The organism is Chryseobacterium jejuense (assembly GCF_017877355.1).
GTDB classification, from domain to species: domain Bacteria; phylum Bacteroidota; class Bacteroidia; order Flavobacteriales; family Weeksellaceae; genus Chryseobacterium; species Chryseobacterium jejuense_A.
In genome coordinates this window covers 173,015-230,685 of the sequence record NZ_JAGIPR010000007.1, presented here as the reverse complement: position 1 = coordinate 230,685, position 57,671 = coordinate 173,015, and the positions used below count along the sequence as shown (strand labels likewise).

49 protein-coding genes and 1 pseudogene (2 of these 50 running past the window's edge) are annotated in these 57,671 nt (G+C 35.3%); 23 read left to right on the top strand and 27 right to left on the bottom strand.

Annotation, left to right across the window (positions count from 1 at the left end; all coding sequences use genetic code 11):
* From J2772_RS16120 to J2772_RS16110, 3 genes are all read left to right on the top strand, one after another.
* Nucleotides 1-628 carry the 3' portion of an ankyrin repeat domain-containing protein gene (locus J2772_RS16120; RefSeq protein ID WP_209918460.1) on the top strand. The gene continues 98 nt to the left of window position 1, outside the view, so only the last 628 of its 726 coding nucleotides appear in the window; its start codon lies off the left edge, out of view; it ends in the stop codon at nucleotides 626-628.
* A gap of 58 nt (nucleotides 629-686) precedes the next feature.
* Complete coding sequence (locus J2772_RS16115) at nucleotides 687-1,178, top strand: STM3941 family protein (protein ID WP_317194514.1); 492 nt, start codon at nucleotides 687-689, stop codon at nucleotides 1,176-1,178.
* A gap of 194 nt (nucleotides 1,179-1,372) precedes the next feature.
* The gene (locus tag J2772_RS16110) at nucleotides 1,373-2,401 is read left to right on the top strand and encodes a hypothetical protein (RefSeq protein WP_209918456.1); all 1,029 of its coding nucleotides are present in this window, start codon (nucleotides 1,373-1,375) and stop codon (nucleotides 2,399-2,401) included.
* 47 nt (nucleotides 2,402-2,448) lie between these two features.
* On the opposite strand, the gene J2772_RS16105 is transcribed toward J2772_RS16110, so the two are convergent.
* Genes J2772_RS16105 through J2772_RS16095 form a run of 3 tightly spaced genes read right to left on the bottom strand, consistent with a single transcriptional unit; the run spans nucleotide 2,449 to nucleotide 4,229 of the window.
* Nucleotides 2,449-3,033: a hypothetical protein gene (locus tag J2772_RS16105; RefSeq protein WP_245365243.1), complete on the bottom strand. Its 585-nt coding sequence runs from the start codon at nucleotides 3,031-3,033 to the stop codon at nucleotides 2,449-2,451.
* Nucleotides 3,034-3,047: 14 nt separating this feature from the next.
* Complete coding sequence (locus J2772_RS16100) at nucleotides 3,048-3,527, bottom strand: hypothetical protein (RefSeq protein ID WP_209918454.1); 480 nt, start codon at nucleotides 3,525-3,527, stop codon at nucleotides 3,048-3,050.
* A 57-nt stretch (nucleotides 3,528-3,584) separates the two neighbouring features.
* Entirely contained in the window at nucleotides 3,585-4,229 is a 645-nt protein-coding gene (locus J2772_RS16095) for a hypothetical protein (RefSeq protein ID WP_209918452.1), read from the bottom strand.
* Nucleotides 4,230-4,451: 222 nt separating this feature from the next.
* Between J2772_RS16095 and J2772_RS16090 the strand changes: the two genes are divergently transcribed.
* A complete protein-coding gene (locus tag J2772_RS16090; RefSeq protein WP_209918449.1) occupies nucleotides 4,452-4,946 on the top strand; it encodes an SRPBCC family protein in 495 nt (164 codons plus the stop codon).
* Nucleotides 4,947-5,011: 65 nt separating this feature from the next.
* Here the strand turns inward: J2772_RS16090 and J2772_RS16085 are convergent, their stop codons facing one another.
* Both J2772_RS16085 and J2772_RS16080 read right to left on the bottom strand, forming a co-directional pair.
* Nucleotides 5,012-5,578 (bottom strand): hypothetical protein, encoded by a 567-nt coding sequence (locus J2772_RS16085; protein ID WP_209918447.1) that lies wholly within the window; start codon nucleotides 5,576-5,578, stop codon nucleotides 5,012-5,014.
* Between the two features lie 184 nt (nucleotides 5,579-5,762).
* Complete coding sequence (locus tag J2772_RS16080; protein ID WP_209918446.1) at nucleotides 5,763-6,212, bottom strand: DUF3291 domain-containing protein; 450 nt, start codon at nucleotides 6,210-6,212, stop codon at nucleotides 5,763-5,765.
* A gap of 93 nt (nucleotides 6,213-6,305) precedes the next feature.
* Here J2772_RS16080 and J2772_RS16075 point away from each other — a divergent pair, with 93 nt between their 5' ends.
* Nucleotides 6,306-6,668 (top strand): winged helix-turn-helix transcriptional regulator, encoded by a 363-nt coding sequence (locus J2772_RS16075; protein ID WP_209918444.1) that lies wholly within the window; start codon nucleotides 6,306-6,308, stop codon nucleotides 6,666-6,668.
* A 42-nt stretch (nucleotides 6,669-6,710) separates the two neighbouring features.
* Here J2772_RS16075 and J2772_RS16070 read toward each other — a convergent pair whose 3' ends face one another.
* The 8 genes and pseudogenes from J2772_RS16070 to pckA all read right to left on the bottom strand — a co-directional run bounded on the left by J2772_RS16070 (nucleotide 6,711) and on the right by pckA (nucleotide 15,294).
* Nucleotides 6,711-7,256: a hypothetical protein gene (locus J2772_RS16070; RefSeq protein WP_209918442.1), complete on the bottom strand. Its 546-nt coding sequence runs from the start codon at nucleotides 7,254-7,256 to the stop codon at nucleotides 6,711-6,713.
* A gap of 481 nt (nucleotides 7,257-7,737) precedes the next feature.
* Nucleotides 7,738-8,973 (bottom strand): erythromycin esterase family protein, encoded by a 1,236-nt coding sequence (locus tag J2772_RS16065; protein WP_209918440.1) that lies wholly within the window; start codon nucleotides 8,971-8,973, stop codon nucleotides 7,738-7,740.
* Nucleotides 8,974-9,826: 853 nt separating this feature from the next.
* Nucleotides 9,827-11,049, bottom strand: a pseudogene (locus J2772_RS16060) (aminotransferase class I/II-fold pyridoxal phosphate-dependent enzyme).
* Nucleotides 11,050-11,161: 112 nt separating this feature from the next.
* Nucleotides 11,162-11,758 carry a methyltransferase domain-containing protein gene (locus J2772_RS16055; RefSeq protein WP_209918438.1) on the bottom strand — a complete coding sequence of 199 codons (597 nt, stop codon included), beginning with the start codon at nucleotides 11,756-11,758 and terminating at the stop codon, nucleotides 11,162-11,164.
* Entirely contained in the window at nucleotides 11,755-12,126 is a 372-nt protein-coding gene (locus tag J2772_RS16050) for a glycine cleavage system protein H (protein WP_209918436.1), read from the bottom strand. Before J2772_RS16050 ends, J2772_RS16055 begins: the two co-directional genes overlap by 4 nt.
* Before the next feature lie 47 nt (nucleotides 12,127-12,173).
* The gene (gene gcvT, locus J2772_RS16045; RefSeq protein WP_209918434.1) at nucleotides 12,174-13,271 is read right to left on the bottom strand and encodes a glycine cleavage system aminomethyltransferase GcvT; all 1,098 of its coding nucleotides are present in this window, start codon (nucleotides 13,269-13,271) and stop codon (nucleotides 12,174-12,176) included.
* Nucleotides 13,272-13,274: 3 nt separating this feature from the next.
* Nucleotides 13,275-13,658, bottom strand: a complete 384-nt coding sequence (gcvH, locus tag J2772_RS16040; RefSeq protein ID WP_209918432.1) for a glycine cleavage system protein GcvH — start codon at nucleotides 13,656-13,658, stop codon at nucleotides 13,275-13,277.
* Between the two features lie 52 nt (nucleotides 13,659-13,710).
* Entirely contained in the window at nucleotides 13,711-15,294 is a 1,584-nt protein-coding gene (gene pckA / locus J2772_RS16035) for a phosphoenolpyruvate carboxykinase (ATP) (RefSeq protein WP_209918430.1), read from the bottom strand.
* Between the two features lie 128 nt (nucleotides 15,295-15,422).
* On the opposite strand from pckA, the gene J2772_RS16030 reads away from it, so the two are divergent.
* From J2772_RS16030 to J2772_RS16020, 3 genes are all read left to right on the top strand, one after another.
* Nucleotides 15,423-16,103 (top strand): Crp/Fnr family transcriptional regulator, encoded by a 681-nt coding sequence (locus J2772_RS16030; RefSeq protein WP_209918428.1) that lies wholly within the window; start codon nucleotides 15,423-15,425, stop codon nucleotides 16,101-16,103.
* A 116-nt stretch (nucleotides 16,104-16,219) separates the two neighbouring features.
* A complete protein-coding gene (locus J2772_RS16025) occupies nucleotides 16,220-16,945 on the top strand; it encodes a YoaK family protein (RefSeq protein ID WP_209918427.1) in 726 nt (241 codons plus the stop codon).
* A gap of 282 nt (nucleotides 16,946-17,227) precedes the next feature.
* Entirely contained in the window at nucleotides 17,228-17,557 is a 330-nt protein-coding gene (locus tag J2772_RS16020; protein ID WP_209918424.1) for a hypothetical protein, read from the top strand.
* Between the two features lie 294 nt (nucleotides 17,558-17,851).
* On the opposite strand, the gene dnaK is transcribed toward J2772_RS16020, so the two are convergent.
* From dnaK to J2772_RS16000, 4 genes are all read right to left on the bottom strand, one after another.
* Nucleotides 17,852-19,747, bottom strand: a complete 1,896-nt coding sequence (gene dnaK / locus J2772_RS16015; RefSeq protein ID WP_209918422.1) for a molecular chaperone DnaK — start codon at nucleotides 19,745-19,747, stop codon at nucleotides 17,852-17,854.
* 180 nt (nucleotides 19,748-19,927) lie between these two features.
* Complete coding sequence (locus J2772_RS16010; protein ID WP_209918420.1) at nucleotides 19,928-20,461, bottom strand: hypothetical protein; 534 nt, start codon at nucleotides 20,459-20,461, stop codon at nucleotides 19,928-19,930.
* Nucleotides 20,462-20,487: 26 nt separating this feature from the next.
* Complete coding sequence (locus tag J2772_RS16005; RefSeq protein ID WP_209918410.1) at nucleotides 20,488-26,967, bottom strand: polymorphic toxin type 23 domain-containing protein; 6,480 nt, start codon at nucleotides 26,965-26,967, stop codon at nucleotides 20,488-20,490.
* Between the two features lie 15 nt (nucleotides 26,968-26,982).
* Entirely contained in the window at nucleotides 26,983-27,420 is a 438-nt protein-coding gene (locus J2772_RS16000; RefSeq protein ID WP_209918409.1) for a T9SS type A sorting domain-containing protein, read from the bottom strand.
* 162 nt (nucleotides 27,421-27,582) lie between these two features.
* Here J2772_RS16000 and J2772_RS15995 point away from each other — a divergent pair, with 162 nt between their 5' ends.
* From J2772_RS15995 to J2772_RS15965, 7 genes are all read left to right on the top strand, one after another.
* On the top strand, nucleotides 27,583-28,548 hold the full coding sequence (locus J2772_RS15995; protein WP_209918407.1) for a hypothetical protein: 966 nt from the start codon (nucleotides 27,583-27,585) through the stop codon (nucleotides 28,546-28,548).
* A 125-nt stretch (nucleotides 28,549-28,673) separates the two neighbouring features.
* Nucleotides 28,674-30,746 carry a polyphosphate kinase 1 gene (gene ppk1, locus J2772_RS15990; protein WP_209918405.1) on the top strand — a complete coding sequence of 691 codons (2,073 nt, stop codon included), beginning with the start codon at nucleotides 28,674-28,676 and terminating at the stop codon, nucleotides 30,744-30,746.
* The gene (locus tag J2772_RS15985; protein ID WP_209918403.1) at nucleotides 30,743-31,627 is read left to right on the top strand and encodes an exopolyphosphatase; all 885 of its coding nucleotides are present in this window, start codon (nucleotides 30,743-30,745) and stop codon (nucleotides 31,625-31,627) included. Before ppk1 ends, J2772_RS15985 begins: the two co-directional genes overlap by 4 nt.
* A 374-nt stretch (nucleotides 31,628-32,001) precedes the next feature.
* Complete coding sequence (locus tag J2772_RS15980; protein WP_209918401.1) at nucleotides 32,002-32,655, top strand: NAD-dependent epimerase/dehydratase family protein; 654 nt, start codon at nucleotides 32,002-32,004, stop codon at nucleotides 32,653-32,655.
* The gene (locus tag J2772_RS15975; protein ID WP_209918399.1) at nucleotides 32,652-32,801 is read left to right on the top strand and encodes a hypothetical protein; all 150 of its coding nucleotides are present in this window, start codon (nucleotides 32,652-32,654) and stop codon (nucleotides 32,799-32,801) included. Before J2772_RS15980 ends, J2772_RS15975 begins: the two co-directional genes overlap by 4 nt.
* A gap of 141 nt (nucleotides 32,802-32,942) precedes the next feature.
* Entirely contained in the window at nucleotides 32,943-35,990 is a 3,048-nt protein-coding gene (locus J2772_RS15970; protein ID WP_209918397.1) for a choice-of-anchor I family protein, read from the top strand.
* A 273-nt stretch (nucleotides 35,991-36,263) separates the two neighbouring features.
* Nucleotides 36,264-36,653, top strand: coding sequence for a DUF3060 domain-containing protein (locus J2772_RS15965; RefSeq protein WP_209918396.1), 390 nt, complete (start codon nucleotides 36,264-36,266; stop codon nucleotides 36,651-36,653).
* Nucleotides 36,654-37,271: 618 nt separating this feature from the next.
* Here J2772_RS15965 and J2772_RS15960 read toward each other — a convergent pair.
* Both J2772_RS15960 and J2772_RS15955 read right to left on the bottom strand, forming a co-directional pair.
* On the bottom strand, nucleotides 37,272-37,520 hold the full coding sequence (locus J2772_RS15960; protein ID WP_045500144.1) for a NifU family protein: 249 nt from the start codon (nucleotides 37,518-37,520) through the stop codon (nucleotides 37,272-37,274).
* A 49-nt stretch (nucleotides 37,521-37,569) separates the two neighbouring features.
* On the bottom strand, nucleotides 37,570-38,676 hold the full coding sequence (locus tag J2772_RS15955; RefSeq protein WP_209918395.1) for an Mrp/NBP35 family ATP-binding protein: 1,107 nt from the start codon (nucleotides 38,674-38,676) through the stop codon (nucleotides 37,570-37,572).
* Between the two features lie 150 nt (nucleotides 38,677-38,826).
* Between J2772_RS15955 and J2772_RS15950 the strand changes: the two genes are divergently transcribed.
* The gene (locus J2772_RS15950) at nucleotides 38,827-39,282 is read left to right on the top strand and encodes a hypothetical protein (RefSeq protein WP_209918393.1); all 456 of its coding nucleotides are present in this window, start codon (nucleotides 38,827-38,829) and stop codon (nucleotides 39,280-39,282) included.
* A 317-nt stretch (nucleotides 39,283-39,599) separates the two neighbouring features.
* On the opposite strand, the gene J2772_RS15945 is transcribed toward J2772_RS15950, so the two are convergent.
* Complete coding sequence (locus J2772_RS15945; protein WP_209918391.1) at nucleotides 39,600-41,942, bottom strand: TonB-dependent receptor domain-containing protein; 2,343 nt, start codon at nucleotides 41,940-41,942, stop codon at nucleotides 39,600-39,602.
* A 300-nt stretch (nucleotides 41,943-42,242) separates the two neighbouring features.
* Between J2772_RS15945 and J2772_RS15940 the strand changes: the two genes are divergently transcribed.
* Both J2772_RS15940 and J2772_RS15935 read left to right on the top strand, forming a co-directional pair.
* On the top strand, nucleotides 42,243-43,079 hold the full coding sequence (locus J2772_RS15940; protein WP_209918390.1) for a discoidin domain-containing protein: 837 nt from the start codon (nucleotides 42,243-42,245) through the stop codon (nucleotides 43,077-43,079).
* Nucleotides 43,080-43,093: 14 nt separating this feature from the next.
* On the top strand, nucleotides 43,094-43,870 hold the full coding sequence (locus J2772_RS15935; protein WP_209918388.1) for a hypothetical protein: 777 nt from the start codon (nucleotides 43,094-43,096) through the stop codon (nucleotides 43,868-43,870).
* Nucleotides 43,871-43,921: 51 nt separating this feature from the next.
* Here J2772_RS15935 and J2772_RS15930 read toward each other — a convergent pair whose 3' ends face one another.
* Both J2772_RS15930 and J2772_RS15925 read right to left on the bottom strand, forming a co-directional pair.
* Nucleotides 43,922-44,644, bottom strand: a complete 723-nt coding sequence (locus J2772_RS15930; protein WP_209918385.1) for a phytanoyl-CoA dioxygenase family protein — start codon at nucleotides 44,642-44,644, stop codon at nucleotides 43,922-43,924.
* Between the two features lie 3 nt (nucleotides 44,645-44,647).
* Complete coding sequence (locus J2772_RS15925) at nucleotides 44,648-45,898, bottom strand: dicarboxylate/amino acid:cation symporter (protein ID WP_209918384.1); 1,251 nt, start codon at nucleotides 45,896-45,898, stop codon at nucleotides 44,648-44,650.
* Between the two features lie 220 nt (nucleotides 45,899-46,118).
* Here J2772_RS15925 and J2772_RS15920 point away from each other — a divergent pair, with 220 nt between their 5' ends.
* The 4 genes from J2772_RS15920 to J2772_RS15905 all read left to right on the top strand — a co-directional run bounded on the left by J2772_RS15920 (nucleotide 46,119) and on the right by J2772_RS15905 (nucleotide 52,050).
* Nucleotides 46,119-46,607, top strand: coding sequence for a BON domain-containing protein (locus J2772_RS15920; RefSeq protein ID WP_209918382.1), 489 nt, complete (start codon nucleotides 46,119-46,121; stop codon nucleotides 46,605-46,607).
* A 10-nt stretch (nucleotides 46,608-46,617) separates the two neighbouring features.
* Nucleotides 46,618-47,037, top strand: a complete 420-nt coding sequence (locus J2772_RS15915) for an SH3 domain-containing protein (protein WP_209918380.1) — start codon at nucleotides 46,618-46,620, stop codon at nucleotides 47,035-47,037.
* Nucleotides 47,038-47,114: 77 nt separating this feature from the next.
* On the top strand, nucleotides 47,115-49,823 hold the full coding sequence (locus J2772_RS15910; protein WP_209918379.1) for a TonB-dependent receptor: 2,709 nt from the start codon (nucleotides 47,115-47,117) through the stop codon (nucleotides 49,821-49,823).
* A gap of 367 nt (nucleotides 49,824-50,190) precedes the next feature.
* The gene (locus tag J2772_RS15905; RefSeq protein WP_209918377.1) at nucleotides 50,191-52,050 is read left to right on the top strand and encodes a CocE/NonD family hydrolase; all 1,860 of its coding nucleotides are present in this window, start codon (nucleotides 50,191-50,193) and stop codon (nucleotides 52,048-52,050) included.
* A gap of 154 nt (nucleotides 52,051-52,204) precedes the next feature.
* On the opposite strand, the gene J2772_RS15900 is transcribed toward J2772_RS15905, so the two are convergent.
* The 3 genes from J2772_RS15900 to speB form a co-directional block, all read right to left on the bottom strand.
* Nucleotides 52,205-52,816, bottom strand: coding sequence for an alpha-ketoglutarate-dependent dioxygenase AlkB family protein (locus tag J2772_RS15900; RefSeq protein WP_209918375.1), 612 nt, complete (start codon nucleotides 52,814-52,816; stop codon nucleotides 52,205-52,207).
* Nucleotides 52,817-53,124: 308 nt separating this feature from the next.
* A complete protein-coding gene (locus J2772_RS15895; protein WP_209918373.1) occupies nucleotides 53,125-53,967 on the bottom strand; it encodes a bifunctional helix-turn-helix domain-containing protein/methylated-DNA--[protein]-cysteine S-methyltransferase in 843 nt (280 codons plus the stop codon).
* A 69-nt stretch (nucleotides 53,968-54,036) separates the two neighbouring features.
* A complete protein-coding gene (gene speB, locus J2772_RS15890; RefSeq protein ID WP_068944350.1) occupies nucleotides 54,037-54,897 on the bottom strand; it encodes an agmatinase in 861 nt (286 codons plus the stop codon).
* A gap of 411 nt (nucleotides 54,898-55,308) precedes the next feature.
* Here speB and J2772_RS15885 point away from each other — a divergent pair, with 411 nt between their 5' ends.
* Complete coding sequence (locus tag J2772_RS15885) at nucleotides 55,309-55,968, top strand: HAD family hydrolase (protein ID WP_209918371.1); 660 nt, start codon at nucleotides 55,309-55,311, stop codon at nucleotides 55,966-55,968.
* Between the two features lie 98 nt (nucleotides 55,969-56,066).
* Here J2772_RS15885 and J2772_RS15880 read toward each other — a convergent pair whose 3' ends face one another.
* Together J2772_RS15880 and J2772_RS15875 are read right to left on the bottom strand one after the other, a co-directional pair.
* Nucleotides 56,067-57,461, bottom strand: coding sequence for a decarboxylase (locus J2772_RS15880; protein WP_045500193.1), 1,395 nt, complete (start codon nucleotides 57,459-57,461; stop codon nucleotides 56,067-56,069).
* 122 nt (nucleotides 57,462-57,583) lie between these two features.
* A protein-coding gene (locus J2772_RS15875) for a tyrosine-protein phosphatase (protein ID WP_209918362.1) crosses the window boundary here: on the bottom strand, nucleotides 57,584-57,671 show its 3' end. The gene runs 788 nt beyond the window's last position; only the last 88 of its 876 coding nucleotides appear in the window; the start codon falls outside the window, past its right edge; it ends in the stop codon at nucleotides 57,584-57,586.

Here is a 57,671-nt window from a genome sequence, read left to right as displayed (position 1 = left end):
GAATAATTTTCCATTGGTAAAGAAAATCATTGACCAGGGATATCCCATTAAAGCCATGCTTCCAGGTGAAACAGCACCAGTATTGGCAGCCATCTGGAAAAAAAATTTCCCTATGGTTGAATATATGGTTGAAAAAGGGGCCAACATTACTGCGGACAAAAAACTGGTAGATGGTGCTATTGAATATGGAAGTCCGGAAATCACTTTTTATCTTATCAAAAAAGGAGCTTATGCCCAAAATGCATTGTATACAGCAATCTTCTATGAAAATTTTGAGATCGCAAAAGAATTATACCTGAACCATCAGCCTCAGATCATCAATAATAATGAAGACCCCGGAAAACTTTTATTGCTGGCTGTAAAAAGCAAAGATCTGGAATTCATCAAAAAGCTTCCACTAAAAGGAAAGGATTCGCCAATGGATTTCTTTGATTATGATGGCTATAATGCTTTATTACTTGCCGTAGAAAAGAATGATACTGAAATTGCAAAATATCTTCTGTCTCAAGGCGCTGATAAAAAGTCAAGAATTAGCTTTGAAACTGATAATGGTACTGTTTCCGGAAAGACTGCCTTACAGATGGCTAAAGCCAATAAAAATACAGAGCTTCTGAAACTTTTGAAATAGAACGATTTCTGGTTTTCTATTTTGAATCCATCATTCCACCTAAAGAAAAATATACAGTATGACTGAAATTAAATTCCGGAAAAGCAATATTATCATCAGCATCATTCTTTGCTTGCTGGGGATATCTTTTTTTATTTATTTGCTGCTAACTCAATATTTTATAGTAAAAATAATATCAATTTTATGGTTTTTTATTGCACTGTATATTATTTTTATCAAATTCAAACAGTTGGCTAAAGCTAATCAAGAAGTTCCTGGACTGGAAATTACTAATAAAGGGATCACTAACCATACTTCATTACAATCTGCATTTATAGACTGGAATGATATTGAAAGTTTTCAAGCCGGTTTTTACAGAACAACAAATATTTTTATTAATTCTAAGAATCCGGAAAAATACAAAGACAAATGGATGAATAATCCTCTACAACTAATGGGTAGTTTTTTTTCTTCTAAACCTGAATCACTATGGATAGATACAGAAACTTTGGACATTGAAAAAAAAGAATTATTGGTATTGCTGAATCATAAGCTTCGTGAAAACACTTAATTTCCTGGTTTTATAAGGAGTCTGTTATTTAATAAAAGATTGAGACAATATTTTATTTTCAATATTCTTTATTTTATTGTATTTTACCTGCCTTCAAAAAATATTGGAATCAGGATAAAATCTGGGCATTATTTTCTAATCTTTTCGATTACAATCTCATGCTTAATCTGATATAAAAACTAAAAACCAATACGATGAAAATAAATATTAAAAAGAAAACTGTCATACTCTGGAGCATTGCAATCATTGCAGTGATTATCCTACCGGATTCTGAAATGTATTATCAGCGATATAAGCTAAGATCTGAAAAACTTCCGGAACAATATAAATCATACACTACACTGGACAACCTGAAAGATAATGACTATGAAATCATTAAACTATCCCACGGTATCCATGAGCCTGTTATTCAGGAAAACGACAGTACAATTGTCATCATTACCAAAAGAGATTATGATTCTGAAAAAGAAGGTGCCAATAATGCCTATACATGGTATAAAATAAATCTGAAAGGGCAGATAACAGACAGCCTTCAATATCAATACAACACTGAAAATGGTATTCATAATTACCAGACTTTCAATGATTATATTGTGGATGTAGATCAGAACACCTACAGTAATTGGCTGAAAGATGGTGATACGACTCATTATCCTTATAAAAATATAGATGATACCAAAATATTTTCGGTGGCAGAAACAGAAGATATCATAGCAGACAGGGATTATATGTATGATGATATTATTCACTCTGAATCCCCCGGAAATGAATATAAATATAAACTAACGGTATTTAAAGACAATGTCTGGAATTATTTTTATGCTGAAAAAGACTGGCACGGTTATCCTCAAAATACCCCCAACAAAAAAGCTGTTGACTTCAGCAATTCCGGTTATGAGGTAGATAAGTCTACTGGGCTTATTCAAAGAGATCATGTTCAAAAAGAAGAGTGGAATGCCCGCACTTTCTGGAGTTTAAAAAACCTAAGCTGGGGAACCGGAAACGGCTCGGGCCGCAATGGATGGACAGGAACATCCTATTTTTCCATTAAGATGCCGAAAAAGATACTGCATTACAAACAGGATGCTTTCATAGAGCATCCCGACAACTATATAAAAGATCCTTTTTCTTTTTTTGTGTACCAGCCTAAAAATGGAGATTATATGCTGCTCATTGATGAAGAACGTCAGCTTTACTATCTTATAAGACCTAAAAAACATTAAAAAAATCATTTTTTTAACTAATACCACCATGGAATCTAAACTCAAGTCTACGCACCTGCCTTCACCGTATAATAGGCCTTAAAACCTTTATAGATACGGGTTTCTTTTAATTTTCCTTTTTTATACACTTCAATTTTATCAGTATCTGATGATTTTTTATTGAAGTATCTTATTTTGGTTAATTGTTGATCACGATCAAAAAACTCAGTCTTCAGATTTCTTCCGTCTTCCTGGTAATGGATCGTTTCAAGGTTACCATTTTCCTTATAAAAATAGGTTTTTGAATTATAAAAACCTCCCTGCTCATACATGATTCCTTCATACTTGTACTGAGCTGTATATTTACCTTCTCTCACTAACTGTTTCTTCTCATTATAAATAAAATAGTAAGCCCCATCCTTAGGATTGAGCAATTCATAATGTATTGTTAGTTTCGGCTTAGTTTCAGGATGTTTCACAATCATTTCCTCCTTTCTGAAAACAGCAGTATCATTTTGATACACCCTTAAAGTATCGGTATCATTAGAACTCTCTTTGAAAATAAATGCATCTACAGAAATATTGTTTGCTGTAGTACAATTGCATCCAATGATTATAGTAAAAAATAAAAGAATTGACTGTATATTCATCATGAGTTTTCTGATCTTTAAGGTATGGTTTCAATTCCTGAGAGCTTAAAGTTTCCTTTTTCATACTTTAGCCAAAAGACAAATTGAGCGCCTTCATGACCGTCTCCAAATTCATTCGGGCGATGAGTAGTATACAATACGATATAATCTCTGTCTTTGAATCCGGGATCAGAACCGTCAAAAGAAAATTTTATTTCATTACGCCCTAATCTTTCCAGCAATTCTTTGTTGAAAATAGTGCTGATATGTTTGTTGTAAAAAGCATCTTTTCCCACAAAATAACTTTTTTCCGGTGCTTCATCAAAACACAGAGAACAATATACTTTTGAGGTTGTTAACTGATTTAAAGCTGTATCATCTTTCTCAGTAATCAGATGGATTACTTTTTGGGTGAATTGCTCTGCTTTAGACTGCAATTCTTTGTTATCTTTTTTCTGTCCATAGCTTGTTAGGCAAAAGCCTATTAATAGTAATGACAGGTATTGTTTTAATTTCATTTTAATATTTGTTTGGGTTCTTATTTTATAATCACAGACTAATGGCATTCTATATTTTTAACAAGGAAACCACCACCGGATTGAATGTATTAAGTTATTTTTAAAGTATATATTAATGTGCCCGTCGGAAATCCCCTCTTTATCCTCTCTTAATCTGATGACCGGAAGTTCTCCTTCACCGGGACGTTCCAATTTCTCTATATTTCGTACCGAATTGGGAAATATTTTTCTGATATCATCCAGCGTGGTTTTAGAATCTATTCTTTTCCCTTTATACAGAATAAAATTTCCATTGAGAAACCTAAATTCATTTACACCTACCTTCTCTTCACTGTTTTCAAAACAAGATCCGTTTTTATACAGGTATTTATCTTCCAGAGTACCTTCATCAAAGATGTAGGCACAAGGTTCTTCATCAGCCATCAGCCTAATACTATCCGGTTTTCCGAAAACTTTTTCGAAATCTTTGAGATCAAAAATTCTTTCGCCCATACCATTGAACCGTATATCTTCTGCCAGCATAACATCATCCTGCCCGTCTTTTACTTCCGCTGAAATCTGATTTGAATTGTGTACTGTTGAATCTACTTTCTCCTTACCTTCTTTCAGTTCGGTTTTAGATGACACGCTTAGTTTTTCCTCTTTTTTCTTATTGCAGGCCTGCAATAAAATGATAACGAATATAATAGAAAAATACCTCATACATTAATTTTGCTTACATGGTGTAAAACATTCTGATTCAAAAGCAAAGGTTAGTATTTGTCCTAAACCAAAATCGTTTTATTTATCCGGACTAAAGTACAAAAAACAGTTTATTAGAATACTATTATCTCTGATTTTCATTTCTTTCATCTTATGATTAATTTTTATTTTGTATTTTTAGTATTCAATTAAAAACCAAACTATTATAACTCATCATTAAACATGCTGAATATTTATCATTCTTTACTCATTGGAGCTTCAAGGGAAAAAGTGTACCATGCCATCAGCAGCCAGTCCGGATTATCTGCATGGTGGACACCGCAGACCAAGACCAGTGCTGAAATTGGCAGTATTGCCCGGTTTTCTTTTGGCCCGGATTATTTTAAGGAGATGAAACTTATAAAACTGGCTCCCTTTGAAGAAATTCAGTGGCATTGTGTTTCAGGCGCTCATGAATGGATAGGAACTGATATTTCATTTCATCTTTTATCCGGAGACAAAGAAACATTACGCAAAATGCATCCGGAAATGGAAGGCCAAATTGAGCAATTGGTATATGACAGTGGTACCTTATTAATTTTTCACCATAAGGGCTGGGACACTTATTCGCCTATGTTTGCTGAATGCAATTATACCTGGGGACAGTTTCTGAGAAGTTTAAAATTGCTTTGTGAAACTGGAAAAGGCAAACCCTGGCCTCATCAGCATCGTCTATAATTAGTTTTAAGGCTGGAAGCTGGATGAGGGAAGCCGGAAAATACTTCTCATAGCAGTTTATTTTTCTACTTCAGATTATTATTTTCCTTATAAAATTTATCGTCTGTTTCTTTAATAAAATCAAGATAACTGAAATTAGCAGCTTTGTTTTTACGATATTGCAGATAATCATTATAGTATTGGAATACTCCGCCCAACCTGGAAGTTAACAAGGGGGTTTCCTTGGCACTGATAGCTTCTACATATCCTACTTTCTTCCCCTTTTCATTCACCATAGACAACACCAGATACGTGATATTATTCTGTTTACCACTAAAAACTCTGGCTCTTTCCACACTATCTTTCCCGTTATCAAAAACCAGTTTGAACTTATCTTTCTTATTCAACAGATAGTTCAAAACTTTTTGAAAGTTATCCGGATTTTCAAGATTAAGTTTAAATCCTTCACAGTTACTTCCCTCATTTTTCCCATAAAAAGAAAGCATACCCGGAGTATAGAATTCTGAATCCGGAGCATCTTCAATCTTAATTCCTCCAAAATTGATGGGAAGCTTTCCGTCATTAACTACATCCGCTTTGTATATGGAATATTGAACAGTTTGTGTTCCCACTCCGGTTCCATACGATTTCAAACCCAATGTTTTTAATTCTGTCTGCTTAACAGGAAGTATTATTTTCTCTAAATCAAAACCCTGGCTTTGACATGATTGAAATAAAAATGAAAAGCTTAGTATTAAAAAGAGAAACTTCAGTTTATGCATCGTATTAAAATTTTAGATTGGAAATAAACGGACAAGATACAAAAGTATTTACTATTTAATCCCCTGGTTTCTGAAATACAGTTTGAAAACTGAAGGCATATTCGGATGGCCCGTTCGTCTGAAGATATTCTAATCTTTCCAGCGCTTCTTCTACACTTGGATATTGACCGTCTTTAATCCACCACAACACATAATACGCTTTCCCATATTTTTGAAACCACTCTCTTCTTCTTCGTAAAAAATCCACATGAAAGGTGTTATAAGTAAAGTGTTCCAATGATTTTATATCGTTCCATACCGAGAGATTGATGATAATCTGCTCATCATTAAACGGATTAAACCCGGTGGCATTATTATCTTCATCTTTTAATCTCCAGACAAAGCCATTGCTCTCTTCTGCCAGTTGATTCACTGAATCAAAATGTTCTACAAATTCTTTCATTACCGGATCTTCAATATTCACTCCAATCATCTTGGCTACGTTAATCTGTGCTAATTGATACATTTTATTATTTACTGTTTTATGACTATTATTGTGTAAAAATAAGTCCTACAGCATTAGCATAAAATAACTATCAATTTAGATACTATAAAAAAGATGAAAAAAGAATGTGAAACGTCCTATATCAATATCGGTGAAAAATCTTATCCCTGTGCCGTAAGTTTTGTGATGGATCTTATTGGCGGAAGATGGAAAGGAGTAATTGTCTGTCATTTAAAAAATGGAGATAAACGGTTTGGAGAACTCAAAAAAGAGCTTTCCTTTATCACTGAAACAACACTCAGTCTTCAGTTGAGGCAATTGGAAAGAGACGGACTGATTACCAGAACTGTTTTCGGAACAAAACCTCCTGTGAAAGTAGTTTACAGTTTATCAGAATTGGGCACTTCATTCATTCCGTTGCTGGATAATATCAATGAATGGGGGAAAAATATTCTGGAAAAGAAAATAACATCTTAAAAATGTGAAAGACAGCTCAAATTTTTAAGATGTTAGCTCTGTTTAATATACTTTGCTACCTTTGATGGTCAGGGCATGTTTGGTTTTTATTGAAGGGCAGCATCTTCCATCCTCTTCCGTATATTCCAGTTTTTCTACAATGATTTTTCCATTTTTGATGGTATCAAAAGCAAAAAGATAATCCGGTTCATATCCGGCAATCACTTTAACGGTATGCCCATCATTCTTGTACAATGATAATCCCTGTCCTATGAGTGCATTTCCGCCTTCTGGGGCAATATTCCAATAAATGGCTACATCTTCTATCCCATCACCGGTAAAATCTCCAACATGCGGATCCTGAAGATCAATCACTCCATCATCATAGGTTTTGAGAATCTTAGGTAAATAGGCTTCAAATTGTTTCATGGCCAGCTTTACGGCTTCCTCTTTAGAAATTCTGTCTTTAGGCGATTCTTTAGATTTTTCTTCTTCTTTGGATAAAGATTTTTCTTCTTTTAGTTCATCTTTTTGATGTTCTTTACGGTCAGAATTGTTACAGCTTATCAACACTGTCAGCAGGCCTATTACACCGATGATCTTTTTCATAAATTTTGTATTTCCGATGATAAATTTAAGGGGATAAATATACAGTAATATGATAAAATCAGGACTATTGGATCTTTATTTTACCTTCTCCATGTAAAATCCTGATAAATTACTACTACCCGGAAAGGAGTGATGATAACAAAAATATCAATCATTAAAATAAAATACCTGTTGATAAACTGCTTAAAAAATTATTTCTAATCAAATAGTGATGGTTAATTTTTTTGATATTGAAATCTTTTGACCCAAAACACCCCGGCGGTAAACTTTGTTTACCGCCGGGGTGTTTTTATACATTAAATGTTAGTTACCTTTATTATTTCACTTCTTCCACTATAATAAAGATAATCAACTCGTTATACATTCATGGTACAAATGTAATATAATACAAGCAACTATATCAATTAATATTACCCATCCATTAATAAGTAGAGGACTCAATTTTCATTTTATAATAAAAATTTATAATACTGTAATTTCTTTATTTTGAGTTACCAGTTAATAGTTTTGAATTTGTTGACTTATTAATGAATATCAAATAATCAAAAGAGTTAGCCACATTGGTTTTTATAAATTCATTTTTATCCGTACCTGATCCAGTTTTTCGAAATAGAATATCTTTCAATATCCAATTGCCAAGCTTGTTCCCATCTTTTTTGATTGCTTTTAGATCCAAAATAAAAATTGGAATGTTAAGTGAGTTAAGCTTATATTCTAATGTTCTGGGACCAGCTTTTTCTGAATTATAGGTACCAAGCTTCCCATCCATACTTGCAGAATAAGTACCTTCATAAAAGGCAAATCCAAAATTCACAAAATCTTTATCATACATTTCATTGAGCCAATATCCCATTCTATCAGATTTTAATTTTGCAATGTGATAATTATGAGCGGAGGCTATTACTTTAGAATTCAAATAGTTTTCTTTTAACCATTTAATATTCTCCGCCATGAATTGGTCTCTCCTAATAAAATTGAGTTGGCTATATTGTCTGATAATATCTACATTTTGCAGGAAGCGCAATTTTTCTTCCGGGTTTTTTATTGAGATAGATTTTTGTTGTATTAAAAACAGATACTCAGCTATAGTTTTTTGGCTTTTTTTAGAATAAGTTCTAAAGCCTCTGTTATTTTCCTTTAAAGCTGTTTCCAGGTCATTAATCTCTTGTTCGGACAAGTGATTTTCTTGATATGTTTTTCTTATTTGATCTACTGCTCCTTTTGCAAACTGCATATCGAAACCATCAAAAAAAACTTTTGAATGATGATTTTCATTGTATTTTTTTAACCATTCAACAAAAGTTAAAGTTTCTTCGGTTTGCCACAGCCAAAAATACATTCCTTTTAGAATATCTTTAGGATCTCCTTTTTCTTCCCGAATATATTGATTCATTAAAAAGCTTTCAGGCATATTGGCCTCTAGCGAAAAGACATTGAAATTTTTATTAGCTATCAAATATTCACTTATTCTATATTTCATTTGATACACTTCACTTGAACCATGAGTAGATTCTCCTAATCCTACTATTTTAGAATTTCCAATGAGTTTGTTTAAGATTAGCAAATCACTATTATCTCTTTCGTCTGGATTAAAAGTTTTTATTGGATATATAAACTTTGAAATATATTCTTTCTCTTCAGAATTTAAATCATTTTTTGATTGTGCCGTGATTGTTATAAAAAATACAATCAAAATAAAAGATAATTTCAATTTCATTGCAGCTTATAATTAAATATTTGATTTATTGTTTGTAGTACAAATGTATATAACTTCTTGAGCATATCAATTTGTATACTCTCTTAAGTTTACCATTATTCCAGTACAAATAACTAATTAAAAATAAAAAAAAGTAAAATCAGCAAATATCAAAAAACAAAAACCGCCTTAGACAGCTATATAAGGCGGTTTTATATATTAATTTTATTAAACCATAAAGGGGACACAAAAGCTTTTTAAACCCTAAAGTTATTTAAGTTATATACTTTGTGTATAAGAAGTACACTAAAGTTTTGTTGAAAATCAAAGATTTTCATCTTAAGTGAACTTAATGGTGCAGTATTTCCTTAAACTTTCTAAAGTGTACTAAAGTGTTAAAAAAATAAAAACTTTTGTGACTTTTGTGGTTAAGTTTAAGCAGACTTATTTTATTAACAGTTATTAATCAATAACTATTTTACTTCTTCAAAAATAATTCCCATCGTAAATCAATTTTTTAAAATTTTATGATACAAATAATGAGCGAATTGAAACTATTGTCAATATCGGTATCTAATATTGAATCCATTAATTGAAATTAGGTAAATGGTTGAAATTTACACTTTTTTGAGATAGAATTTCTCTACTTCTTCAATGTTGCCAAGAGTTTTTTGTACAGCTAATGTGGTAGAAAAATTTATCCAGTTAACTACAAAAAAAGGTATTACTACAAAATGTAATAATACCCTAAAAAAAATATACATAATATTCAGACCATGTATTTCAGTTTATAAAATAATACTTTTAGGTAAGATTACAATATACAGGCGTTTGCTTAAATTGTTTTGGCTTCTAATGTATTACTATTTCCAGATTACTGTTTATAATAACCGGAATTTAAGTTAGTCCTGATTTGTTTAAATACAGCAATTGTCGTTTCTACATCTTCCAAAGTATGAACAGCAGTAGGAATCAATCGTAAAATGATCATTCCTTTCGGTACAACAGGATAAACCACCATAGAGCAAAACAGCTGATGGGTTTCGCGTAAATCACGAACCAGCGCAGTTGCTTCTTCTATAGTTCCATTGAGATAAACAGGGGTTACCGGAGAATTTGTATTCCCAATATCAAAGCCAGCTTCAGTTAAGCCTTTTTGTAAGCTATGGGTTATTTTCCAAAGCTTTTCTCTAAGTTCTGGCATTGTACGCATTAATTCCAATCTTTTTAAAGCACCGAATACCATCGGCATTGGCAATGCTTTAGCAAATATCTGGGAGCGCATGTTATACTTCAAAAATAAAATAGCTTCTTTAGTACTGGCAATAAAAGCTCCAATACCCGCAAACGATTTTGCAAAGGTTCCAAAATAAAAATCAATACCATCCTGTACTCCTTGTTCTTCACCTGTTCCGGCTCCTGTTTTTCCTAAGCAGCCAATACCGTGAGCATCATCTACCAATAAAGAAAATTTAAATTTTTCCTTTAGAGCAACAATCTCTTTTAGCCTTCCCTGATCTCCACGCATTCCAAAGACACCTTCCGTAATTACCAAGATGGCTCCATTTGTTTCAGACACTATTTTTTTTGCACGTTCCAATTGCTTTTCACAATCCTCTATATCATTGTGCTTAAAAACAAAATGCTTTCCAAGATGCAAGCGTATTCCATCAATAATACAGGCATGGGATTCAGCATCATAAACAATCACATCTTTTCGGTCTACCAAACAGTCAATAATGGATACCATTCCCTGATAACCATAATTCAATAAAAAAGCATCTTCTTTCTGAACATAACTGGCAACCTTTGCTTCAAACTCTTCATGTAATTTGGTATTTCCACTCATCATCCTTGCTCCCATAGGATAAGCAAGACCATACTGTTTAGCTCCTTCAATATCTGCCTGTCTGACTTCAGGGTGATTGGCCAGACCTAAATAGTTATTCAGACTCCAAACCAATTTTTTATTTCCATTAAAAAACATGGTATTGCTAATCTCCCCTTCAAGCCTTGGATAGGCATAATATCCGTGGGCATAATGGCATGATCTCCTAAAGGGCCAAGACGGGTTTTTATTTTATCTATTATATTCATTTCCTGAAAAACTATTTTAATAATTATATTTATTTTATCTTAATTTCATGGTTTTAGGCAGTTTTTCATCATAGAAAAGGAATTTGTAGATTGATCTTTTTCAGAAACTTAGTTAGGATGCCTTTTCCCAAAAACTTAAAAATCCATTGCATGCAGAATCCACCAATTCAAAGTTCCCTGGGATTTCGTCCCACTTACTCCAATACGTAACCAAGCGGGTTCCAACAGGAGTTTTATATAATTGCTCTTTTACATAGTCTGAATAAGTATGATATAAATAACTATCAGGAAGTATCGTATGATCAATTGGGGATGAAGTATCTATATTTTCGAAAAAAGAATTAAAAAAGTAGAAAGCTTCATAATTGGAAAAGTTAATTTTATTAATATTGGAATTAATGAATTCTACATTGGTGATATCATGCTTCTCTGCTATTTTCCTTGATATTTTTGTCAGGGAAGCCCTTTGCTCTACTCCATAGAAAAATCCATTTGTAGAAGCAGCTCCTACCAGACAAAATTTGCCTGCTCCCGCACCAATATCAAGCACTTTCTTACCCGGTTTTTCCGCCAAATATTCTGCCGCCAATTTAGCCACTGCAACAGGGGTCCAGTGTCTTTCTGCCGCTGCCTGTATACATGGAGGATATATTTTATTAAAAACGGCATCCTTTACATCCATATTCTGCCTAAGCTGTTTAAAAATCATTTTGCTATTTGTATATAATCTTCATAAGTTAACAATTCATCCGTTGAAATATAGGTTGAAAGAATCAAAAACCAGCAGTTATAGGGATCGGTGTTGATATGGGAAGGTTTTATAGTTACATTTTGATTGACTTCCATAATTTTACAATCACAGGAAGCGATGAGCTGAAAGGTCTTATTGATTCCGTAAACCGCTCCAAAGGGAGTCCCCTTTTTTAAGATTTTCTCTTGCAGATTAAATTCAATCAGGTGAATCTCTCCTATTTCTTTTTGAGCAAAATCCGTAATACCGATACAGAAATCATACAATCCTATTTTTCTCAACCATAAATGATTTTCAGTATAATAAAGGCTTTTAGGAACAAGCATACAATGAGTTAATTTAATTTTTGCGTACTAATCTTGTGATGATTAATCTATTTTTTAATGAATGGGGGCCTAACGATGGTTGCTTTAACTGGCTTATTTCTGATGTTGATAAAAATTTCGTTTCCAGGCTTAGAATCTTCAGCAGAAATATATCCCATTCCTATCGCTTTTTTTAATGTTGGAGACATGGTACCAGAGGTAACGGATCCAATGATTTGTTGATCAGCATTCCAGATTTCATAGCCATGACGGGGAATGCCTTTATTATTCATTTCAAAACCAACCAATTTTTTTTTGGTTCCTTTTTCCTTTTGAATTTTTAAGAATCCACTATAAACAAAATCTTTGGTAAATTTTGTTATCCATCCTAACCCTGCCTCAACAGGTGAAGTAAAATCATCAATATCATTTCCATAAAGGCAATACCCCATTTCCAATCGCAGTGTATCTCTCGCAGCCAGTCCTATTGGTTCAATACCTTCTTCTTTTCCAGCTTCAAATATAGCATTCCATAGATGAGCCGCATATTTGTTCTCAACATAAATCTCAAATCCTTTTTCTCCTGTATATCCGGTTGCTGAAATCAAAGCATTAGGAATATGAGCGAATTCACCAATGGTAAAAGTGTAAGACTTCATTTCCTTTAAGTTAATGTCTGTAAGCTTCTGCAGAACATCTATCGATCTGGGCCCCTGAACAGCCAGTAAAGAAACTGAATCTGAAACATTGGTTACTTCTGCTCCAAAAGAATTATGTCTTTTAATCCAATCCAGATCTTTTTGTATGTTAGAGGCGTTAACAACAAGCAGGTAGTCATTTTTGCTGATTTTATATACCAGCAAATCATCAATAAGTCCTCCGGTATCATTGGGCATACAGCTATATTGTATTTTTCCGGGATAAAGTTTTGACACATCATTAGTTGTTACTTTCTGGATTAATTCCAAAGAACCTTTTCCCTGTATTGAGATCTCTCCCATATGTGAAACATCAAAAACTCCAATACTGCTTCGCACCTTTGCATGCTCGTGATTTACTCCTTTGTACTGAACAGGCATTTCATAACCAGCAAATTCCACCATTTTTGCACCAAGGATATGATGTATTGCATTAAACGCTGTTTTCTTTGTTTTTACAGTTTTCATATTTTATGACATCCCTATTAATGATGCATATGAGTCAGCCCTCAAAAGCCCTTCTGTATCAAAAAGATTCGCAATCTTAATTTTGATCATCCATCCCTCCCCATAAGGATCAGAGTTTACCAGTTCAGGGTTTGTTTCTAATTTGGGGTTAATTTCCAGTATTTTTCCTGCAATAGGCAGGAAAAGGTCAGAGACTGTCTTTACAGCTTCAACTGTTCCAAATATCCCATGCTGTTTTAAAATTTCCCCAAGGGTTTCAATTTCAACATATACTATATCTCCTAATTCACGCTGGGCAAAATCGGTAATTCCGATATAAGCCATGTCATTTTCTAATCTAACCCACTCGTGATCTTCAGTGTACAAGAGGTTTTTGGGGATCTTCATTATTATAGTTCTTTTATTAATTTATATGCTTATTCGATTATTTAATCTCATTTTAGATTAGTGGTTCTCCGCTTAGTATTTCTTCATCAGCAAAAGATTTAAATGACTTAAAGTTTTGTACAAACTGCTCAGCAAGATGCTGTGCTTTTTCATCATATGCCAACTGATCATCCCATGTATTTTTAGGATTTAAGATCTCAGACGGAACGCCCTCACATTCTGCAGGTATTTGAAGTCCAAATACGGCATCGCGTACAAAATCTACATTTTCCAATTTATTTTCCAGTACTGCCGATATCATAGCCCTGGTATAAGCTAGCTTTATACGTTCTCCCTTACCGTAAGTTCCTCCGGACCAACCGGTATTAATAAGCCATACATTAATATTATTTTTTTTCAATTTTTTCCCTAACAGTTCTGCGTATTTTGTTGGATGAAGCGGTAAGAATGGTTTTCCAAAACATGCTGAAAAGGTTGTCTGAGGTTCTGTAATACCGGCTTCAGTTCCCGCAACTTTGGCAGTATATCCTGAAATAAAATGATACATAGCTTGTCCTACTGATAATTTTGATATTGGAGGAAGAACTCCAAAGGCATCACAAGTTAAAAAGAAAATATTTTTAGGTACTTTTCCAATGGAAGGATCCACCGCATTATCAATAAAATCGATTGGATAAGCCGCTCTTGTGTTTTCTGTTACTGAAACATTGTCATAATCCACAATATCGGTTCCTTCAAAAAAACGTACATTTTCGAGCAGAGTTCCCATATGAATTGCAGAAAATATTTGTGGCTCTTTTTCTTGACTCAGGTTAACACATTTAGCATAGCATCCCCCTTCAAAGTTGAAAACACTTACATCATCCCATCCGTGTTCGTCATCTCCAATTAACTTTCTTGAAGGGTCTGCTGAAAGAGTGGTTTTCCCTGTTCCTGACAGTCCAAAAAATACAGAGGTATCCCCATCAGCTCCTATATTAGCAGAGCAGTGCATGGAGAGTACATTTTTTTCAAATGGCAGAATATAGTTTAATACTGTAAAAATCCCCTTTTTAATTTCTCCGGTATACCCACTTCCCCCAATAAGGATTATTTTCCTGGTGAAATTGATAATCGTGAAATTATGCTGACGCGTTTTATGGATTTCAGGAATAGCTTTAAACTCAGCCGCATTAAGGATCAGCCATTCGTGCTGGAAGGTTTCCAATTCTTTTTCCGTAGGTCTTAAAAACAGATTATTAACAAATAAATTTGACCATGGGGTTTCAGTAATAACCTTTACATTCAACCTGTATTCTTGTTTTGCGCAAGCGTAGGCATCCCTGACATAAATATCTCTACCTGAAAGATGGGTTACAACACTTTCATACAACCTTTCACAATCTTCAGGAGAAAAAGGATGATTAACATCTCCCCACCATATAGAGTCTTTGGTTTTATCATCCATCACAATATACTTATCTTTTGGAGAACGTCCTGTGAATTCGCCTGTATTGCAGGCCAAAGCTCCGGAGCTAGTAACAATTCCCTGGCTCTTGCGTAGAGTTTCAGATATCAGTTGGGGAACTGATAAGTTCCAATACACTTCTTTTTCTGGTATAATTCCAATATTTCTTAGAGATTCTAAATATTCCATAAGTCAATTAAGGGTTGAATGCCCACAAAAGTATCTGAATTATAAGAATGAACAAATGACGGATACCTTTTCTAAATTTGATTAAAGTCAAATTTATATTGTCTTAAAATTGCCTAATTTAGTAAATCATGATTTCAAAGTTTATTTTTAACAATCAATATCTTTTTGAAGAGCTTTCCCAAAATGATAAAGAAATGTTTCAAAAGGTAATGCAGATTAAAAATTACCGTAAAAATGAAGCTATATTTACAGAAGGAACCATCCCTAATGGGATATTTTTTTTAAAAGAAGGGAAGGTAAAAAAATATAAAGTGGACAATGACGGAAGGGAACAAATTATTTACATCTATAATGCCGGGGAATTTTTTGGCTACTCCGCAATATTAAGTAACGATTCCTACGGAGATACAACCCAGACAATAGAAAGATCTGTTATTGCTTCTATTCCGAAAGATGATTTTTTGAGCATTCTTGATCAATCAAAGGTATTTTCAAAATTGCTGCTCAAAAGCCTGAGCCATGAATTTAGTGTAATGGCTAATATGATGTCTGTTTTATCCCAACGGACTGTCAGGGAACGTGTAGCACTTAGTTTATTAATCCTGCATAAAAAGTATAAATTAAACAGCCTGGACGATAAAGTATATATTACCTTATCCAGAACTGATCTCGCCAACATGGTAGGAACTGCCAATGAAACGTTAGCCCGTATCCTTCACGATTTCAAACAAGACTCTCTTATCGTAATGGAAGGAAGAAAAATGCAATTGACAGATTTGGAAAGCCTAACCCGTATTGCCAATCTTTAGTGGACCATGGTAATCTAATTTAAATATTTTTATGATGGATATAGGATGTACGTGCGCAAAGAATTACTTTTCTTAATACTATTTATAGATTGCAATTGACCTAAAAAAAATGATTTATGTTTAGACATAGAGGGAAAGGGCGAACATATTCCCATAATTTAAAACTGGCTTCTATTCTATCCTGGGTTGCTGGGTTGGTTAATATTACAGGAGTTCTTGCTGTAAGTACCCTAACCACAAATGTAACGGGACACTTTGCCTATTTCTCGGAACAACTATTTGTAAAGAATTATAAAATGGCATTTATTTATTTGTTGTATATCCTGTTCTTCCTATTGGGAGCTTTTGTTTCAGGGGTTATTATGGAATGGGCCTCAAAACATAAATCACATACCTCCTATATCATTCCTCTATCAGTTGAAATTGTGATCGTGCTTTTCGTAGGTTTTTCACCCGAACTCTTATCTGATAGTCCTTCTGTACCGCTAATAATTTCTTCAGCATTGCTTTTTGCGATGGGTCTGCAAAATGCTCTTGTTACCCGCGTTTCTCAATCCGTAGTGAGAACCACCCATCTCACCGGACTGTTTACCGATCTGGGAATTGAACTCTCACAACTGATTTTTCATAGAGAGAAAGGAAAAAGAATACAATTGAACAAAAGTATTTTTTTAAAGCTCATGATCATCAGCTGTTTCTTTTTAGGTGGGATCATTGGAGGATTTTTCTATCATCAATTTCAACTGAAAGCACTTCTTCTCCCTGCTGCTTTACTATTATTCGCCGTATGGTATGATAAATTATTATTCCGCTACTACTACCTGAGAAGAAAATTGAGATAGTTTTATTTTTTCTTGTTTTAAATATTGAGCTTTCTCACAACACAAAAGTTATGTTTTATGAATACACATAAATTTATTATCCTATTATTATTTTGTACTGGCTACAAGCCCAAGCTGGTATCGGAACACAGACTACAAACCCTTCATCCATACTACATTTGGATGTTAATTCTTTACCAAATAATGGAAAGGAGTTTTTTTTGGGCCCCAAAATAGCATTAAATTCATCAATCGATCAGAGTACTACTCCTTCTCCTGCTTTAGGCCTTTTAGTTTATAATCTTGGAACAGGGGCTGAAAACTGAAGGATACCATTATTGGAATGGAAATGAGTGGAGAATTTTCAATTCATACACAACTATTATAAACCCTATTATTCAAAAGTTTACCTGTACTTACGTAACCTTTAACCCGCCCATCTTTACGGCTGGAGTCCCATATAATGGTGTCACGGTTGTTCCTTATACCGGAGGCAACGGCGGGGCCTACCCTGCGGGAATACCCCTCTCCTCTACTGACAATACAGGACTGATAGCACAATTACGTTCCGGTTACCTTGCCAACGGAAATGGAGAATTGGTGTATGACCTGACACAAATTCCATCACAGTAGTTTTAGCTTCAAGTGCCTTCTGTCATTGCTCGCAGACTCTAGGGATCTTCAATTTACTAAATCCTATAACACTTGTTTTTAACGTTAATATTAACCTTGAAACTAGTTAAGACTTATTAAGACATAATAAGGCGCATATTATCTCCAATTAAGATGCGGTACAAATATGATATAAATATATGGTTAAAAAACAGTAATAAAAAAATTGAACTGGAAAGTATAAACATGAAAAAACCGCCTTAAACATTCGTTTAAAGCGGTTTTTAATTATTTGTTATTATTGGTAATCAATAATTATTTTACTTCTTCGAAGTCTGCATCCTGTACATCCTCACTTCCAGCATTGTTTCCACCAGCGTTTTGAGCACCTGCATCAGCACCTGGCTGTTGACCAGCTGCATATAATTCTTCAGAAGCTGCCATCCATGCTGCATCTAATGCTTCAGTTTTAGCTTTTACATCATCAACATTTTTAGCGTCGAAAGCCGTTTTTAATTCTGCGTGAGCTGCTTCAATTGCTGCTTTTTTGTCAGCAGAAAGTTTTTCACCGAACTCTTTCAATTGCTTTTCAGTTTGGAAGATCAATCCGTCAGCTTTGTTGAAAACCTCAACTTCTTCTTTTCTCTTAGCATCTGCTGCAGAGTTTTCCTGAGCTTCTTTCTTCATTCTTTCGATTTCTTCATCAGAAAGACCTGAAGAAGCCTGGATTTTGATAGTCTGCTCTTTACCTGTTCCTTTATCTTTAGCCGATACACTTAGGATACCGTTAGCATCAATATCGAAAGTTACTTCAATTTGAGGAACTCCTCTTGGTGCCGGTGGAATATCTGTAAGATCAAATCTACCGATTTCTTTGTTATCGTTGAACATAGATCTTTCTCCTTGTCCTACTCTGATGCTTACAGCTGGCTGGTTGTCAGAAGCTGTAGAGAATACTTCAGATTTTTTAGTTGGGATCGTAGTGTTCGCTTCAATTAATTTTGTGAATACAGAACCCATAGTTTCGATACCTAAAGAAAGTGGCGTAACATCTAGAAGTAATACGTCTTTTACATCTCCTGTTAATACACCTCCCTGAATGGCTGCCCCAATAGCAACCACCTCATCCGGGTTAACTCCTTTAGATGGTTTTTTACCGAAGAATTTTTCTACTTCTTCCTGGATAATAGGAATTCTTGTAGAACCTCCTACTAAGATTACTTCATCGATATCAGAAGTTGATAAACCAGCATCTTTTAATGCTTTAGCAACCGGCTCCATAGATCTTCTTACAAGATCAGCAGATAATTGCTCAAATTTAGCTTTGGTTAAAGACTTCACTAAGTGTTTAGGACCTGTAGCTGTAGCTGTAATATATGGTAAGTTGATCTCAGTCTGTGGAGAAGAAGATAATTCGATTTTTGCTTTTTCAGCTGCTTCTTTTAATCTTTGAAGAGCGATAGCATCTGATTTTAAATCTACACCTTCTTCAGCTTTGAATTCGTCAGCCATCCAGTTGATGATAACATCATCAAAGTCATCACCTCCTAAGTGAGTATCACCATTTGTAGATAATACTTCGAATACACCATCACCTAAATCAAGGATAGAGATATCGAAAGTACCACCTCCAAGGTCATATACTGCGATTTTCTGATCTTTATGGTTTTTATCAAGACCGTAAGCTAACGCTGCAGCTGTAGGCTCGTTGATAATTCTTTCTACTTTAAGACCTGCAATTTCACCAGCTTCTTTAGTAGCTTGTCTTTGTGCATCATTGAAGTATGCAGGAACAGTAATTACCGCTCTTGTTACTTCCTGACCAAGATAATCTTCTGCAGTTTTCTTCATTTTCTGAAGAGTCATTGCAGAGATTTCCTGTGGAGTATATTCTCTATCGTCGATTTTTACTTTTACTGTATCGTTTGGACCTGAAACAACTTTATAAGGTACTCTTGAGATTTCGGCAGCATCTTCTTTGAAGTGTGTTCCAATAAATCTTTTGATAGAGTAAACTGTCTTAGTTGGATTCGTTACAGCCTGTCTTTTTGCAGGATCTCCTACTTTTCTTTCTCCGTCTTCTGTAAATGCTACAATAGAAGGAGTAGTTCTTTTTCCTTCTGCGTTAGGAATAACAACAGGGTCTTTACCCTCCATTACAGCAACACAAGAGTTGGTTGTTCCTAAGTCAATTCCAATTATTTTACTCATAATATTTTATATTTTTTCTATTTTTAATTTAATTTACATTCTCAATTTCTCAATATCTGTACCATTCAAAAAATTATGACAAAATGACATAATAAAAATAAAAACCCCGATTAAGTCGGGGTTTAAATAGAAATAATAAGGCATTTTTTCTTATAAATAATCATTAATACCTGCTTTTGATTACCATGATGCTGAATAATTATTTATTCCAGTGCCTGTATTGTTATAAATACTGATTCTGTAAAGTTTTGTTCCGGCATAGGATTCATTATTTCTCATGTAAAGCCTGTTTTCTTTTAGTGTACCGAAATATTTATTATATCCATAGCTCCATTTCATATTCCATTCTCCTTTTTTCTGATACATAAATATGATGATCTCTCCGTTGTCCTGAATATAGTAAAACCCTCTGCTTCCGTTATAGTCCGGATTAAGGTTTAAACTGCCTTTCAGATTGGTAAATAAATTCAGATTTCCATTTTTATAAAAGTAAAGATATTCCTTGGTGTCATAGGTCCATGTATTTTTTTCGTCGGGAATACTATAGTCTTTATTTCCTTTTGTAAGGTACTCCAATTCATAAAGACGATCTTCTGAAAAAAAATTCCGGATTATCTGTTGCTTCTTTTTTATCTTCTCAAAGCTTACGGGAACTCTGGTAACACCATCATCAAGCAATTTGAAGGGTGCACTTTGCCCAAAGGCCCAACTCATAAGAAAGATCCCTATACTTTTAAAAATTACCATAATGAAAAAGGATTAATTGTCTGATACTGCATATAATTGGTATATCCGCCACTAAGCATTTTAAAGCCAGGTTGTCTGGTGTCTATTAAAAAGTTATTCATATCATGAGCCCAGCGGTCCTGAATGGCATGTCTGAACCAATCAGAGTCCTGACCCATACGCATAGCTCCAACATTCATATATACAGCTCCCATTCTATACTGAGGACCTTCTTCTTTCACAAAGTTGTGTGGATAAAACTCCCCATTATCGCCATATACCCCTTGCCCTATCTTCTCATCATCTCCCGTATAATCACTTCTGTATCCGGTAAACAAATTAAACCCAATTCCGAACTGCTTATAGCCTAAATGAGCAGAAGCTGTACGATAGCTGTCATTTCCATCACCAAGATAAGGAAAACCTTTCTTTAAAGAAAATGGCATCCCATCATTTTCATATCTGAAACTAAAATCTCCATGTCTTATCATTAATCCCCCTATTCTCTGATCAAATCCACCGCCTCTGAAAGTTGTAGAATAAATGGACAATCCCAGTCTTCCATTATCATATCCAATACCTCCCGAGTATCTTTTTTCCCAGAATGAAGCTCCGCTACCTGCTGCCTCAGACTGATTGGCAATGCTGAAACCTGCAGAAATATTCCAGTTCCCTTTTTTATAAGACATATTAAAGTTAAGTCCAAGACTACTACTGTTTCCCAACGCAATACTCGGGGATATTCCTATACTGAATCCACCACCCAGATTTACATTAAAACTCGGCATAAAAGACCCCATAAAGCCTGCCAGTGCAAAGCCGCCCAATGTACCGACTGGTATTGCATATGGCGCAATAGCTCCCATAACAGCCCCAGTAAATGCACCTCCTAAAATAGACATTCCGAATTTCCCCCAGCTCCAGTCACCTGTCTGTATTGCCTGCCCTATATAACTTGCGGCACCAGTAACAGCCCCAATGATGGCACCGGCAAGAACTGCCAGCCAGAATATCTCACCACTAGGATCTGTGTACATCAAAGGATTATTCAGTACATATCCATATCTGTTATAATTTTGTGTATTGAAAGGATCCTGTATAAAATTATCTACAGATAGGAAGGTATGCAGTTTAGGATCATACATCCTGCCATTCATATGAATAAGACCAATCTGGAAGAAATGCTCATGAGCAGTATATCCACGCTCAATCAGCAGGTCAGGATTCGCTTTTTTAAGATCTATTTTTACCCCGTTTTTTTCAAGATATACAAGGTTTCCCCATGGGTCAAACTGTCTTCTTTCTTCAACCTTTCCTGATCTATCTGAGATGGCCATAATTGTTCCCTGGTAATCCCTGTGAAAATAATGCAGTCCCCTATTTATTGATTCATCATTAGCATCGAAATCTTCAATATAAGCAGCCGGCGCAGAATAAGGATCCCCTGCAATATAAGTCACAATCCTTGTCCGTACAAAAAGTGGAGGAGTCTTTCCAATAAAAGAGTTTTCAATAATTTCTACAGAAGTGTTATCAGAGTAGATCTTATGCCTCATATAATATGCGAAATTAACATTGTAATTATAATCTGAAGATGCCCTTGTTTGATGGATATTGTACCCAAATTTTGCCATTTCATTTCCATCCTGCGTAATAGTGACTGGATTTTTAAAGGCATTATATGATATCATCTGAAGTTGATTCACTTTATAATAAGCATCCCCAACAGCGTTTAGATTAATTTCTGTTTTTCTATACCTGTTACCATCTGCATATTTATAATCTCCAACAGTACTGTTCTTATTAATTCTTCCAAACGAATCATAGGTCTGAGACTGGGCTTCAGTAGGGTTAGTCCATGAAACCAGTCTTTGTAAGGCATCATATTCAAAAACCTCATTCCAGCCATTTGGTATAGCCAAATTTTTTCGGCCTTTCAGCAGTCCTGTACTTCCTACAAAGCTGTATTCGTTTTCCAAGATAAGTCCTGAAGTGCTGTTCTTATGTCTTATCTTTTCAATAAAATAATTGTTGTCATAGGTATTGCTGATATCCGTTCCATTTCCGAAATACGCTGAGATCACCTGCCCCTTTTCATTTACATTTCCTAATTTCCATATTGCATCCCCATTACCGTCATTGATGCCCACCAGTATACCACAAGAAGCATAAATATTTTCAATAACAAAAATACTGGAAAGGTTACCGAAAATTGTTTCCTTAGTTTCTTTATTGATTCTTCCCAAAACATCATAAGTATAATGATTCCTGAAGATTGCTGAGCCATTATTTTCTTCACGTTCTGCGACCCTGTAAAAATTATCGTACTTGTAGGTATAAGAATTGTTTACTCCCTCAGATGTCCCTGTTTCGGAAGAAAGAAGCCCTTGGGCATTATAATTATAAGTAATCTTGATGTCTGTATTGACACCGGAAATTTCTTTCTTGACTGTTCTTCCATACTGATCATATACAAACACTGTTTTCCCTTTAGGATTTTCTTCTTTCAAAAGCTGCCCTAAACTATCGTAAACATAGGTATAATCACCACCTACAGAAGGATCAGACATTTTTGTTTTCTGCCCCCATCCGTCCTGTTCTATACTGATAACATGTCCTGCATAATTTGTAGATTTCAGGCCTCCATTGGCATAGTAAGTATAATTAATTACCCCTCCATTATCTGACATTTTAACCTTATTCCCCCACTCATCCTTAGTAATGGTTTGTGTTCTTTGTCCCTCTACTACAGTTGCTGATAACCCATTATAAGAAGTGTTAATAATTTTTCCGGTTGGGAATATATTTTTGACAGGTCTTCCGAACAGATCATATTCCGTAATAGTCCATTTGCTTGGAGAAACCGTGGAGAAGTAAGGTTCACTTACTTTATAAGCCCTGTCTAAAACATCATATTCTGTCCTTTTTTCTATCCATTTACTGTTTATAGAAAGACCCCGTTCCAGACGTTTCCTGCCCCAGTTATCCATTAATGTTTCTTTGGTTGCTCCTGAAGCATCAACGATTCTTGATCTGATACCATTCATAAAATCCCCGGAAGTAATCCACTCATAGAAGTACTCAGTAATATTATTATAAATGTCCTTTTCCTGTGCTTTTCTCTGCCAGGTGTCATATAAAAACGATACGGTCTGATTCAGGTGATTGGTTTTGGACAGTAAGATTCCAAAATTAGACTCATAAGTTAACAAAGATGAGTTTCCTAAAACATCTGTAGTTTTAATGACAAATCTTCCAGAAGGATCATACTGCATCTTCTCTACTCTTGAAGCTATGCCAGGGGCAGAAAGGGTTTTCTGTATATTATTTCCAAACTGGTCATATTCCAGATCCTCGGTAATATAATCTGTATTATTTCCTTTTTTTCTGGTTTGTGTAACTAGTCCGTTGGTATAGGTAAAAAGCATTTCTTTAGAGAAAACATCTGTTCCTAACGTCTGTGTTTCAGCTTTTTTCACAGGTCTTCCTATATAATATTGAGAACCGGTTCCTGTAGGGTTATCTTCATAGTCAATCAGGTTTATTTTTTCACCACCATTGGCTACGATTCTTGTTTTTTTAGGATTATTGTAAGAATCGTAAATGTCTATATACTGATTGGTCGTAGTTCCTGTCAGATTATCAATTTGCTGGATCTGCGACTGCAAATTGACAAAAACCTTATTAGGCAACAGAGATGTGGTATACGTGTTAATAGTTTTTGAAACAAAAGAACCTGGAGAATTAAAGTCTGGTGTTTCGCTCATATAACTCTCTTTAACAGCACCTCTTTTCTGTGGATCTTGTAAAGAAACTGCCCATAAAGGCTGAGTCACAGTTCCTCCATACACGGAAGATTTGGCTATTCCTTTAAACCCTATAAAGCCAAACCCCTGCAAATTCATTACAGCACCTTTATATCTATACTCCTGTATTTTGATTTCTCCGTTAAAGCTTTTCTGAATTTTTCTTACCAGCTTCATGGACGGAGCAATATTTAGATTGATATAAGGATACAACTCGGAAGAATCTCCGGTATAGGTTCCTGAACTACTCCCATTATCTATTGCAGTATCATAGGTAATTTCCGTCACCAGATCATTTGTTTTGATTCTTTTCAAAGTAACATCTACACGGTTATCTTTTTTGAACGAAACATATTTGATCTTATCCCCACCAAAAAAAGCATAATCTAAATTCTGATTGGCAATATTAGGATTGTTCAAAAATATTGGTGTTCCTTTATTGATTGCTCCTCCATAGGTAAAATTATTCTGCCAACCATCTATATAAGCTGAAAAAGTCGGCATACCATTGACATTGCTTCCCATATTGTACTTTACCCCTCCTTTATCTCTGATGCTGTAATTATCTCCATAAGCGAGATAAGCTCCATTAGCATTGGGCCCGGCTTCCGGTACATTATGCGGGGTCAGAATATCATGATAGAATAAATCTGCTTTTGCATCTCCGTTGATGTCTGTAAAGGTGTAATAGGTCTGCTGAAGCATATATCCACAAATATTACCACCTGATGGAGCTGGATAACAAGAATTGACTACCTGAGGCTTAAAATAATTGGTTCCTATATCCCTTACATTTCCCATAAATGACTCTCCGGAGTTTATTATAAAATACCAGTTTGTAGTTGCATTCTCTATAGGAGTTACCACATCAGTTTTACCATCTCCATTAAAATCAGCAAGATAACATGGATATTCATTTTTAATAAGACCACTGGAAAAAGTTGCTTTTTGAATAAAGGCTCCGTTTTTCATTCCATATACATAGAGCTGGCCGGGATTAATTATATATAAATCTGCAACGCCATCTCCTTCAAAATCTGCAACGTAAATTCTGGAATCTGATTTTACTACATAATTATATCCCAGAGTAACCGGTGTCTGTACACTGGAATTATTAGGATCCAGTTTCAGCAAAAAAACCTGGGAAATATCAATCGTTGTATTCTGGGTACAACAATCTGGCGGGGGTCTGTTGGCATCCGTACTTTGCTTTGCAGGGCCACAGTAATAGGTCTGCGATATGGAGTAAGGACGAATCACAGCCAAAATATCAGATACTCCGTCTCCATCAAAATCTCCAGTGAGATAAGTCTTGGGAATTCTGGTATTGTAGCTCGTGCTTCCGTTAATGGCAATACATCTTTCATTCAAAGCGGTCGGAAACCTGTAAGAATTTGTGAATATCAGATCAAGTGAGTTTGCATTGCTATCCGAAATATAGTTGTTTATTTTTACAGTCTCTTCATCAGTAACAGGTGTCGTATTGTCACTGATTACTGTAGTTATTGCATCCAGATTATAAAATTTATTATTAGGCAGCACTAATTTTGTTGAAAAAATATTCGTGAATTTTTCTACACTAATCAAGGTACCTGCTACATTGGAGTTGGAATTGGTAAGCTGACTGGAATTGAATCTGTAAAGCTGGTCCCTGGAATTAGGATAGGTCATAAAATCTATCGAACTGTCATTATCAAAATATCCTGAAGTATACTGCCAGTTGTTTCTGTCATAAGCCGGAGAAACGCTCGTTATTGTTTTCGAATTGTTGGTAATTCCGTTATCTGTAGTGTCATATTCTAAAATAATCGGTTTAATACTTTCATTACTCCCATTATACTCCTGAACAGCTACGAGTCGTTCGTAATTTAAAGAAGTTACATTATAGGTGAGCTGATATTTTCTGAAAAGTTGTCCGTTGCCTGTTACCTCTACCCTGTCCAGTTTTCTGTGTGAATAAATATCCCGTGAACCAAAAATATAAGCCTGGTCCGTTCTTGCAGCATCTTTATAGTAAAACTTTATTTTATTAGGACTGTCATTAGGGTTAATGGCGGCATTATTCCCATATTCTATCGTCTGAACATAAATATAATTGTTGAAACTGTCGTAGGTAAACCGAATCCTGTTTTGTTGAGCATCTTCGATATAATTGATTTTCCATTCAAAGCTGTTCATTCCCAAAAAGCCACTTGGTCCTCCGTATTTGGCGGTTTTACCATCCGGATAATATACCATAAAATATTCCGGTCCATTGGCTACATTACCATGTGAAACTATTTTAATATTGGAATACATTTCTGTTTGATACTCTGCTCCGTCTGCTCCATAAGTCCCGGATTTTAAGAGCAATCTCTGCCCGTCAAACGCAAACCTGTCCTTATCATTATAGTCTACCCCATCAATGATCCCGTCATGAAACTTCGTTGATGGTATTCTTGTAATAGATGATATTCCTGCGATATTCCATCCCCATCCTGCAAGACCATTTCCGCTCTGGCTGGAGTAAGCTAAAGAAATACCCGGTACCATATCCTTGATTCCCGGAAGATTGGCAATAGGTATTGTATAATTAGCAGCTCCCGATGAAGAAACAGACAAATCACCAGGTGTCTGACCTACAGATTGTCCGTTGAATAACCCTGATATAAAAAGCAAGGTTATTAAAAAGTAGATTCTGATTCTCATGTTGTGTGATGTTGGTTATTGTTTCAAGATCTTGTAAGTAAGTTTTTCTCCACTGTTGAGATGAAAAACCACAACGTACATCCCTATCGGATGTTCTGAAAGATCCAATAAGATCTTATTCTCTCTCCTGTCAAAAGGAAGCTCCCGGTACTGGGTGAAATTATAGGCAACGAATTCCACTTTTTGAATCATTTTGCCTAATTCAGCAGACCAGACCAGATTTACTTTACCTTTTGTAGGATTTGGATAAATTTTAACCTGGTATTCCTCGGGAGGAAACTCTTTTTCGCTGATCTGTTGCTCGGTCATTGCATTCTTAAGAGCGACACACATTGCACAATACCTCCTTACAATCTGATTCCCGCCACTTTCATATTCAAATGTGAGCGTCTGTGACTTTATCCCTCCTATTGAAACCAATAAGAAAAGAAATAATGATAAAATTTTTCCCATAAGTTTTGTTTAGATTATTAGTATACACAAAAATCCAGAAAACAAATCAGCTGTGAAAGGACAATACATCCTGAACCTCAAGGTTATATTAGATTAATTATATAAAAAAATAACTATTATTTATTTTTTTTAGATATTTTTGATAATAAAACACTAATTCACATGAAAAATTATCAGAAAAACCTCTTTGATTTGTTATTAAAAGAATCCGGAGGAAAAAAGAATCTGGTAGAGGTAATGATTGATAAGCTGGCACTTTCTAATGATACGGCTTATAGAAGAATCAGCGGAAAGAGTCATATTACTTTAAACGAGGGAATTTCCCTGGCCTCCCATTTTGGAATATCCCTGGACCTCATCCATTCCTCCCATCAGAATAATGTTGTTTTAAACAAAACTCATGATATCTACAATATTGATGACCTGGAAACGTATTTCGAATCATCTATCAGGAATCTTCAAAAAGTAAAAAATAAACCGGATGTCGAATTTATTTATGCAGCCAAGGATATCCCTCTTTTTTACTTCATGAGGTTTGAAAATCTTAGAAAGTTTAAAGTCTATGCGTGGCTGAAACTAATGGATGTTGCTTTTTTCTCACAAAGAATAAACTTTGAAAATTTTGAGATCCCTGAAAATATTACCCGGAAAGCCATTCTTTTGTCTGAAGTTTATAATGATGTCAGCTCTACCGAGATTTGGAGTAATGTTACCATTTATACACTTCTTGAACAGATTATTTATTTTCACCAGCTCGAACTGATTACAACTGACAGTGCTTTAAAGATTTGCAAAGAGATTGGAGAGATGCTAAACCTGATTGAGGAAAAAATAATAACAGAACAAAAAATGCCTTTCAAACTATATCAGAATGATCTTCTCATCATGAATAATAGTGTTTTTATCAGATTTTCAGATCAGAAAATGTTATTTTTACCTTACAACATTCTGAGTTATTACTACACATTAGATGAAAGGGTTTGCGGTAACTATGAAAAAAGCCTTGAAATGATTCTCAAAAACTCAGAATTACTTTCGGCCAATAATAAAGCCCGATATATATTTTTCAACAAAATGTATAAAAAAATTGAAGAAATAAAAAAATTATTGCAAAACTATGATCAATAACAAGCTTACAATCCATTGCAAAGAATATGCTGTTCAGACGGGTTAAAATTAATCAAAGTTTAACCTAAGAAATAGAGGCAGAAACTGGACGAATTCTTATTTTTGGTAAAATATATACATTTAGAATGTCATTACACTTTAATCCACGAGATATTACATGGTTAGCCTTTAATGAAAGGGTTTTACAGGAAGCCATGGATGAAAAAGTTCCTTTACATTTAAGAATACGTTTCCTTGGAATTTTCTCCAACAATCTAGATGAGTTCTTCCGAGTGCGTGTTGCCGGATTAAAGCGTGCCATGGATTTTAAGGAAAAGGTAATTGCCGAGTCCTTTTATCAGCCACCATCCAAGATTCTTCAGCATATCAATGACATTGTGATGAGACAACAGCTGAATTTCGATAAAACCTGGAAAAAAATTCAGGAAGAAATGGCTGACCATAAGGTTTCCATCAAAAATTCTAAAAACCTTACAGCCTCACAAAAGGATTTTGTCAGAAGATACTTTGATGAGGTGGTAGAATCTAATGTAATCCCTATTCTTCTTCATGAAAATACTCCAATGCCCTATATGAGAGATAAAAGTCTCTATCTTGGAGTTGCCATGAGAAAAAAAGACTGGCAGTATTCCAGTAACTATGCCATCATTGAAATTCCGTCCCGATTTGTAGGAAGATTTGTATTGCTTCCCACTGAAGACCCGGAAGAAAAGAATGTAATGCTTCTGGAAGATGTAATTACCTTCAACTTACCGCATATTTTCTCGTATTTCGGGTATGATGAATTTGCAGCTAATGCTTTTAAAGTAACCAAAGATGCAGAATTGGATCTGGATAACGACATCCGTACCAATTTTGCAGAAAAAATAGAAAAAGGACTTAAAAACCGTAGAAAAGGGAAACCTACCCGATTTGTTTTCGATAAAGATATGGATAAAGCTTTGCTGGAACTCCTTATCAGAAAACTGAACCTAACAAAAAAAGACAGTATTATTCCGGGAGGAAAGATTCATAATTTCAAACATTTTATGGATTTTCCTGATGTTTTTGAAACATATGCAAGACCCGTAGAAAGAACTTCTTTCACCCATCAGGCATTTGAACATGGAGAAAGAGTGACGGATGTTATCATGAAGGAAGATGTACTTCTTACTTTCCCCTATCATAAATATAACCCGGTGATTGATCTTCTGCGTGAAGCAGCCATGGATCCGGATGTGAAATCAATACAGATTACAGCTTACAGAATGGCAAGCAACTCAAAGATCATCAATGCATTGATCTATGCAGCCAGAAACGGTAAAGAAGTAACGGTAATGCTTGAACTTCAGGCAAGATTTGATGAGGAATCCAACCTGGAATGGAAAAACATGCTTGAACCTGAGGGAATCACCGTTCTGGTAGGACTTCCGAATAAAAAAGTTCATGCAAAGCTTTGTGTTATCAAAAAAAGAGCCCACAACAAAACCATTCAATATGGATTTGTGAGCACCGGGAATTTCAATGAAAAAACAGCAAGAATTTATGGAGATCATCTGCTTCTGACTTCTGACCGTGGCATTATGGCAGACATCAATAAAGTGTTCAATGTACTGAAAAAACCAAAAGATGATTACCTTCCGGTTTTGAAAACTTGTAAAAATTTATTAGTTTGCCCCCAATTTATGCGTGAAAAGATTGTTCACCATATTGATAAGGAAATTGAAGAAGCTAAAGCAGGAAGAAAAGCAGAGATCATTGTTAAAGCAAATTCTCTGAGTGACAGATCATTAATTGAAAAATTATATGATGCTGCCACAGTAGGAGTAACCATCAGACTGATTGTAAGAGGAATCTACTGTGCCGTTAATCAAAAGGAATTTAAAGAGAAAATTAAGGCAATCAGTATTGTAGACGAATATCTGGAACATGCCAGAGTAATGTATTTCTACAATAAAGGAGCGGAAGATATTTACATTTCCTCTGCCGACTGGATGACCAGAAACCTTGATTACAGAATTGAAGCTGCCGCCAAAATAACTGACAAGAACCTTAAAAAAGAATTAAAAGACATTCTTGATATCCAACTCAGAGATAATGTAAAAGCCAGAATTTTAGATAAAAAACTGAGCAATGAATATATAAAGAATGATAAAAAAGAATGTCGATCACAAATAGAAACCTATAAGTATTTAAAAGCTAAAACAAGCAAAAAATGAAGATAGCAGCAATAGACATAGGAAGTAATGCCGCCAGACTTCTCATCAATGAAGTAAAAATAAACAATAAAAAACCGGAATTCATCAAACTGAACCTTCTGAGAATCCCTCTGAGATTGGGGATGGATGTATTCACTATTGGAAAAATAGGTCCTGAAAGAGAAAAAATGGTCATCGATTCCATGAAGATTTTCAGTGATCTGATGAAGATTTACAAAGTAGATCATTACAGAGCTTGTGCAACAAGCGCCATGCGTGATGCTGCCAATGGTGATGAAATCATCAGACAGGTACAGGAAGCTTCAGGAATCAATATTGAGATTATTTCCGGTGATGAAGAAGCTACCCTAATTTATGAAAACCATGTTGCTGAAGGTCTTAACAAAGAATTTGCTTATTTATACATTGACGTAGGAGGAGGTTCCACAGAGCTTACATTCTATGAAAACGGTAAAATGGTATATGAAAGATCTTTCAATATCGGAACAATCCGTCTTCTCAACAATCTTGTTACCATGGATAACTGGAAAGAAATGAAGGACGAGATCAAAAATAATATTGTCAGTAAAAGACCAATTGTGGCTATTGGATCAGGAGGAAACATCAATAAGGTATTCTCCATGAGCAAAACCAAAGATGGGAATCCCATGTCATTAACTCATCTGAAAAAGGTTCATAAAGAGTTCAATGAACTTTCTGTAGAGGAAAGAATGACAAAATATAGTCTTAGGGAAGACAGAGCCGATGTATTGGTTCACGCCTTAAGTATTTTCAATAATGTAATGGCCTGGTCGGATATCAATAAAATTTTTGTTCCGAAGATTTCTGTAGCAGATGGTTTGATCCATAATATTTACAGCCAGTTACAGCATAAGAAATAGTTTTTAAAACATAATTTCATTCAAAACCGGACAATTCTTGTTCGGTTTTCTTTTTTTGCACCGTCATTGCGAGTACAGCGAAGCAATCTCATCACCCCAACAAACAGAAATATTTCATACAAAACCACCATATTTTTAGGTTTTGGCTAAAGCCAATGGAATTTGATGCTTTATTTGGCCGGGCTTCCTTCGTGAACTTCGTTCATAAACCTTCAGTTTATGCTCAGGATACCCGCCCCTATAGATATTGATATTTGCACGAACAATAAGCTTCTATATTTCATTTCTAAAAACACATTCTACAAAATAAAAATTTACTAATTTTAAAGTAAAACCTAATCCTCATCCGTCATGCAATTATCAATAGCAAAACAATGAACCCAATCAAAATAATTCTTACAGGAGCTACAGGCATGGTAGGCGAAGGTGTTTTAATGGAATGTCTCGAAAATCCGAATGTTTCTGAAATCCTTAGTATCAGCAGAAAACCATCCGGAAAAAAGCATCCTAAACTAAAAGAATATCTCGTTGCAGACTTTTTATCCATCAATAGTAATGATGAAAATCTCAAAGGCTATGATGCCTGTTTCTTTTGTGCCGGAATCAGCAGTGTGGGGATGAATGAAGAGGATTACACCAAAATTACTTATGATACCACCATACATTTTGCAGAGGCTGTTTTATACCAAAACCCGGAAATGGTATTCAGTTATGTCTCCGGAGCCAGTACCGACAGCACAGAGAGTGGAAAATTGATGTGGGCAAGGGTAAAAGGCAGAACAGAAAATGCTTTAAAAAAAATGAATTTTAAAGACGTTTACAATTTCAGACCCGGATTTATGAAACCTGTTGATGGTCAGATCAATGTAAAATGGTTCTTCAAACCTTTTATTTGGATTTTTCCTATTTTTTTACCATCAAAATCATTAACTTTACATGAAGTTGGAAAAGCTATGATAAATACCGTAAAAAAAGGGTATCCTTCTTCAACTTTAGAAATTCGAGACATTAAAAATTTAGCGATATGAGAGACATGTTAAAGAGAATTGTTCTGGTTATTTTTGTACTCTTGCTGCTGACTGCTGTTTCAGGATTTTTGTATATGCAAAAACATCCTCTGGAAGGAGCTAAATCTGGAACAATGTTAAATTTTTCCGGAAAGTCTTTAAAATAGCTGAAGCTTAAACTCCATAAGTTTATCCTAATTTTATCTTTTATCAGAAACAGACCTATTTTTTAAACATTTCTTAAAATTCCATTAAAATAGTTGCCAAACATAAAGTTCATTTTTGTATTTATCTAATTGAAGTCAAAAATGATCAACAACTACCTTTTAAAAGGGTCTGTCATTGCCGCATTCTTTTTTCAGACTGGGCTTTTCGGACAGACACTTATCCATTACTGGAATTTTAACAATAATACTTCCCAAACTTCTATCACTACACCTTCATCCACATTGGTCAATGGTTCTCTTACCTCCATAGCTGGAGGAGCAAGTGTGATAGATTTTGCAGGCGGTACCGGACAAAATTTCAATATTGACAATTTAAATGCCCGAAATGGAGATGCATCCGGAACACATTTAAGATTTAACAATCCTATTGCCGGTGGTTTACAATTTAATCTGCCAACAACAGGATACAATAACGTCGTTGTAAAATTTACAACGAGAAGATCCGCACAAGGAGCCGGAACACAAACCTGGTCTTATACAACAGACGGAACTACTTTTATTCCATATCAGACCGTTACTCCTCAGGATGCCAATCCACAGTTGATTAATTTTGATTTTTCTGCAGTGGCGGGTGTATCTAATAATCCCAACTTTAAATTAAAGGTTGAATTTTCTTCAACAGGAGGTGGAACAGGCGGTAACAATCGTTTTGATAACTTTACAGTGGATGCAACACCAGCAGGTGGTGTTGACACTACTCCACCTACAACCACTTATCTTCCTGCTAACAATACCAATAATGCTTCAACGACTGTTAATCCTACGATTTCCTTTAATGAAAATGTAAGATTGGCAGACAACTCCGCGATAAACGATTCTAATGCACAAAATCTTGTAGAATTCCGCCTTGGAAATGCTACAGGCACTCAGGTTCCCTTTACAACAGCTTTTAGCAACAACATCATCACCATCCTCCCAACTTCCGGCTTGGTGCCCGGCCAAACCTATTATCTGGCTCTAAAACCCAATTCTGTTGAAGATCTCAGTGATAATGCCGTAACCACTGTCACTTCTTCTACATTTACCACTGCCGGAACCTCTATTTCTCTTGAGAAAAATTTCATTAAGGTAGATGAAAATGCGGGAACACTGGCTTTCAAAATCAATGTAGCAAATCCTTCCGCAGCAACAGTAAACCTTGTTGTAAAACCTGCCCCTTTCAGTACGGCAGACAGCAATGATTTTACTTTAACGAGTCAAACTATCAATATAACACCTTCTACCACAAGTTATACAGTCAATATTCCTATTATTGATGATACCTTGGAAGAACAAAAGGCTGAATATTTTGCAGTAAGTCTTGAAAACCCAACAGGAGCAACGATTTCGGGAGACAATTCTACAACTATTTATATTGTAGATAATGATAAACCGGCACCAGTTCCATCCAATGAAATCCAGCTGAATTATATCGGAAGTTTTGATCCATCCGGGAACAATAACAGCTCAACGGAGATTGTTGTTCATGATCCGGCTACTCAACGACTGTTCACCATCAGTTCTCTTACGGATGTTTTTGATATTATTGATTTCAGTACTCCTAACATTCCATCGGTGGTTAATACCATCAACATGTCTCCATACGGAGGAATCACCAGTATCGCTGTAAAAAATGGAATTATTGCTGCTGCATCTCCAAATACCAATCCACAACAAAATGGTTCTGTAGTCTTTTTTGATATTAATGGAAATTTCCTGAAACAGGTAACTGTAGGAGCTTTACCGGATATGATAACCTTTACTCCGGATGGAACAAAAGTGATTACAGCTAATGAAGGAGAACCTAATGATGCTTACACTGTAGATCCTGAGGGTACCATTAGTATCATTGATATTTCTGGAGGTATCGGGAATCTTGCACAAACTCATGTAACTACTTTGAACTTTAATAATTTTGATTCTCAGGTGCCTGCTTTAACCGCTACAGGTTTAAGAAAAGTAAGAACCAATAATACTTTATCTCAGGATCTGGAACCTGAATATGTGACCATTAGCTCAGACAGTCAAAAAGCATGGGTAACGCTTCAGGAAAACAATGCCATTGCTGAGGTTGACCTTTCCACCAAAAACATCACCGACATCACCGGAATCTGGGGATTGGGCAAAAAAGATATGAGCCTTCCGGGGAATGGTTTTGATGCTTCAGACAACAATGGTGAAGTTCTTATTGCTAACTGGCCTGTAAAAGCCTACTATCTTCCTGATGCAGTACAAAATTATAAAGTGGGAAACACAAATTACATTGTAACAGCTAATGAAGGTGATGAAAAAGATCTTTCCGGATACAGTGAAAGAACGACTGTAGGAGCTAACAATTATACTTTAGATCCTGCTATTTTCCCTAATGCCAATATAGTAAAGGCTTCCCACAATCTGGGAAGATTCAGAGTGTCGTCTGCTACAGGAAATACGGATGGTGATGCCGATTTTGAAGAAATTGCGGCCTTAGGAGCTCGCTCATTCTCTATTTTCAATGCAGATACTAAACAACAGGTATATGATAGTGGAGATCAGTTTGAAAGATATATTGCCGCCAAACACCCATTGATCTTCAATACAGATAATGAATCCAATGTTGTTAAAAGCAGAAGCCGTGCAAAAGGTCCTGAACCGGAAGGTGTAGCTCTTGGAACAATCAACGGACAAACCTATGCTTTCATTACGCTGGAAAGAACAGGGGGAGTAATGGTTTACAATATCACCAACCCAAACAATCCTACTTTTACAGATTATAAACACTCCCGCTCTACCTCGGCTTATGGTGGAGACAACGGTCCTGAAGGAATTATTTATATTGCTCCCGAAAACACCTCTACTCATAAAGGATATGTTATTATTGCCAACGAAATCAGCGGAACTTTATCCATGTATGAAGTAGCCTTACCTCCTACTTTGGCTACCGGTGAAGTGCAATCTGAAAAAGCAACATTCAATATATTCCCGAATCCAGTCAATAAAGGAAACACTTTATATTTCAATAGAAAACAGGACTACGAATTATATGATATGTCCGGAAAACTGATTGGAAAAGAAAGAAATGCCTTAATAATAAATACATCCAATCTTTCAACAGGGGTCTACCTTGTGAAAACTTCAGAAGGACATCTTAAACGAGTTATTATCAAGTAATCTACATTTTACGATTTGATTGAAGCCTCTATTTTTAGAGGCTTTTTTACTTATGATTTTAACTTAAGGAAGAATGGTGGAAACTACTAATATCCTTGTCAAGGTTTAAAACCTTGGCAAGGATATCCAAGGATATTTTCTAAGAATCTTCCCTTGACCCCACTTTTAATATAGACTTGATTCATCTTCAAAAAAGCAATCATTTAACTTTTGATTAACTATGAGAAAATAATTTTGTACTTATATTTACCCTCAACAAAAACCAAATTCAATATGAAAAGTATTAAAACAGCAGGTATTTTAGCTATTCTGTTACTGGGAACAGGTACCCTATTTTCTCAATCCAGAAAAACAGAATCCATAAAAGGAGTGGAACAGTCTAATGGGAAAACAATACAGGTAGATGGTGTTGGGCATACCCTAAATTATACTCTTAATGGCGGAAATGTAGAGGTTTCCGGTGGTGATAATACAGTAAATGTTAAAGGAAGTGCAAGAAAAGTTTCCGTTTCAGGAACCGGTAACAAAATATACATTGATAAAGTGGATAACGTTGCCATAGAAGGGGGCGGCAATACCGTATACTACAGAAGTTCAGGAACAAAATCAGGAAAGCCCAATGCCTCTCTTACCGGGGTGGGAAATAAAGTTGTGAAACAATAATTGATCTATATAAATAAACAAATAATTAAGACTCAGATATCTCTCTGGGTCTTTTTTAATGGTTGAAACAATTATGAGCTATGGATTAAGCTGTATTCTAAATTCATCTTTGATGAAACTTAACTTACCTTACAATCTTCATTTTTCTTAATGGTACCTGAGTTCGGGATAAGACATTTCTGTTTTTAGTAAGGAAGGAAGCCGGGAGAGGGAAGTGAGTTGAGGTTAAACAAAACACTTACAACCCTGTAATTTATTATTCCTTTAAAGACTGCTTCATTAAATTTTACTACAACGTCAGAAATTGTAGATCCGATAGTAACTTCCAGCCTCTCTCTTCCAGCTTCCAGCCTATTATCCTTAATTTTCTTATCCCGAACTCAGGTTAATGGTTTAAATTCATTCTATTTTTTCACACAAAATTTTTATTCTTATACCGTTAATCAACTTCATTGATTCTTTTTAAGCGGACGCATAGCCACACCGATAGTCGCCTTCTTAGCATCCTTATAAATAGGCCAAATGAAATTTATCTTTGTGTTTTAAAAAACTTACTAATAAAAACAAAAAAGACAGGCCTTATAAAAAGCCTGTCTTTTCAATATCTCAGATATAGTCTTATTCTACGTTTACTACCTTTTCAATTTCCGGTGCATGTTGTTTGATTGTATTTTCCACTCCTAATTTTAAGGTTGAAAAATTCAACGAGCATCCGGAACAGTTACCCAGAAGTTTTACAAAAACCTGATTATCCTTCACGTCAATAAGCTCAATGTCACCACCGTCTTTATTCAAAAACGGTCTGATGCTTTCCAGAGCTTCCATTACTCTTGTTACTGTATCTTCGTGCGTTATGTTTGTTTCCATATTTTTTTCAGTTCAATTCGGTTTTTTCAAATGTGATTGAAAGTTATTATTATTTTGCTTTTGGCGAGCAACCTGCCATGGTGGAGATCTTCACCGCTTCAGTTGGAGGAAGGTTTTTGTTTCTTTCTACCAGACTTTCTACCATTTTTCTTGCCGTTTCAGTATAAATTTCTGCAATTTTAGAGTTTTCCTGAAGAGCTGCCGGTCTTCCTACGTCTCCTGCTTCTCTGATGCTTTGGATCAATGGAATCTCTCCCAATACCGGAATTCCAAGATCTTCTGCCAAATATTGAGCTCCTTGGTTTCCAAAGATATAATATTTATTTTCAGGAAGTTCTTCCGGTGTAAAATACGCCATATTTTCGATTAATCCAAGAACCGGAATATTGATGCTTTCCATCTGGAACATAGCAATTCCTTTTCTTACATCTGCTAAAGCAACATGCTGAGGTGTACTTACAATCACAGCGCCTGTTACAGGTACTTCCTGGATGATCGATAAGTGAATATCACCTGTTCCCGGAGGAAGGTCAATTAATAAGAAATCCAATTCGCCCCATGCAGCATCTCTAATCATTTGGTTTAATGCTTTTGAAGCCATTGGTCCTCTCCATACTACCGCTTGGTTAGCTCCGGAGAAATATCCAATAGAAAGCATTTTCACTCCATAATTTTCGATAGGCTTCATCATATTCTTTCCGTCTACTTCTACAGAAATCGGTTTTGCCCCTTCTGTATCGAACATGGTAGGAACTGATGGTCCATAGATATCAGCATCCAGTAATCCTACTTTAAAACCCATTTTAGCCAATGTTACTGCCATGTTTGCAGCAACCGTAGACTTTCCTACACCTCCTTTACCGGAAGCAATAGCGATAATATTTTGAATCCCAGGAATCTGTTTTCCTTTGATCTGGCTTTGCTGAATTTCGCTAGGTTCCGGAGAAACGATTTTAAGTTTTAAATGAACGTCTTCTCCAAACTCACTGGCAAAAGCCTGCTTCATGGCAGCTTCCAGTTTTTTCTTTTCATGCATTGCAGGTGAATGAGCAGTCATGTCAATATAAACGTCGTTACCCATAATCTGAAGATTATTCACCAAGTCGTCTACTTCTATTTCTTTAAGGAATTCCTGAACCTTTTCTTTCGTCAACATATAAATATAAATTGTTTACAAATTTACGTTTTTTTTCGGTAATTTAGAATCAATAAAATCTATAATATCAGGTGATAAATCAGATCGTTAAAAATTTTGTTTATCCTGTTTTTTCATCATGAGGTATCACCTTTCACCAAAACAAAATCTATGGAAACCACTGCTTACCCATCTAAATATGCATTACCAAAAGAAATATTCACTGTAGGAAAAACCAGATTCAAATGGTATGATCTGGCCAAAGATCCTGCAGAAGTTTCCACACAGGATATTCAGAATGCTAGAATGTGTATTGAAAATGCCAAAGAGAATTTTCAGAATATCGAAGATCTCGGATTTGTAATTATGCACCGATGCGGCGAAAACTATCTTCTTTTGGTCTGTACATGGCGAAGTGAAAACGAATTATGGGAAAGCGTCTATTACAACGGAACCGGAAAATTCGAGATCTGGGACCGAAATAAAACCCACCTCCCGACTTACTGCGTATGGGAAATGGGCATTGTTTATCATGAGTCTCAGGCATGGAAAAAGTACCTGGGAACGGCAAGGCAGGAAAACCATAAGCTGGAATATCTTAATGACTTGTTTGAGGGTGAGGTTTAGGAGTAAGGAAGCTGGAAGTTATGTTTAACCTTTCAATTAACTAAATGACTATAAAAATGTTACATAATCCTACATTACATTTTTAAAACGCAAAGGTTTTATTTAGATTATGTATTATTTCTAAGAGAGCTAAGACAGCGACATAGTCGCTTATGAAGCTGTATGGATATGCATCCGCTTCATAAGAATCAATGAAATTGATTCCATTCTTTGCTCACTTAAATATATAACGGTATAAGAATAAAATCTTTGCGTTAAATTTAAATTGAACCAATACAGCCATTACACTATTATTCATTAACTTTCAGCTTCTCACCTTAATTCGCTCTGTTTTTTTCATCAAAGTTGACATTACGGTTCACTCCTTTTACCTTTTTATTCCCAAAAGTATAAGTTGCAGATACAGTAAGCTTTCTTGCATCATAATAGTTGTTGAAATAGTGAGATCCTGTGGTATAATATATTTCTCCCTTACTTCTTGACTGCTTAAAGATATCCGAAACAATTACATTAACCTGCAGATTTTTATCCATCAGATTCATCTTTACTCCAGCCGTAAAGTTTCCTACAAAATCCCAGCGTATGTTTCCTGAATTGGACGGCAGTCGAAACCAGTAATTGGCAATGAGTTGAATCGTTTTTTTGTTATTGAGTGAAATATTATTCTGAATATCAAAATCATAACTATATCCTTTTTTAGAAGAAGCATCAGTTGTAAAAACTCCCATATCCGTATAAGATAAGTCTGCAGAGTAATTGGCCTCCCAACGTCTGAAAAATGTATCCGAATAATTTATGGTAGCCCCTATGCTGTTTTGATGATAATAATTGAAAAAAGTACTTGTTCTGCTCTCTCCAGATAAACTAGCCAATTGACCAAACCCCTCCAATGTTCTCTGGAAATAAAGTGTAGTTGATAATTTCCCTTTATACACATGAGAGAATTCAAGATTATGATTGATAGATGGCTGTAAAAAAGGATTTCCTGTGAAATAAGAATTTACATTGATATACCAGCGATAGGGATTGATGGCCCGGAATCCCGGTCTGTTGATCCTTTTGGAATAATTTAGACTGAAGGTATTATTCTCATTGCTTTTGTACATGACATAAGCAGTAGGGAAAAATTTCCCGTAAGAACTTTCCGACTGTTGCCCGGAAGTCAGAGAATTTCCATTGACTGTAGAATATTCATAACGAAGCCCGGCTTTTGCTGACCACTTTTCGTTAAAGGATTTTTCAAAACTAAAATAAGCTGCATAATTTTTCTCATTGTATTTAAACTCATTGCTCTTTGAAGCATCGGTCACATAATTTCCACTCTGAAGATTTTGATAGAAAATGCTGGAATTATTATCAAAGTTAGTAAACTTCACACCGGCTTCCGTTTTGGCAAATTCATAGGGTAAGATCAGATCTGCCTGCCCAGAATAGATCTTATAATCCACTACCGATGGTGATCTTACGATAAATTCGTCTCCGGAATTTTCTATCGTTGCAAAATCAATGGTAGTTTTTGGAAGATTAGAAAAATAATTTCCTGTGATGCTTAATTTATTGTCCTGTTTTCCAAACTTTACATCATAATAGGCACTTATCGTCTGCTGTGCTGATTTACCTCTATGTTCAGCATAAGTAGACAAAGTATTGGTATAATTGTCACTCTGGAAATAATCTGAGGTATTTTCAATATCCATATTAGAATGCCCAAATCCATAATCATAGATAAATCCTATATTAGATTTCTTTCCCAACTGATAATCAACATTTAAATTTGCTCCAAGACCATCTCCAAAATCTCTTCTGTTATCATGACTTTTAAGTCCCTCTTTTCCTGTCATTCTATAATTTTCAAAAGAATGTTTTTCAAATTTACTTTGTCTTAATTTCAAAGAAGAGCGCAGCTTTTCATTCTGATAATTGAGTGTTGCACTATTGGAAAATCCAGAATAAGTCTGCTGCTGAAAGCTAGTAGTAAGACTTCCGCTCCAACCGAGGTTTTGATTTTTCTTCAAAACAATATTGATAAGCCCGCTGTTTCCCTGAGCTTCATATTTTGAAGGAGGAGCAGTAATGACTTCAATTTTTTCAATATTTTCAGATCTTAGACTCTTAAGATAAGTAATAAGTTCTGTTGAAGAAAGATTGAGTATTCTGTCATTAATCATCACAGAAACTCCACTTTTCCCCGCAATGGAAACTCCAGTGTTTTCATCAATTTTCACTAATGGCGTTGTGGCCAGTGCATCTACTCCGTCCATTCCCTGGGAAGCCACAGAATTAGCAACATTGAAAACCAACCTATCTGCCTTCCTTTCGATTAGTTTTTTCCTGGCAGTGAGCGTTACACCTTCAATCTGTTTTTCCTTTTTCTCTTCAATAAAAAAATCCTGTTTTACATCACCCTGTACGGTAATATCCATAACAGATACTTCTGTTCCATCCTGAATCAGTTTTATATTATAATTTCCGTCTTCAGAAAGTTTCAGTGAGTAATTTCCTTTTTCATCAGAAATAGCAGTCCGTTTTTTTTGCTCCTTAACGGCTATCACTTCAACATAGGAAACCGCCTTTCCTGTTTGAATAATTTTCCCTGTGATTGTTTGAGAAAAAAGAGCTGCCGGTAACAGAATAACTGCTGAGAGTAAAGTCTTCTTCATGTAATTTGATAATCATAGTTTTATATAAGACAAGCAGGTCTGGGAATTTATTACATGTGAAAAGAAAGGTAGATGAAGGCTGGAAGATGGAAGTTATTGAAGCCGGTAAACTAGTAACAGTCTTTTTAACCAGTTTTGAAACTTATGAATTAATCTATCATCAATAGACTACAACATCTCCCTAACCTGACAGTATCTCCTGCTTCCCTCTCCCAGCTTCCACCCTTAATCCCTAATTTCCTTCCCACAAATCACCATTTGGTACTGTACTTGATTTATCATCACCTTATATTATCAAACATGAAAAAAGGACTGCTTGCATTGTCTTTACTGATGATCCAGATTATTGATGCACAAAATAATTCTCAGGATATAGATCCAGCTGGAGGGACCGAAGATCATAAACTTTCTTTTCAGGAAACTACTGCTCCTCCGATTATTAAAGCAGACAGAATCTTTGATTTTTCTGCCAAAGTTGAGATCACACCACAAAATCCCGGTGATAAAATCTACTATATGACGCTGGATGCCGGCGATGTCAACAAAAAAAAGAAATTCACAGCTTACAAAAAGCCATTTACCATCAGCAGAACAACACAAGTTCAGGCGTATGTGGAAAGGAAAAGGGAAAAAAGTGTAATTGTAACAGCAAGCTTCAACAGAAGACCTAATTATTGGGAGATCACCCCCCATTCAAAAGTCAGTCCTCAATACACAGCCACCGGAAAATTTGCATTAATAGATGGTATCAGAGGTGATCTAGACTGGAAAAAAGGAGACTGGCAGGGATATCTGGGTCAAAACTTTGAAACAGTAATTGATTTTCAGTCGCCTCTGCAAATCACTCAAATCACTTCTACTTATCTTCAGGATAACAAATCATTGATCCTGATGCCTAAAAAAGTGGAATACTATGCTTCTATGAATGCTAAAGACTATTTTCTGTTAGATACAATCGACAATGATATTGATCCTAAAGATGAAAAAGTTCAGACTAAGGATTTTACCACTGAAATTCTTCCTACTGAAGCAAGATATTTAAAAGTAAAAGCCTATTATTCCGGAAAACTTCCCGGATGGCATCAGAAAACCGGTGGTGAAACGTATATCTTTGTTGATGAAATTTCTGTCAAATAAAAACTATTATATCAATGAAAAAATTATCATTATTTCTCTTTCTACTGTTAGGTATTTTAAACGTATCCGCTTGTAGTTGTGTAATGAATACTTTAGCTCAAAATTACTTAGAAGCTAATGTAGTAGGGGTTATAAAAATACTGAAAGTATACGATGAAAATCCCGAACAAAGGACCTATAAAGCTGATGTGGAGTTTGAAAAAGTATACAGAGGGACAAAATTCACCACATTAAATGTGAGGGGATTGATTGGAAAATCATCTTCAGCAGCCTGTGAAAAAGAGGTAAAACCTAATGAAAGGTATTTGATATTATTAAATGGATCTAACAACCAATACGGCATTTCATCCTGCTCTCCTATGTCCAGATTAAAAGATGAAGCTACAAAAGATGAGGATTCACACCTTGAAACGTTAAGCAAAGCTTTTTCCTATTTAGAGAAAAATAAATTCAAATTTAAAGGAGCACAATTCGTTTATTACTATGATGAAAAGCAGGGAAATAATCCTAAATCTGAGCTTTCAAAGATCAGTGATTTCAACCCTAAACAACCTTTTGCGATATACAAAGTAACATTAAATGACTCTTTTAAAATTAAAGGAATGTCGCCTGTTATAGCTTTTAGCAGCAAAGACAAAACAATTGAAGGAATCATGAAAAGAAACATAACGGTTGAAACACCAATGTATAGAGACACTTCGAAGAAAAAAGAATATTTATTACTGCTTTTCTATAATAAACACAATATCAATATTCCAGACAAAGAAGTAATATCTGATTCCTGGCAGTGAAAAATAGCCTCTTCGTTTTTGAAGAGGCTATTTTTGTATTCTGAGAATATCTTAATTCATCCTTTCTGCCCACTGCAGAACTTCCGGAAGTTCTCTATCAGAAAACTCAATATGAATCACTCTTCTTTTCTTTCCATTCGTAGTTCTGTTTGAACCATGCAATGTAAGAGGCTTCATAAGCATCACACCGCCTCTATCTACCTTGCAGATCTCTTCAGTTTCTACTGTCCAGTCTATGGTTTCCGGTCTGTAAATCCCCTTAGAATGAGATTCAGGAACAACTTTTAGGGCTCCGTTATGTTCATCTGTATCATCCAAATGGATTCTGATGGTATAAATGTTCTCTAAAATATCCAATGGAGGCTGTACGGCAAACTGATTCTGTTTTGTAGTCCAGGGGCCAAAACCGGATAACTCCAGCTTCTTATCTACGGAAATCGTCAGGTCCTGATGATACGCTACATACCAATTGGATGTTTCCGGTTTATCAAAATAGATACTTTTTACTACAAAATACCTGTCACCAAAGATTTCATTGATGATCGTTCTGATATTGTCATTAAAGATAAGGTCTTTAATTTCCGGAACTTCCTTTAAAAACTGTCTTATAGCAAACAGGTCTTCAGATTTCCGGAAGTTCTCTTTTGAAGTATCTATATTGTCCAGAACATGAATAATCTGAGCAACTTCTACATCCGAGAATACTTCATTGATAATGGAAAAGCCATATTTTTCAATATGGCTTTTATAGGGTGATAAGTTTTTTAAACTCATTATTTAAATTTTGTCTAAAGGTTCGGTTAACTGCCCTTCCCATTTCGATACTGCTGAAGTAGCCAGCGTATTTCCTAATACGTTAGTCATACTTCTTCCCATATCACAGAAATGGTCAATTGGTAATATTAAAGCAATACCTTCCGGTGGAATACCAAACATTGAACAGGTTGCTACAATGATAACCAAAGAAGCTCTCGGAACTCCGGCAATCCCTTTTGAAGTAAGCATTAGTACCAAAAGCATGGTAATCTGTTGCCCGATTGTCATTTCTATTCCGTAGATCTGAGCAATAAAAATGGAAGCAAACGTCATATACATCATACTACCATCAAGGTTAAATGAATACCCTAAAGGAAGAATGAAAGATACTACTCTGCTGTTACATCCAAATTTTTCAAGCTCTTCTACCAGTTTCGGAAATACTGCTTCTGAACTGGTTGTAGAGAATGCGATTAATAATGGCTCTTTAATTCTTTTTAATAAATCAAATAGCCTGTTTCCTAAGATAAAATATCCTACCAACAGAAGAACCAACCAAAGTACACCCAATGCAAAAAAGAAGTCTCTCAGATAGATGGCATATACTTTAAAGATTTCAAAACCATTGGTTGCTACCACAGCAGCAATTGCTCCCAATACTCCCAAAGGGGCAAACCACATGATATATCCTACCATTTTAAGAATACCATGAGCAATGATATCAAAAAGTTTTACCACTGGTTTAGAATATTCTTCTCCTAAATTAGCTAAAGCAACTCCGAACATAATGGCAAATACTACAATCTGCAATACCTCATTGGTTGCAAAGGCTTCAAATAAACTTTTAGGAATCATGTGCTTTACAAAGTCTTCTAAGGAAAAGCTTTTACTGCTTTTCAAAAGATCTTCTGCAGAAGCAGCATCCTGAATCGGTAGTTTGGTAACATGCCCTGGTTCAAGCCAGTTAACAAGTATTAACCCGATAAAAAGAGAAATCAAAGAAGCGGAGATAAACCAAAGCATTGCTTTTGTCCCTACTCTTCCGATCATTTTGATATCACTCATTTTAGCAATTCCCACAACAAGTGTAGTAAAAACCAAAGGTGCAATAATCATCTGTACCAGCCTGATGAAAACCGTTCCCAATAATTTTATATTCTTGGAAAAAGGTTCTGCACTTTCCGGGTACTGTACGTGTACAAGTCCTCCGATTCCTACTCCCAAGAGAAGCGCGATAATAATTGCTATAAAAAGTTTATTCTGTCCTTTCATATATATAGTTCAATTTGCGCAAATATAATGGTTTTTGAATTGACAGAATATTTTATTCTAATCATGTTAAGACCGTATTAAGTTTTTGAAACATAAAAATTAAATCATTGGTTCAGAAAATATTGTAAAAAATTAAAGAAACATTTATTGAATTTTTATTCTTTTGGTACAAATTTTATTATTACATTTGATTGTATAACAACATTAATAAATATACAATATGAAAAAAACTATCGCAATGGCTGCATTAGCTGTAGCTGTATCTTTCGGGGCAGTTTCTTGTAAGAAAAAAGTTTCTGATGCCGATCTTCAGACTCAGGCTACAACTGTAGTAACTTCTAATCCCAATGCTTCTGTTGAAGTAAAAGAAGGTGTGGCACACTTAAGCGGAACTTTCGCAGATCAACAATCTAAGGATGCTATGATTGCACAATTAAAAGCAATTAAAGGAGTAAAAGACGTAATGGATATGTCTAAAGTAGAAGTAACTCCAGCTCCGGCACCTGTTGAAACTAAATCAGCTGTAGATCCTGCTATTCAGAAAAAAGTTCAGGATGCAGTAAAAGATTTCCCAACAGTAAAAGTAGAAGTTATTAATGACGAACTTACCCTTACAGGGAATGTTTCTAAAGAGCAGGCTAAAAAAATCAAGCAGTCTGTGGATGCTTTAAAAGTTGGTAAAGTTAAATTTAACTACACAGTAAAATAATTAAATTAAGATGAGTACATTACAAGATAAATATTCAAGCGTAGTTTCAGCAGCTCAGTCTGCTGGGATTTCAAACCTACAGGTTCAGGAGCAGGACGGAATTTTATATGTTTCCGGAAATGCTTCCAATACAGCTGCAAAAGATGCAGTTTGGAATGCTTTAGGAGCTATTGATTCTACTTATTCTGCTTCAGATATCAATATCGATGTACAGGTTGCAGGTCTTACTTCAGGTGCTTCTCTTACTGTAGCTACAGAAGAGTCTAATCTGAACATCAGACAGGAGCCTTCCACTGAAGCTGCTGTAGTAGGAAAAGCTGCCAAAGGTTCTGCTGTAACTTTAATTGAGCAAACTTCTGACGACTGGTGGAAAGTAAAAACTGCTGACGGTCAGGAAGGATATGCTTATTCAAGATATTTAAGAGCATAAAAAATATTTTTTGAAATATTCACAAGGAACATCCCTATATTGGGATGTTTTTTTATTTTTACGTTTTGGAAAGCTCAATGAAGAAAATCTTATTATTCGTGTTTTTGGTATGCAACTTCCTGATTGTATATGGCCAAAGACTCCATATTGATGGAAAAGTATCTGATCCGGAAAAAAAGCCAGTAGAAAATGCAACCATCTATCTGCTGAAGGCAAAAGATTCCACCATTATCAATTATACAGCAACCAATAAAGAAGGTAAATTTTCATTACAAACTGATGAGATAAAAGAACCTTCCTTCCTAAAAATTGATACCGAAAAACTATCATATTCAAAGGCACTTGATAAAATTCTGCAGTCACTATCTCTTGGCGATATAGAGCTTGAAAAAAAGAAAGTTATTGACATTGATGAGGTGAAAATTACCGTTTCTCCAGTGAAAGTAAAAAATGATACCATAGAATTCAATGCTTCTGCTCTTAAAGTACGCCCGGACAGTCAAATTGATGAGCTTTTGAAGCAGATTCCGGGAGTAGAGATTGGTAATGACGGGAAAATTACAGTCAATGGAAAAAATGTAGACCAAATTATGGTCAACGGAAAACCTTTCTTCGATAAGGAAGGAAAGACAGCACTACAAAATCTTCCCGCAGATATTATTAAAAATATCCAGTTTACCACTACAAAGACTAAAGAGGAGGAATTAACCAAAAGACCTGCAAAATCTCAAAATACTACCATTAATTTTAATATTGATGAAAAGAAAAACAAAGGCCTTATTTCAAAAATTCTAGCCGGATATGGTTCTGATAAACGGTATGAAGGAAATGTATTCTTAAATTATTTTAAAGGAGATACCAAAATCAGTATTTTGGCCTCCGCCAATAATATCAACTCAAAAAGCAGCTCAGGAGATCAGATTTTTGATACAATGGGACGAGGCAGTGCAGGTCAGCAAGGAGGCGGCATTCAAAAATTCAGCAGCTTTGGTTTGAATTACAATGATAAACTTGGAAATGATGCTAACCTTGACAACCTCAGCCTCCAATATACAGATTCTAACAATGAGACCCGTTCCAAAGCATCAAAGACTACACTTCTTCCGGATTCTACCTTAAAAACAGATTCTGAGAGTAGTAACGAAAATGAATCAAGGCAATATAATTTCAACAGTTCAATAGGTATAAAACTGGATTCATTGACCAATATTTACATAGCGCCTTCATTTTCAAAATCAGAAACATTCGGTTCAGGGCAATCCGTATCTTCAACTTTAAAGGATGATAAACTTTTGAATGAAAGTAAAAATATTACTCAAACCAAAGGAGAATCTAATACTTTCAGTCCCAATATTAATTTTTTCAGAAACTTTAAGAAAAAGAACAGATCGTTCATGGCCATGGCCAATACTTCCATTACAGAATCTAATAATGATAACATCAATCAGTCTCTGAATTCCTTTTATAAGGACTCCGGTATAACTACTGATAACCGTAATCAGTTACAGAAAACCCGTTTCCAGGATAATAATTACAGCTTTATGGCCCGATATACGGAACCCATCTCAGATTCTGCAACAATCGGCATCACTCTGCAATACAGCTCAAAATTAACCAGAGATATCAGAGATTTTAATGACTTTGATCCTGTTACAGGACAGTATTCTCAATACAACACCCGTCTTTCCAATAGTATGGATCAAAGAATGAATCAGTTTACACCTGAGTTATCCTATTATCTTTATAAAAAGAAATTCGGCCTATGGGCTACCATAAATGCTGATATTTCGGATATGAATGTCAATTCAGTTTTTAACGGGCAGCTGTATAACCTTCAGAAAAATTTTCTTCTTCCAAAGTATTCAACCAATTTCCGATATTCTTTTACAGACCATCAGTCATTGATTTTATCCAACTCTTCCAGTTTCACCATTCCTGATCCCGGAAAATTGATTCCTTATAAGGATGAATCCAATCCTTTAATTACCAATACCGGAAATCCTGATCTTAAAAATACATGGATCAATGAAACTAACCTTACTTTCAACAGTTATAACATGGTTAAGAATTTAAACTACCATGTTACAGCTGGGTTTACCTATAGAAATAATGATGTTATCAATTATTCCAAATATGACAATTCCGGAAGACAGATCATCACCTACCGCAATATAAGCGGAAATAAGAATTTCAATTTCAATATGGGCTTAACTAAAACATTTAAATGGAATGACCATAAGCTTAGAATTGCTCCAAGGTTTAGTATGAATTATACCTATAATAATGGATTTATCAATGGGGAAGCATTTAAAAGCAGAGCCTACAACTTTAATCCGGGGCTTAATCTGAATTACGAAATCAAAGATATATTTACCATAAAACCATCTTATAGTCTTGGGTACAGCTTTTCCGATTATACCAACTATAATGTTAACAGCGTAAATACCACTACCCAGTCTCTAAAGGTTGAACTGACTAATTATCTGTTCCAAAAGGCATTCTTCATTGGAAATGATTTTTCTTATAACACCAATTCGAATATTGCTCCCGGATTTAAAAAAGATTTCTATTTCTGGAATGCCAGTCTGGGATATTCGTTCTACAAAAAACAGCTGACCGCAAAAATAAAGGTCTATGATGTATTGAATCAAAATCAAAGCGTAAAAAGAACCATTACAGATTCTTATTTTGAAGACCGTGAAGATCTGATTCTTAAACGATACATCATGTTTTCCCTTAGTATGAAGCTGAATAAATTTGCTGGTAAAAAAACGAAAAAGAAATAAACACTTTTATATATTTTAATAAATGACCGGAAATTTTCCGGCTTTTTAATACCATTTTTTAACCATAAGAGTCCCAAAAGTTTTAAACGCCTAAATTATTTTAAGTAGCTACTAACTGTTTGAGAAGTACACAAAAGTTTTTTTAAAAATCTCCGATTTCCACCAATATTCAAGTTGAAAGACTGCACATCCCAAGCGTAGGGGTGGCAAAAATTCCTTGAATTTTTGCCGGGATGGGTCTATAATCCTTCTATAAATTCCATAATCAGCAGTAAAAAATCAAAACAAATACACTTTTAAAGGAAGATTAATTTGAGAAAATACCATAAAAGTATTTTTATTTCTAAATTAGTCACAAATTTTACTTATGAAGACCCATATTTCACTTGTATTCATTCTTCTTTTCATTCTTGGAAAGGCTCAGAATACGGAACAAAAAGACAATTTCGTTAAAGATAATTTCACCAAGAAGGAATTTTATATTCCTATGCGTGATGGAGTAAAGCTTTTCACAGCTGTTTATATTCCTAAGGATATTTCAAACAAGAACAAATATCCGTTTCTGATGCAGAGAACCTGCTACAGCATTGCTCCTTATGGTGAAAATGAATATAAAACCAAAGTGGGTCCTAACACTTACCTGATGAAAGACAAATATATTTTTGTTTACCAGGATGTCCGTGGAAGATATATGAGTGAAGGAACTTTCACCAATATGACTCCGCAGGTAGAACGTAAAACTAAAAAAGATGTTGACGAAAGTACAGATACCTATGATACCATCGACTGGCTTTTGAAAAATGTTAAAGATAATAATGGTAAAGTAGGACAATTCGGAACTTCTTATCCCGGATTTTATACGGCTGTAGGAACATTAGCGCAGCATCCGGCATTGGTTGCTTCTTCTCCACAAGCTCCTATTTCTGATTTCTGGAACGATGATTTCCTTCACAACGGAAGATTTATGCTGGGATATTTCAGAACATTTCCTGTTTTTGGAGTTCAGAAGACAAAACCTGAACAGAAAGCATGGTACATGGATTCCTTCATTAAACAAACTTCTGAAGATGGTTTAAAATTCTACAGAGACATGGGAACTCTGAAAGATGGCTATGAGAAGTACTATAAAGATAATTTTTTCATGACGGAAATTATGAATCATACCAATTATGATGAATTCTGGCAAAAAAGAGGACTTCTTCCTCATCTGAAAAATATCAACCACGCCGTAATGACTGTTGGTGGCTGGTTTGATTCGGAAGATCTTGCAGGACCATTAAATATCTACAAAACAATTGAGAAGACAAGTCCAAAGGCTAAAAATACCATTGTAATGGGACCTTTCTCTCATGGTGGATGGTCTCAGGAACAAGGTAAGCATTTCCACAGTGAAACTTATTTCGGAGACAGCATTGCCACATATTACCAGAAAAATGTAGAAACAAAGTTCTTCAGCCATTATCTGAAAGGTAACACCAAAGAAGATGCAGGACTTCCGGAAGCTTTGATGTATGATACCGGAGCTAAAGAATGGAAAGAATTTGCATCTTATCCACCTAAAAATGCTCAAAAAGTAAATTTCTATCTTTCTGATAAAACGTTAAAAAAGACTGCAGGACAAGGATATTCAGAATATTATAGCGACCCGAATAATCCGGTGCTAAGTTCTGACCATTTAAAAGATTTTAATGGATTTACTCCTAAAAATTATATGTCAGAAGACCAAAGATTTGCGGTTGGAAGACCTGATGTATTAACGTTTACAACAGATGTATTGACGGATGATATCACTTTCGCCGGAGAAATTATGGCAAAACTGAATATCTCCTCTTCTTCCACCGATGCTGATTTTGCTGTAAAACTAATTGATGTTTATCCTGAGGATTTTAAACCGGCTGAAAAGAAAGACGGTGTAATCTACGGAAACTACCACCAGATGGTAAGAAGCGAAATTATGCCTGCAAGATTCAGAAATACTAAAGAAAAAGGAGAAGCCTTAGTTCCTGACCAGAAAACAGCAGTCAACTTCAGACTTCAGGATGTAGTTCATACCTTCAAAAAAGGGCATAAAATACAAATTCAGATCAGCAGTACGTGGTTCCCGCTTTTTGTGTTGAATCCTCAGAAATTTATGGATAATCCAAATTTTGCTTCCAAGGAAGATTACACCAAAGCATTTATTAAATTATATGGTGACAGTTCTATTGAAGCTGAAATCTTGAAATAAATTGAAAACGCTGTTCCTCTGAACAGCGTTTTTTTTTGGGAATTTCTCTAGTAGATTGAGCTGATTTTACAGATGACTGAACTAAAAAGTAAATTGATGTCCCACAGATTGCTCAGATCTTCACAGATGATTGCGTTAGAATCTGCGTGAGTTTTTATTCTTCAATGGTTCTGAAAGTAAGGTTTACTCTTGGGGTAGTCACTTTTGTTGTGGGGGGAAGTCTGTGAAGCCAATTATCCTGGGTAGTTCCTTTCATAATCAGTAAGCTTCCGTTTTCCAGAAATATTTCAACCTTTTCTTTAGTTGTTTTGTGCTTAAATAAAAACTTTCTTTCTGCTCCGAAAGTTAGAGAAGCGATAGCTCCGTGTTTTTTCAGATCTGTTTCTCCATCGCTGTGATAAGCCATTCCCTCACTTCCGTCATGATATAAATTGAGTAGGCATGAATTATAGGTTTCTCCTGAAACTTCCTCACATTTTTGTTTTAATTTCAGCAGTTCAGGAGTCCAAAGTTTTGCATATTTTGTTCTGTTGGAATAGGTATATTCAAATGCTTTTTCTCCGAACCAGGCTACTTTTCTTTTGGTTAAAATTAACTTTCCGAAGACCACTGCCTCGTCATGCTGCCATGGAATCTGATTGAAAAGATAATCGTAGTAAGTATCAGCCTCCTCTTTTGAGAAAACTTTTCCATAATACAGAACGGTTCCATCTTTTGGAAGAAGACTTAGTAGATAATCCGGTGTTTCATCGAACAGGCTGAGCATTGTTTTTTGTTTTGGTAATACAAATTACGTAATGTTTTTGGAAAGGAGTTGTAGTTTACTTTGTAAAACCACCCCGTCAAAAATTCTTTGAATTTTTGCCACCCCTCCAGCGGAGGGGAATGTTTCCTCCTTCAACTGAAATATTGGAAAAAATTGGAGATTTTCAGAAAACTTAAGTGTACTTCTCAAGCAGTTAGTAGTCACTTAAAAATAACTTAAGTGTTCAAAAACTTTTGTGACTTTTGACTTCGCCGAAATAACATTCATAGACTAACAGGAGATAATCTTCGATTTGTGGTTAAAAATACTTAAGAGTAAAGCTGTGAACTTTCCCAGCCCACAATCATCTGCTTTCTATCACTTCCCCATCGGTAACCGCCAAGATGTCCTGTAGATTGAATCACACGATGACAAGGGATAAGAAATGCAACAGGATTACTTCCTATAGCTGTACCCACAGCTCTTGAAGCTTTAGGGTTTCCTATTTTTTCAGCAAGGTTGCCATAAGTAGACAGTTTTCCCATAGGAATAGTCAATAGACTTTCCCAAACCTTTAACTGGAAATCGGTACCTTTTAAATGAAGTTTGATGGTGTTGAGCTTTGTCCAGTCTTTATCAAATATAGACAAAGCATTCTTCTGAAGCACGTCCTGCTTTTCAAAAAAAGAAGCATTAGGAAATTTATGCTGTAAATTCCCTAATGCTGTTTCTTTATCGTTTTCAAAAGCCATATAGCAGATTCCTTTTTCTGTAGAAGCTACCAGGATATTTCCAAATGGACTTTCAGAAAAACTATAATTGATGACAAGACTTTTTCCGCCGTTTTTATATTCAGCCGGAGACATTCCTTCTATTTTTACAAACAGATCATGCAATCTGCTGGTACTGGAAAGCCCCGTTTCATAAGCGGTATCAAAAATACTTGCCTTTTCTTCCTTTAATAAATTTTTAGCATGTTCAAGACTAATGAACTGTAAAAATTTTTTCGGACTTGTTCCTGCCCAATCGGTGAAAATCTTCTGAAAATGGGCCGGACTTAAGTGAATATTCTCTGCCACTTCCTCCAAACTTGGCTGAAGCCTGAAATTGCTCTGGATATACTCTATCGCTTTAGCAATTCTGTTGTAATCTATTTGACTTTGTGTGGACATTTTACTTTGTTTTTACCTCACAAATTTCCTAAGAATATACGGCAGAAAAAATCCGATTCTTGCGGAATATTAGTTATCGTTGTTATAAATATCGTTATAAGCAAGCATTTTATAATATAACTTAGCGGCAAGGAAAGCTGTTGGCTTAGCCATTGGAGAATCCATTAATTCTACAATATCAAATGCTACTACGTTACATTTTTCAAATACTTTTCTTAATAATTCCAATGTTGGGTACCATTGTAATCCACCCGGCTCAGGAGTTCCTGTAGATGGAGCAATAGAAGGATCAAAAGCGTCAAGGTCAATCGTAATATAAACATTCCCTGATACTTTTTCCAATACATCATTCACCCAGTTCTCATTGTTAGCAATCTCATGAGCAAAGAATACTCTTCCTTCCGGTAAATATTGAGCTTCTTCAGCATCCATAGAACGGATTCCCACCTGAACTAAGTTATGCTTCTGGTTAGCTTCAAACACTGCACAAGCGTGGTTAGAAGTAGAACCATGAAACTCAGGACGTAAGTCTGTGTGAGCATCCAGTTGAAGAACAGTAAGGTTTTCAAATTTCTCACCTACTGCACGGATAGAACCGATAGAAACAGAGTGCTCACCACCAAATAACGTAAATACTTTTCCTTCATTGTTCAACAGCTCTTTTGTTTTTTGGTAAACAGCTTCTGTCATTGCTTCAGGAGTTGAATTTTCAGAAACTTCTCCAGCTAGATACACTCCCTGAAGGTAAGGTTCAGTTTGAGTTTCAATGTCATAAAGTTCCATGTTTTCAGAAGCGTCTAGGAATAATTCAGGACCTTTATCAGCTCCTTTTCCCCATGTTGAAGTTCCATCATAAGGAACTGTTACCAACATTACTTTTGAATTCTCCAACGTTGCGTTTTCCTCTGGAATTCCTGCGTATGTTCTCATGCTTTATTTAAAAATTTTAATGTTGTTTGTACTTGGTGACAAAGATACGAAGAGTTTACGAGTTGGAGAGAAAGAGTATTGAGAGTTTGTGAATGAGGGCTTATGACTAAACCTGAACTCAGGATAAATGTTCAGCAAGGAAGATAGAGGCGGGAAATGGGAAGTTATGGAAGCCTTAAAAAGACCTTCAACTCATTTTGATCAACACCTTTCAAAAATATTATCATACCTATATAGAAACTTCGTCAATACTAACTTCCAGCCTCCAGCTTCCCTCTTCCACATCATTGCACTCTATTTCTTATTTAAAACTCAGATTCGTTAAGCACTGATATTATAATTTATATCCCATATTTCCCATTAACTTTCCCCTTTCAACTCAATTTCCTATTTTTGTGAGAAACTTAGAATATGTCTTTAAAAGCTGTTCTTTTCGATATGGATGGGGTAATTGTAGACACAGAACCATTGCATAGAAAAGCCTATTTCAAAACATTTGATGAATTGGAAATTGCAGTTTCCGAAGATTTATATACTTCTTTTACAGGAGCTTCAACCAAAAGGGTTTGCGAAACCCTAATCAGCCAATTTGATTTGTATCAAACCCATGAAGCCATTGCAGGTATCAAAAGATCTCATTTTAAAGATTATTTTTATAATGATGATGAGTTTGATCTGATTCCCGGAGTAAGAAGCCTTATTCAACATTACCATGAAAATGGCATCAAGCTTATTTTAGCTTCTTCTGCCACCATGACAACCATTAATATGGTGTTTGAAAAGTTCGGATTGGAGCAATATTTTAGTGGAAAGATCAGTGGTGCAGATTTAAAGGAATCTAAACCTCATCCCGAAGTTTTCCTTCTGGCCGCAGAAATGGCAGGTGAACCTGTTGAAAACTGTATGGTGATTGAAGATTCTACGAATGGTATTCTGGCTGCCCACAGAGCTAAGATATTCTGTGCTGCTTACAGAAGTCCGCATTCTAAAAATCAGGATTATACATTGGCTGACACTGTAGTTTCTGATTATGAAGACCTTGAACTGGATAAAATTTCAAAATATTTTTAATTACAAAAGCTCTCAGAATCTGAGAGCTTTTGTAATTGTATATTGTTTGTCTGAGATTGCTTCGTCACTTTCGTTCCTCGCAATGACAGGTTGAGGTTTTATTTATAACCAAGAAGTCTCAATACATCTTCCGGTTCCTGTTTTTCACGGAAAATTTCATACTGCAACTCACCGTTTTCATCTTTCTGAATCAGGACGTGTCTTGGCTGAGGCATTAGACAGTGGTGTACTCCACCATATCCGCCAATAGTTTCCTGATAAGCTCCTGTATGGAAAAATCCGATATACAAAGGCTTCGTATCACTGAAAACTGGCAGGTAAATAGCATTCGTATGCTGCTCAGAGTTATAATAATCATCTGAATCACACGTCAGACCACCTAAGAATACTCTTTCATAAGTATCTTCCCACCGGTTCAGTGGAAGCATGATAAAGTGTCTTGAAATCGCCCATGTATCAGGAAGAGTCGTCATGAAAGATGAATCAATCATATTCCATTTTTCTCTGTCATTCTGGCGTTTCTGAGAGATGATTTTATAAAGGTTAGCCCCACTTTCTCCAACCGTAAAACTTCCGAATTCAGTATAGATGTTTGGTTCTTCTACTCCTTCCTCTTCACAGAATTTCTTGATCTGAGAAACAATCTCTTCTACCATATACTGGTAATCGTAATCAAAGTTCAAAGAAGTTTTGATTGGGAATCCACCACCAATGTTCAATGAATCTACTTCAGGAGCAATTTTTTTCAAACGTGCATATACACGAAGACATTTGTACAATTCGTTCCAGTAGTAAGATGTATCCTTGATCCCCGTATTGATGAAGAAGTGAAGCATTTTCAATCTTGCATTCGGGTGTTCAGCAATCTTTTGGCTGTAGTAAGGAATAATGTCTTTATATCCGATTCCTAATCTTGAGGTATAAAATTCGAACTTCGGCTCTTCTTCAGAAGCAATTCTGATTCCGATATTGAATGTAGAATCTATACTTTCTGTAAGTTTATCCAATTCACGGTAATTATCCAGAATTGGAGTAATGTTTTCAAAACCGCTGTTAATCATATCTGAAATCTTTGTCAGATAATCATCCGTTTTGAATCCATTACAGATCACTTCAATGTTTTTATCTACTTTCTCTTTTTCGTAAAGAGATTTTACAATATCCATATCATAGGCCGAAGACGTTTCTATTGAAATATCATTCTTCAAAGCCTCTTCCAATACAAAATTGAAATGACTGGATTTTGTACAATAACAGTAGGTATAACTCTTTTTATATTCAGTTTTTTCAAAAGCTTCTTTAAACCAGCTTTTGGCTTTCTGAATATTTTGAGAAATTCTCGGCAAATAGCTAATCTTTAGCGGAGTGCCAAATTGCTCAACAACGTCCATCAATGGAACATCGTGAAACAACAAATTGTTCTCAGAAACATTAAATTCCTCCGTAGGAAAATATAATGTCTGATCAATAAGTTCCGAGTATTTTATTTTCATTTCTAAACAAGTGAATTAAGAAATGCAAAATTGCTAAAAAAGTTTGATTTTTAGATGTTAAAATTATTATAATTTTAAATAATCCCCCAATATTATGGTTTATGAAAATTTACCCCTGATAATCAGTGGGTAAACTTTTGAATATATTGCACTCTTTTAGCCTCAGAAATCCCCAATACCTGCTGAATATAAGCATCTATAGAGCCATAT

What these genes read in the sequence shown, in the direction of transcription:
- J2772_RS16115 (WP_317194514.1), top strand. Translation starts at nt 687, where the DNA reads ATGACTGAAATTAAATTCCGGAAAAGCAATATTATCATCAGCATCATT.
- J2772_RS16110 (WP_209918456.1), top strand. Translation starts at nt 1,373, where the DNA reads ATGAAAATAAATATTAAAAAGAAAACTGTCATACTCTGGAGCATTGCA.
- J2772_RS16105 (WP_245365243.1), bottom strand. Translation starts at nt 3,033, where the DNA reads ATGATGAATATACAGTCAATTCTTTTATTTTTTACTATAATCATTGGA.
- J2772_RS16100 (WP_209918454.1), bottom strand. Translation starts at nt 3,527, where the DNA reads ATGAAATTAAAACAATACCTGTCATTACTATTAATAGGCTTTTGCCTA.
- J2772_RS16095 (WP_209918452.1), bottom strand. Translation starts at nt 4,229, where the DNA reads ATGAGGTATTTTTCTATTATATTCGTTATCATTTTATTGCAGGCCTGC.
- J2772_RS16090 (WP_209918449.1), top strand. Translation starts at nt 4,452, where the DNA reads ATGCTGAATATTTATCATTCTTTACTCATTGGAGCTTCAAGGGAAAAA.
- J2772_RS16080 (WP_209918446.1), bottom strand. Translation starts at nt 6,212, where the DNA reads ATGTATCAATTAGCACAGATTAACGTAGCCAAGATGATTGGAGTGAAT.
- J2772_RS16075 (WP_209918444.1), top strand. Translation starts at nt 6,306, where the DNA reads ATGAAAAAAGAATGTGAAACGTCCTATATCAATATCGGTGAAAAATCT.
- J2772_RS16070 (WP_209918442.1), bottom strand. Translation starts at nt 7,256, where the DNA reads ATGAAAAAGATCATCGGTGTAATAGGCCTGCTGACAGTGTTGATAAGC.
- J2772_RS16065 (WP_209918440.1), bottom strand. Translation starts at nt 8,973, where the DNA reads ATGAAATTGAAATTATCTTTTATTTTGATTGTATTTTTTATAACAATC.
- J2772_RS16055 (WP_209918438.1), bottom strand. Translation starts at nt 11,758, where the DNA reads ATGATTTTTAAACAGCTTAGGCAGAATATGGATGTAAAGGATGCCGTT.
- J2772_RS16050 (WP_209918436.1), bottom strand. Translation starts at nt 12,126, where the DNA reads ATGCTTGTTCCTAAAAGCCTTTATTATACTGAAAATCATTTATGGTTG.
- gcvT (WP_209918434.1), bottom strand. Translation starts at nt 13,271, where the DNA reads ATGAAAACTGTAAAAACAAAGAAAACAGCGTTTAATGCAATACATCAT.
- gcvH (WP_209918432.1), bottom strand. Translation starts at nt 13,658, where the DNA reads ATGAAGATCCCCAAAAACCTCTTGTACACTGAAGATCACGAGTGGGTT.
- pckA (WP_209918430.1), bottom strand. Translation starts at nt 15,294, where the DNA reads ATGGAATATTTAGAATCTCTAAGAAATATTGGAATTATACCAGAAAAA.
- J2772_RS16030 (WP_209918428.1), top strand. Translation starts at nt 15,423, where the DNA reads ATGATTTCAAAGTTTATTTTTAACAATCAATATCTTTTTGAAGAGCTT.
- J2772_RS16025 (WP_209918427.1), top strand. Translation starts at nt 16,220, where the DNA reads ATGTTTAGACATAGAGGGAAAGGGCGAACATATTCCCATAATTTAAAA.
- dnaK (WP_209918422.1), bottom strand. Translation starts at nt 19,747, where the DNA reads ATGAGTAAAATAATTGGAATTGACTTAGGAACAACCAACTCTTGTGTT.
- J2772_RS16010 (WP_209918420.1), bottom strand. Translation starts at nt 20,461, where the DNA reads ATGAGTTGGGCCTTTGGGCAAAGTGCACCCTTCAAATTGCTTGATGAT.
- J2772_RS16005 (WP_209918410.1), bottom strand. Translation starts at nt 26,967, where the DNA reads ATGAGAATCAGAATCTACTTTTTAATAACCTTGCTTTTTATATCAGGG.
- J2772_RS16000 (WP_209918409.1), bottom strand. Translation starts at nt 27,420, where the DNA reads ATGGGAAAAATTTTATCATTATTTCTTTTCTTATTGGTTTCAATAGGA.
- J2772_RS15995 (WP_209918407.1), top strand. Translation starts at nt 27,583, where the DNA reads ATGAAAAATTATCAGAAAAACCTCTTTGATTTGTTATTAAAAGAATCC.
- ppk1 (WP_209918405.1), top strand. Translation starts at nt 28,674, where the DNA reads ATGTCATTACACTTTAATCCACGAGATATTACATGGTTAGCCTTTAAT.
- J2772_RS15985 (WP_209918403.1), top strand. Translation starts at nt 30,743, where the DNA reads ATGAAGATAGCAGCAATAGACATAGGAAGTAATGCCGCCAGACTTCTC.
- J2772_RS15980 (WP_209918401.1), top strand. Translation starts at nt 32,002, where the DNA reads ATGAACCCAATCAAAATAATTCTTACAGGAGCTACAGGCATGGTAGGC.
- J2772_RS15975 (WP_209918399.1), top strand. Translation starts at nt 32,652, where the DNA reads ATGAGAGACATGTTAAAGAGAATTGTTCTGGTTATTTTTGTACTCTTG.
- J2772_RS15970 (WP_209918397.1), top strand. Translation starts at nt 32,943, where the DNA reads ATGATCAACAACTACCTTTTAAAAGGGTCTGTCATTGCCGCATTCTTT.
- J2772_RS15965 (WP_209918396.1), top strand. Translation starts at nt 36,264, where the DNA reads ATGAAAAGTATTAAAACAGCAGGTATTTTAGCTATTCTGTTACTGGGA.
- J2772_RS15960 (WP_045500144.1), bottom strand. Translation starts at nt 37,520, where the DNA reads ATGGAAACAAACATAACGCACGAAGATACAGTAACAAGAGTAATGGAA.
- J2772_RS15955 (WP_209918395.1), bottom strand. Translation starts at nt 38,676, where the DNA reads ATGTTGACGAAAGAAAAGGTTCAGGAATTCCTTAAAGAAATAGAAGTA.
- J2772_RS15950 (WP_209918393.1), top strand. Translation starts at nt 38,827, where the DNA reads ATGGAAACCACTGCTTACCCATCTAAATATGCATTACCAAAAGAAATA.
- J2772_RS15945 (WP_209918391.1), bottom strand. Translation starts at nt 41,942, where the DNA reads ATGAAGAAGACTTTACTCTCAGCAGTTATTCTGTTACCGGCAGCTCTT.
- J2772_RS15940 (WP_209918390.1), top strand. Translation starts at nt 42,243, where the DNA reads ATGAAAAAAGGACTGCTTGCATTGTCTTTACTGATGATCCAGATTATT.
- J2772_RS15935 (WP_209918388.1), top strand. Translation starts at nt 43,094, where the DNA reads ATGAAAAAATTATCATTATTTCTCTTTCTACTGTTAGGTATTTTAAAC.
- J2772_RS15930 (WP_209918385.1), bottom strand. Translation starts at nt 44,644, where the DNA reads ATGAGTTTAAAAAACTTATCACCCTATAAAAGCCATATTGAAAAATAT.
- J2772_RS15925 (WP_209918384.1), bottom strand. Translation starts at nt 45,898, where the DNA reads ATGAAAGGACAGAATAAACTTTTTATAGCAATTATTATCGCGCTTCTC.
- J2772_RS15920 (WP_209918382.1), top strand. Translation starts at nt 46,119, where the DNA reads ATGAAAAAAACTATCGCAATGGCTGCATTAGCTGTAGCTGTATCTTTC.
- J2772_RS15915 (WP_209918380.1), top strand. Translation starts at nt 46,618, where the DNA reads ATGAGTACATTACAAGATAAATATTCAAGCGTAGTTTCAGCAGCTCAG.
- J2772_RS15910 (WP_209918379.1), top strand. Translation starts at nt 47,115, where the DNA reads ATGAAGAAAATCTTATTATTCGTGTTTTTGGTATGCAACTTCCTGATT.
- J2772_RS15905 (WP_209918377.1), top strand. Translation starts at nt 50,191, where the DNA reads ATGAAGACCCATATTTCACTTGTATTCATTCTTCTTTTCATTCTTGGA.
- J2772_RS15900 (WP_209918375.1), bottom strand. Translation starts at nt 52,816, where the DNA reads ATGCTCAGCCTGTTCGATGAAACACCGGATTATCTACTAAGTCTTCTT.
- J2772_RS15895 (WP_209918373.1), bottom strand. Translation starts at nt 53,967, where the DNA reads ATGTCCACACAAAGTCAAATAGATTACAACAGAATTGCTAAAGCGATA.
- speB (WP_068944350.1), bottom strand. Translation starts at nt 54,897, where the DNA reads ATGAGAACATACGCAGGAATTCCAGAGGAAAACGCAACGTTGGAGAAT.
- J2772_RS15885 (WP_209918371.1), top strand. Translation starts at nt 55,309, where the DNA reads ATGTCTTTAAAAGCTGTTCTTTTCGATATGGATGGGGTAATTGTAGAC.
- J2772_RS15880 (WP_045500193.1), bottom strand. Translation starts at nt 57,461, where the DNA reads ATGAAAATAAAATACTCGGAACTTATTGATCAGACATTATATTTTCCT.